This window comes from Janthinobacterium sp. GL_088, from assembly GCF_057837845.1.
Genome location: NZ_CM174453.1, coordinates 3,248,118 through 3,305,606, shown reverse-complemented (window position 1 = coordinate 3,305,606; position 57,489 = coordinate 3,248,118). Strand labels below are relative to the sequence as shown.

Here is a 57,489-nt window from a genome sequence, read left to right as displayed (position 1 = left end):
AGCCGCCCCGGTAACCGGCCGCCGCATCGTCGACATAGCACGGCGACGGCGCCAGCATGACTTGCGCGGCGAACAGCGACGGCTCGGCGATCGTGGCCAGCAAGGTGCTCATGGCACTGACGGAATGGCCGACGCAAATCACGGGAGCGCCACCGGCGGCATGGATGACCTGGCGCAAATCGGCGCCATGCGCGTCGAGCCGCGCGTAGCTATCGAAATCATAGGCACCCAGGTCGGAAGCACCGCTGCCGACCAGGTCGAACAGCACAGTGCGGTAGTGCGGACGAAACAGCGGCTCCAGGTAACGCCACATGGTTTGATCGCAGCCAAACCCATGCATGAACACCATGGTGGCTGCCGCGTGCCTTGGGGGCATAGCGCTGCATTCGCGAATGCGGACATTGTTCCGGTCTTCTATGCGCATGCCGCTTCAGCCTTGAATATTTCCATGTGGAATGTAAATTAACTTCTTGCTAGCATCTTAGCATGCGCTATTTAACCTTGGGCAACACCATTGGGGCTGGACAAACGCCACGCCACGGCGGATAATGAGAACGATTCCCATTATCAAAAATGTCAGGCCTGTACCAGGCCCATATTTGGCTCTTCCTGTGCGCCGCCTTGGCGCCTGCTGGCGGCAACAAGCCGGTTTCATGTTGAAGGTTTGTACCGCATGCGCGCTTTCTGGACTGTCATACACCGCTGGGCCGGCCTGACCATCGCCCTCTTCCTCATCGTTGCGGGCCTCACGGGTGCCGTCACGTCGTGGGACCACGAACTGGACGAATGGCTCAACGCCGACATCATGGACACGCCGGGCCGCGGTCCCCTGCAGCCACCGTTTGTGCTGGCACAAAAAGTCGCGGCCGCCGACCCGCGCGTGGAAGTCAATTACATGACCCTGGGCCTGGAAGAAGGCCATGCAGGCGCCTTCATGGTGCGGCCATTGACCGACCCGGCCACGAACAAGCCGTTCGTGCTCGACTACAACACCGTCTATATCGACCCCGTCACGGCGCAGATCACGGGCACGCGCGATTCGACGGCCATTTCCCTGTCGCGCCGCAGCCTGATGCCGTTCTTGCGCCACCTGCACTACAGCCTGCACGTGCCCGCCTTCTGGGGCACGGACCGCTGGGGTTACTGGCTGATGGGCACGGTTGCCCTGATCTGGCTGCTCGACAGCATGGTGGCCTTGTATCTGACCACGCCGCGCCGTTTGCGCCCGCGCGCGCAGGACGAGGCGCCACGCCACCGCGACGCCGCCAGTTGGTGGCAGCGCTGGAAACCGTCGTGGGTGGTGCGCTGGGCAGCCGGCGGCTACAAACTCAATTTCGATCTGCACCGCGCGGGCGGCCTGTGGGTGTGGCTCATCATCATTGTCGTCGCGTTTACCTCGTTCTCGCTGAACCTGTACCGGGAAGTGTTTTATCCCGTCATGTCGCTCGTGTCCACCACCACGCCGGGACCGTACGAAACGCAGACGCCGGCGCCCTACGGCACCTACATCACACCCGTGATCGGCTTCGAGCAAGCCGTCGAAATCGCCAAAAAGCAGGCCGTACAGCGCGGCATCACGGCGCCCATCGGCGGCATTTATTATGGCGGCAATTACTCGTTCTACAACGTCTCCTTCTTCGACCCGGCCGACGAGTTCGGCGCGGCCGGCATGGGCCTGTCGAACCTGTACATCGACGGCATGGACGGCAGCATCATCGGCCAGCACAAGCCGTGGGAAGGCACGGCCGCCGATGTCTTCGTGCAACTGCAATTCCCCCTGCACTCGGGCCGCATCCTCGGCTTGCCGGGACGCATTCTGATGTCCTTCATGGGCCTCATGGTCGCCATGCTGTCGGTGACGGGCGTCGTCATCTGGGAGCGCAAACGGCGCGCGCGCCGGCTGCAGGCGAGAAGCCATTGAACTTCAGTTGAAGCAACGATTCCCTAACGGCGCAGGCGGACTTCTTCAGCCTGCGCCGCACACGCGCAACGCGTAACGCCTTCGCACCTCGCACCTCCACACTTTGCTACCCACTAGCCGGCACATGCCGGCCGTCTGCGCTGCGCGCTTTTCGTGCGCCGCCCCTCAAATGCAGTTTACTTGCAATAGCATTACGCACAAGCTATTATTGCAACTCGATTGCATTTAAAAATTCACGCTGCGCCTGCGTCCAGCGCCAGCACCCCATTCCGCCTTTTTAGAGAGTCCCATGCGCCATCACGTATTCGCAGCCGCCATGCTGTCCACTGCCCCGCTCGCTTACGCGGCAGACGACGTTACCCTGCAGACCATCAAAGTCCGGGCAGACAGGCCTTCCACCATCGACAGCGTCGTGCTGGTCGAGAATACGCAAGCCCAGAACAGGACCTTGGGCGGCATGCTCGAGCATGTCTCGGGCGTGCAAAGCAGCGCCTTCGGGCCAAATGCGGGCGCACCGGTGATACGCAGCCTGAGCGGCAGCCGCGTGCAGATTCTCGAAGATGGCCAGTCCATCCTCGGCATGAATGCGCTCAGCGGCGACATCAACATCCCGTTCGATCCCCTGTTTGCGCGCAGCGTCACCGTCAACAAATCGTCCGATAGCGTGCGTTTCGGCGGCAATGCGATTGGCGGCAGCGTCGACGTCGATTCCGGCCTCGTTTCCAGGAAGATGGAAGACAAGCCGAAGGACCTGGAACTGATCCTGCGCAAGGGCTTCAACGATGCCGACGCCCAGGGCTTGCGCATGAACTTCAACGATGGGAAGCACTTCTCGACCAACCTGCAGATGTCCTTCCAGAAGATCGGACACTACGATATTCCGGGCAACAGCAAGGCCAGCGTGTGCAACAGCCAGCTGTTTCCCTTGAAGGGCGGCGTGAATACCTTTCTGGCCGACAGTTGCCAGAAAGAAGCGAGGATCCAGCAAATCTACAACAAGGCTTCGCAACCGTTTATCGACCAGTTCATGACGGAAAATCCGGACTGGGCCGATGGTGATTTTTCCTTCTATACGAATCAGCCGACATCCGTCTGGCAGCGCAAGACCTACGTCAATCCGGCCAACCCCGCTTACGTGCCGGGCACGCCATCGACGGCGCAAAACAAGATCAACAAGGACGTGACCCCCGATTACCACGGCACGCTGGGCAACAGCTACGTCAGCAATTCCCACTTTGCCGTCGGCAGCACCTACTTTTTCGATCGCGGCTACGTGGCCGTCAGCCTCGACACCAAGAATAGCGAGTATGGCGTGCCGGGCTTTTCCATGGAAAACAAGTCGTTCGGCGCGAACTATGATGAGGGACTGCCCGTCGGCGTGGTGATACAGCAGGATAAATATGCGCTGGAAGCCCATCTTCGCGATCCCCTTGCCTATCTTGAAAGCGCACAACTGCGCGTATCCCGCTTGAACAATGCGTCGGGAGAACGTCTCGGTGCGGCCAAGGCGAATGACTACCAGTTCGACACCAATCAGGCCGAACTCCTGCTGGCGCACCGGCGCGCTGGGCCCTTGAGCGGCTTGCTTGGCCTCAGCCGTCAGTCGAGGGAAATCACCGGCAGCGGCCCGCAGCTTTACCTGCCCGATGCGAGCACGGTCAGCAATGCCCTGTTCGTGAAGGAAAGCCTGGACTTCGACTGGGCCACCTTCGATGCCGGCTTGCGCCATGAAAAAGTCGATCACGAGATCCGCAAGAGCGGCTTCAAGACGTCGAGGAATGCCAGCAATTCCAAACTCGAGGACAAGTCGTTCAGCCTGAACAGCTATAGCCTGGGGGCGTCGGCCAAACTTGGCCAGCTTTTCGGTGCAAAGCTGCGCTATGCCGCCTCCGAAAGAGCACCCGACGTCAATGAGTTGTATGCGAGCAACCGCCACTATTCGATCATGACCCAGGAAGAAGGCAACCAGGACTTGAAGGCCGAGCGGGCGCGGAATACCGAACTCACCGCCCTGTTCGGCAATCGCGGCTTTGCCATGTCGGCAACGGGCTACGTCATGAAGTACGAGAACTATCTCTACCTTGGTCACTCGGGTGCCCAGATGGCCAATCGCCTGCCCTTGAAATATTGGAAACAGACGGACACGACGGTCAGGGGATTCGAGATCGACGCCTCCCAGGTGATTCAGCTTGGCAGCTACGGCAAGCTGAACCTCTCCGCATTCGCCGACCTGGTCAAGAACAAGGCGGACAATCCCGACAAGCTGCGCGCGCACAACGACGGCGCATACCTGCCCAACATGCCCACCAACCGCTATGGCGCCAACGTGCTGTGGGAAAACCAGGGCTGGAAGGCCAGGCTGTCCAGCACCTGGTACGACAAGCAGAAGTACCTGGGCAAGAGTGTCAGCGAGGAAGTGCCGCTCGACGGCTACACCATGGTGAACTTCCAGGTGAGCCGCGCACTGCAAGTGCCGAATTCACCGTTTGCAGGCCTCGAAGTGTTCATCAGCGGCACCAACCTGCTCGATGACGATGCCCGGCCGCACAATTCTCCACTGAAATACATCGCGCCCTTGCCGGGCCGTGGCTTCCAGATTGGATTGAGCGCCAGGCTTTAAGGCACGGCGCCGTTGCGCTCCCGCTGTACCAGCGCCAGCAGGCTGTCGCCCCGGTTGCCGTCGCAGCAGATGGCCACGCCATCCGTGAAGTCAGGCGCCGTCAGGCGCGTGAGGACGCTGCCGGGCGGCATTTCCAGTGCCAGCCGTGCGCCACGCTCCCACGCCAGGCGCACGGTACTGCTCCACTCCACGCGCTGCGCCATGTTGGCGGCCAGGCTGTCGCGGATGCGGGCCGGGTCGAACAGCGCGCGCGCAGCGCTGCTGCTCAGGTAGACGAGCGATGGGCGGCGCACGGCCACGCCCTCAATAGCGGCGGCCATGCCGTCCGCCGCGGCCTCCATCAACGGACAATGCGACGGCACGCTGACAGCCAGGCGTTTGGCCTTGCCGGCGCCATGCGCCAGGGCCAGCGCCATCACGGCTTGCAGGGCGGCTTCGCTGCCGGCAATGGCGATCTGGCGCGGCGCATTCAGGTTGGCGACATACACGGGCGTGGCCGCACCATGCACTTGCGCCAGCAACGGTTCGAGTTGCGCCAGATCAAGCCCGATGATGGCCGCCATGCCGTAGCCGGTGGGATACGCCTGCTCCATCAGCTGTCCGCGCCGCGCCACCAGGCGCACGGCATCGGTGAAATCCAGCGCGCCGGCGACGACGGCCGCCGCATATTCGCCGATGGAAAAGCCGGCCACCATGTCGGGCCGCGCGCCGCGCGCCGCCAGCGAACGCGCCATCGCCACCCCCGCGATCAGCAAGCACAGTTGCACGGCCCGCGTCGACGCCAGCGCGGCAGCCGTGTCCAGCGCCAAGGGATCGTGGCCCAGCACGTCCGCCGCTTCCGCCAGGGCCGCCGCCACGACGCCATCATCCGGCAGCGCATGCAGCATGCCCGGAGTCTGGGCGCCCTGGCCGGGAAAGGTAAATAACACGCTCATGCCAGCTCCCATGGCGTGGCCGTCAGCACGGGACCGCGGTCCGTTTTCAGCAAGACCTTGGCCCGCCCCGCCGCCCACTCGGCATACGCAAAACCGCCAACGCCCGTGTCGATCTGCAGGTCCAGCCGACACGCCGTGACGGTCGCCGCGATGGCGCGCAGGGCCTCGGCCTGGTTGGCGTCCGGCGGCGCGGCGATGCGCAGCACGAGATCGAGGTCGCTGTCGGCGCGCAGCACGGGCAAGCTGCTCGCCAGCGCAAAGCCCACGCCGCCCGTCGGCCCCCACGCCCAGCCCGTGGCGTCCAGCAGCGGCGCCACCTGCCGCAACGCGTCGAGCGCAGCGCAGGAACAATCAGGCACTGGCGTATGCGCCAACATTTCCGGCGTCACGCGGCGCACGACGGCGGCGGCATCCACTTCGCACGCATGCCGCTCGCTGCGCAGCATGCCGCGCACGCCCACGGGAATGCGTCCGGACGCGCAGCTGGCGCGCCGCACCACCACCGGTGCGGCCCGCAGCCACGCGGCGTCGGCCCAGGCGGGCAAGCATGCATCGTCCGGCAAGCCGTCCAGCCACAGCAAATCATGCGCGCGCCAGGCTTCCATCAGGCCACCACCGCCTTGACGGCAAAGAACAGCAACGATGGTCCCAGCAAGCAGCCCAGGCCCGTATGAAAGGTGGCGACCAGCGCGCCATACGGCACCAGTTTGCGGTCGGTGGCGGCCAGGCCCGCCGAGACGCCGCTGACCGTCCCGGCCAGGCCGCCGAAGACCATGGCCGAACGCGGCGTTTTCAGGCGCAAAAAGCGTGCCGCGGCGGGCGTGCCCACCATCACCAGGATGGCCTTGATGAGGCCCGCCGCGATGCTCAGGGCCATGACGTCCGAGCTGGCGCCGATGGCCGCACCCGTGACGGGGCCGACGATGTACGTGACGGCGCCGGCGCCGATGGTGGTCATGCTGACGGCGTCCGAATAGCCAAACGCGTACGCCACGCCGGCGCCGACGAGGAACGGCAGCACCACGCCCAGCATCAGCGCCACGACGCCGATCAGGCCCGCCTTGCGCGCTTCCGTCGCCTGCACTTCGAAGGCCGTGGCGACGATGGCGAAATCGCGCAGCATGGCGCCGCCCATCAGGCCGATGCCGCCGAACAGCGACAAATCGGCCAGGCCCTTGTGGCCGCCGCTATGCACGCCGCCCCAGTAAGCGAGGCCCAGGCCGATCACGATGGCAATGGCCGAACCGTGCACGCGGCCCAGGGTCAGATACTTCGACAGCGCCACCGACAGCAGCATGATCAGGCCGACAAAGGCGAAGGCCGTCACCAGGCCATTGTGGATGGCGGCTTTTTCAAAGAGCTCAAGCATGACGGTGCTCCTTCATCAACATCGACTCGGCTTCGGCGGCGGCGATGGCGGCCGGGCTTTCCATACGATTAATCAGCGAGATCACGGCGCCGCAAACGAGCACGGAACCGATGGCGGCCAGCACGGCCACCGGCCCGCCGCGCAGCGCCGCCACCACATCCTGCTGCGCCGCCATCGCCACCACCACGGGAATATACATGGCGCCCCAGTATTCAACGCCCCGTTCCGTCATCTGCGGCAGCCACGCGCGGCGCTGCATGTAGAGCCGGGCGCAGATCAATAGCAGCATGGCGATGCCCACGCCGCCCACGTTGGTCTTGACGCCCATCAGCTGCCCGAGCAGGTCGCCCAGGAAGATGCCGAGCAAGTGGCATAAGGCCAGCAGTGCAGTTCCGTAAATGATCATGATTGTCTCCGTTATAGGAATAGGAATGACTTGATGTCTTCTCTGTTGTTTCACCTACCACTGCTGCCCCAGCACCTCCCTGACTTTTGCCGACGCCTGGCGGTGCGGCGCGCCCAGGCGGCTGGACAGGTCGCGCTGCGGATCGGCGCGGATGTCACTAAGGGCCGCCTGCAGGCAGGCGTCGACGGCGGCCGTGTCCTGCGCCGACGGATCGTCCGGCTGCGCCACCTGCAAGGTTTGCCACAGCAGGCCCAGGGTGGCATAGTTGCCAATGTCGTAGGCCATCGGCGCGATGCTTGCGGCCAGCGCTTCGAGCGCCGCCACGGTGCGCAGGGTGATGCGCGCTGCCGAGGCCTTGCCCATCGCGTGCACCATCACTTGCGGATCGTCGAGCGCGATCAGGCGGTTGGCCTGGTAGCCGTGCGCGAGGAAGGCGCCCGACATGGCCTTGCCGACGATCAGGCCGATCACGGGATGGCCAGCCAGGCGCGCCTCGGCATACGCCCCCGCCGCGCCGGCCAGCGCCTGGTGGATGCCGTACGCTTCCTCGCGCCGCCCATACGCCTGGCTGGCCACGTCGATGACGGCGACGATGGGCCGTTTCACGGCCAGGTCACGGTCCTCAAGTACCACCTGCTGCACGGCGCGCGCCAGCTGCCACGCCTCGACCAGGCCGACTTCACCCGTACGGGCGCGCGTAAACCGGTTGTCCGGGTCGGGCAGCACGGCGAGGTAGCGCGCAGTTTCTCCGGCCAGCGGAGCGTCGACCACGCGCACGGAAGGCGGGTAGCCGTCCAGCGGCGCAGCGTTATTCGTGAGTGCCGCCAGCCAGACGGCGCCCCGGCTCGTATCGGTGATGGCGTTCATGCTGCGACTCCTTTGCTGTAGATCAAACGGACGGCTTCCGGCGTGGCTTGCACACTGGCGTCGACGTCGGCCAGGCGCGCCAGGTAGCCTTCCGCCTGATCGCTGCGGTGCTGTGGCGGCAAACCGCGTGCGAACAATGCGGCCACGGCGGCGCGCATCTGCACCGTGTCGTCTTCAACATAGACGTCGGCCAGGCCGCTGTGGAAGCGCTGCTCGCCGCCCGTCAGGCTCCAGATGAACGGTTTGTTGCGCGAGTCGAATTCGTCCACGCCCGCCTCCTGTTCGATCACGGCGGGGCCGTTGAGACCCAGGCGCGCCTCTCGCGTGACGACCAGATAGCTGCACAGGCCCGCCGCGATCGACATGCCGCCGTAGCAGCCGACGGTGCCGGCCGTGATGCCGATCACGGGCTGGTAGCGGCGCAGGTCGACGATGGCGGCATGGATGTCGGCGATGGCAGCGAGGCCCAGGTTGGCTTCCTGCAGGCGCACGCCGCCCGTCTCGAACAGGATCACGGCGCGTGTCGGTATGCCGTGGCGGTTGTCGCGCGCAGCCAGTTCCAGCGCGCCGGCGATTTTCGCGCCGCCCACCTCGCCCATGCTGCCGCCCTGATAGGCGCCTTCGATGGCCAGCACCACGGCCGGCTGGCCGTCAAACAGGCCCTTGGCCACCACCACGCCATCGTCAGCCTGCGCAGTGACACCTTGTTGCGGCAGCCAGGGCGACGCGATGCCGCAGAACGGGTCGAGCAGTTCGCGCATGCTGCCTGCGTCCAGCAAGGCCCTGGCCCGGCTGCGCGCTCCGCGTTCGATGAAGCTGTCGCGCTCCAGCAGTTGTTGTAATGTGCTCATGCCGTCCTCCCCGCTTGCAATTCTTCGTAGGCTTGCTCGATGCGCATGCGCACCACGCCCGGCGTGGCGCCGCAATCGTTGATGACGATGCGCGCCGCCGGCAGAGGTTCGCCGCCGAATACGCGCTGCAACAGCGCATCCCACACGGCGCCCTTGCCATCGACGGAGGTGTTGACGACGATGCGGGTCACGCCATCGTCGCCTGGCTGCAGCAGCACTTCCAGGTCACCCGAGCCGACGACGCCGGCCAGGGCGCGGCTAGACGCCGGCGGCCCGGCCGGGAATGTATAGTCACGCGTTTCCATGCGCTTCTCCTTGTGTCAATCGGTCGAGGAACAGGGTGGCCGCCAGCAGATCGGCCGCGCCGCCCGGCGACACGCCGCGCGCCAGCGCCACCGCTTCCAGCGCCCGCAGCGCCTCGGTACCGGCGGCAGTGGCCGCGCCGCCGGCCGCCAGCACGCGCGCCGCCCCTGCCTGTAATGCCAGTAGGGCCGTCTCGCCGCCGCGCGACAGCACGCAGGTGTCATCGAGCTGGCTGACTATCGCCAGCAAGGCGTTCAGGCGCGCCGTCGTCTCGTTGTCACCGCGTGCCCGCGAGGCGTGCAAGGCCGGCAATCCGGCGCCTGTCACCAGCGGAAAGCCGGCCCGGGCCTGGCCCCGTGCGCCATCGACCTGGTACTGGCGGCACGCCAGCTCGCCCTTGTTGCCGGTGGCGCCAGGCGCGCCGCGGTCATGCAAACGGGCCAGCGCGCCGGCCCGCGCCGCCACGGCTGTTGGCGCCAGCGACGCGCCGCGCGCGCCCTGTTGCGCCGCCGCCGTCACCAGGAGTCCCAGCGCCCAGATGGCGCCCCGGTGCGTGTTCACGCCACCCGTGGCCGCCAGCATGAGCGCCTCGCCATCGCGGCCGATGGCACCGATGCGCTGGCGCAGCAGATCGTCATCTTCACTCTGCGCGCCAGCGTCGGCCATGGCGGCAAACACGGGCTGTAGCACGCAGGCCGAATGGCACATCAGGGCCCAGTTCAAGTCCGTGTGGGCGCCACGGCTGCGCAAATCAACCAGGCCGGGTTTCGGTGTCAGGGTCACTTCATCGAGCAGCGCCTGCAGCACTTGCCGTCCCAGCGCGGCAGAACGTATCTGCACTGGCCTTATCATCATTGTGCTCATTGCAATCATTACCAGCTCCTGAATTTGGCGGGTGGTTGATACAGGCCGTCGGACCATTCGACCAGGTCGGCGATGCTTTTCGCCGCCAGCAGCGAGCGGTTCGCAGCGCCGCGCTGCACGCCGATATCCTCGGGCAGCGCGATCAGGCCATCGGCGCGCAATTTCGCTGTCGTCTTCGGGTCGTGGCGCAGGCCGATGGGCGTCACGCCGGCGACCGCCGCCAGCATGGCCTTGCGCTCTTCGAGCGAGCGGGCCTTGTACAGGTAGGCGATGCCCTCTTCCGTCAGCACGTGGGTGACGTCGTCGCCATAAATCATCACGGGCGCCAGCGGCATGCCGCTGGCCTGGCCCACTGCGACGGCGTCGAGCGATTCGACGATCGTCGGCTGGCCGCCATCCTGGAACGTCTCGACCATCTGCACCACCAGCTTCTTGCCGCGCGCCAGCGGGTCGTCCGTCTCGATCAGGTCCAGCCAGGCCGGCGTCGGGTGGCGCCGGCCGTGCGGATCGTGGCCCATATTGGGCGCGCCGCCAAAACCCGCCAGTCGGCCATTCGTCACGGTCGACGAGTTGCCCAGGCCATCCATCTGCAGGGTGGCGCCGATGAACAGGTCGACCGCGTACTGGCCCGCCAGCTGGCACAGGGCGCGGTTCGAACGCATCGAGCCGTCGCGGCCAGTGAAAAACACGTCGGGCCGCGCGGCCGCATAGCCTTCCATCCCCAGCTCCGCGCCGAAGCAGTGCACGCTTTCGACCCAGCCCGTCTCGATGGCGGGGATCAGGGTCGGATGCGGGTTGAGCACCCAGTTGCGGCAAATCTTGCCCTTCAAGCCCAGCTGCTCGCCATAGGTGGGCAAAATCAGCTCGATGGCGGCCGTATTGAAGCCGATGCCGTGATTGAGCGACTGCACCTGGTGTTTTTCATACACGCCGCGGATCGCCATCATGGCCATCAGCACGTGCACGGGCTTGATGACGCGCGGGTCGCGGGTAAACAGCGGCTCGATGAAAAATGGTTTGTCGGACTGCACGACGAAATCGATCCACGAGCCGGGCACGTCGACCCGCGGCAAGTCGCTGACATCGTCGACGATCTGGTTCACCTGGGCGATGACGATGCCGTCGCGGAAGGCGGCCGATTCCACCAGAGTCGGCGTGTCCTCGGTGCTGGGGCCCGTGTACAGATTGCCCTGGCGGTCGGCCATGTAGCCGGCCACCATGACGACGTTGGGCGTGAGGTCGACGAACAGGCGCGCATACAGTTCGATATACGTGTGGATGGCGCCCACTTCCAGCAAGCCATCCTGCAGAAACTGGGCGATGCGCAGGCTTTGCGTGCCGGCAAACGAAAAATCGAGCTTGCGGGCGATACCCCGCTCGAACAGGTCCAGGTGTTCGGGCAGGCTGACGCTGGGCATGATCAGGTGCAGATGGTGGATCTTGTCGGGGTTGACCTGGGTCAGCATGCGGGCGAGGAAATCGGCCTGCTTCTGGTTATTGCCTTCGAGGACGACGCGGTCGCCCGGCGCAAGCAAGGCTTCCAGCACGGCGACCATGTCGCCCTGTTGCAGAACGGGGCCGCTGGCGTACTGGCGCACGGCTTCCAGGCGGAGGCGCTTCTCGGTGCGCCGCGTGTCCCATTGTTTTTGCCGCTGCCCTGGCGCTGCTGTGGCGGTTGACATCTTGCCTCCGAATTGAGCTATCGAAGCCTGACGATAGAGCGAAAACGGAGCCGCGACAATCAACCTGCTACCATGTTCATTACTCTGAAGTTAATGAACTCACGATAATTACGGTGATCATGGCCATCAACGAAGAAATCACGCTGAAAAAGCTGGAAGTGTTTCTCAGCTTTATGGAATTGAACAACCTGGCCCGCGTGGCCGATGCGCTGGGCCAGAGCACGGTTAGCGTGCACCGCGCCCTGCACTCGCTGGAAGATGGCTTGCGCTGCCCCCTGTTCAAGCGCGAGGGCCGCAGCCTGATCCCGCTGCATGCGGCCTACACCTTTGCCGAATCGGCGCGGCGCGCGCTGGCCGAGTGCGAGGAAGGCGTGCGCAAGGTGCGCGAAATGTCAGGCATCAATCCCGTGCGGCTGAAGATCGGCTCGCTGTATTCCCTGACCCTGCACTGCATCCCGCAACTGGTAATCGCCCTGAAACTGCGCCGGCCCGGCCTTGACATCGACCTGACCCTGGGATCGAACCGCGAACTGCTGCAAAGCCTCGCCGATGGACGTTTGGACGCCATCATCGTCGGCGTGCAGGAGGAAGAACAGCACGCGGGCCTCGTGGCCGTGCCCCTGTTCCAGGACGACGTCTACCTGGCCGCGCCGCTAGACTCGCCCTATGCGGGGGCCGCATCGGTGGACTTGCAGCAGCTGCGCAACGATAAATTCGTCACCCTCAACGAGGGTTTCGTCACCTCGCAAAGCTTCAACCACGCGTTTGACCTGGCGGGATTCGTGCCCGACACGGCCATGCGGGTCGGCGACATCTTCTCGCTGATCAACCTGGTCAGCGGCGGCATAGGCTACAGCCTGCTGCCCGGCCGGGTGCGCGCCTTCAGCTCGCGCATCGAACTGATTCCGCTGGACGCGCGCTACGGCTCGCACCAGCAAATCACCCTGCTGATGCTGAGCAGCCGCGAGCGCGACCCGAATTTGCTGGCGCTGGCGGCGGAGTGCCGCCTGTATGGGCGTGGCGAGCGCGCAACTGGCAGCTGAAATGGCGTCGCAGGAGCGCCGCGACCATGCCTGTATCAGCTCAAGTTGGAAACTCTCCGCGCATATAGGTTTTCCAGAGATTGTCGATAAAGTCGATCTCGACTTTATTCTGGCATGCCTGCGCAATCAGACCCATATCGTCCGACACATAGCCAGCAAGGTCGGAATTTTCAGTGACTTGATACACTTTCTTGAATGCTACCTCCCTGATCTCCTTCACCAGGGCGCCTTCAGCTGGACAAGATGAGGTCACTTTTTCGTAGCTGGCACACCATGCGCCGTCAAACTCAACAGAATCCCTGGTGCACAATGCAGCATCCCAGTCAGTATCTTTCTGGAAAATAGTCTCAAGAAAAATGCTGTCATTTATTGTCGCTAAAATGTCGTTTTCGATCGTCATCTCGATATTTCGTATTGATCAGTGTGGATGCCATTCGGCATTTCGTATTCCTGCGCACCAAGGCGGGTAATGACCTGGCGCGTAATGACACGGTACGATTAAATCGCGCTATCCCAAGGCGCCGACAACCGCACGGCGCAGTTGATGAGGCCCACCATCGAATACGTCTGTGGGAAATTGCCCCACATTTCGCCCGTCACGGGATGCGTGTCTTCCGACAGCAAGCCCAGGTGGTTGCGCGCCATTAACATTGTTTCGAAGATTTGGCGCGCTTCGTCCTTCCTGCCGATGCGGGCCAGCGCGTCGATGCGCCAGAAGGTGCAGATGTTGAAGGCGGTCTCGGGCTTGCCGAAGTCGTCGGGCGCTTCGTAGCGGCGCATGTAGGGGCCGTCGCATAGCGATGCTTCCAGCGCGTCGACTGTCGCGATGAAACGGGGGTCCATGGGGTCGATGAAGTTGACTTCCGCCATCAGCAGGACGGAGGCGTCGAGGTCGCGCCCGCCCAGGCTTTCCGCGAAGGCCTGGCGTTCCTCGCTCCACGCTTCGCGCAAGAGGCGCTCGCGTATCAGCACGGCGCGGCTGTTCCAGTGGTCGGCCCGGTCCGGCAAGCCCAGTTTATGCGCGACTTTCGCCAGGCGGTCGCAGGCGGCCCAGCTCATCAGCATGGACGAGGTGTGGACTCTTGCCCGCGTGCGCAACTCCCACATGCCCGCGTCCGGTTCCGCGTGCAATCTGAAGGCCTGATCGCCCACGGCTTCCAGTGCGGCAAACTCGGCCTTGCCGGCCCGGTGGAACAGGCGGTGGTCAAGAAACGCTTGCGCCGCGCCCAGGACGATGTTGCCGTAGACATCGTGCTGGAAATGTTCCTGCGCCTGGTTGCCCACGCGCACGGGGCCGTTGCCGCGGTAGCCGGGCAAATGGTCGAGCGTCGATTCCGGCAACTGCTCTTCCAGGCCGATGCCGTACAGGGGCTGGATGTGGCCGCCCTTCGAGCGGGCGACGATATTCGTCAGCCAGCGCAAATACTCTTCCATCGTACCCACTTCGGACAAACTATTGAGTGCGCGCACGACAAAGAAGGCGTCGCGCAGCCAGCAATAGCGGTAATCCCAGTTGCGGCTGCTGCCGGGCGCTTCAGGGATGCTCGTCGTCATGGCAGCGATGATGGCGCCCGTGTCTTCATATAAAGACAGTTTTAACGTGATGGCCGCGCGGATGACCACGTCCTGCCATTCCAGCGGCACGGCCAGGCGACGCGTGTAGGTGCGCCAATAATTGATGGTTTCCTTTTCGAAGATGCGCGCCGTCTCGTCGATGCCGCCGGCCAGGGTTTCATCGGGGCCCAGCAGGAAGTTGGCGGTGCCGCCCAGCACGAAATACGTTTCGCTCAGCACATAGTTGAGCGACACATCGGTGTTCAGGCGCAAGGTCTGTTCCGGCCCCACGTAGCGGATGTGGTGGCTGCCCTGCGTGATCTGCGGCGCCAGCTTGCCCCAGTCGTAGCGGGGGCGCAGGCGCACCCGGATGCGCACGGCGTGGTCGAGCGGGCGCACGCGGCGGATCAGCATCAGCGGGCGGAACATGCGGTCGCGGCTGAGGAATCGGGGCGCGAAATCCGTGATTTCCACGCCCCGTCCATCCGTATCGTACAGGCGCGTGCGCAGCACAGCCGTGTTCGGCTCGTAGAATTGCTCGCTGCGGGCAAAGTTTTCAATGTCGATGGCCCACACGCTGCCGTTTTCCGTGGCGTCCAGCAGGCCGTTGAAGACCGGGTCGCCATCGAAACGGGGCAGGCACGACCAGACGACCTGCCCTGCCTGGTCGATCAGGGCGCTGAAGGCGCAATTGCCCACCACGCCGCAGTTGAGGGATGCTTGCGCGGGCACGCCGCCGGGGGTGTCAGAAGCTTGTTCAGTGGATATGGTCATCGGCTACTCCTTGAAAGGGGATACGGACGCGGCCAGCAAGGCGGCGCGCAAGGCGCCCGGGCTGGCCAGGCGCAGGGTGGCGGCGCTGGGGCCGCTGCCCACTTTCACGCCCTGCCCGCCTGCTTGTTGTACAAAGGCAAAGCCTGCCTCGTCGGTGGTGTCGTCACCCGCGAACACGGGCCGGCGGCCGGCGAATGGCGCCTCCACCATGAAGGCGGCGATGGCGCCACCCTTGTCCGTGGCGGCCGGCTTGGCTTCCAGGACCATTTTGCCATGCAATAGCAATACCCCCGGACACGCTTGCACAGCCGCCGACATTTCCTGCGCGCACAATTGCCCGAGTTCCGGCGCCAGCCGGTAATGCAGGGCCACGGCACCGCGCTTGTGTTCCACCAGCAAGCCGGGGTGGTGCTCGGCCAGCGCCTGCGCGCGCGCCAGCACGGGCGAGACGTCGGGCGTGGCCGCCACATGCAGCACGCCATCGGCGCCGCGCCGCTCCACGCCATGCACGCCGGCAACAGGCAGGCTCAAGGGCGCCAGCATGGCGTCGATCTGGGTGATGGGACGGCCGGAAATGAGGGCCAGCGCGCCGCCGTGGCGCTCGGCCAGCAGCGCCAGCGCTTCGATCACGCCTCCTTCCAGGCGCACGCCATCGGGCGTGGGCGCCAGGTCGACGAGGGTGCCGTCAAAGTCGAGGAAGACGGCGCTGCCGGGAGCGGCCAGCAGTTGCAACAGGGCCGCGCTATCGTCAGGGAATTCTGCCATCAGATCATCCCCTTGCGCCGCTTGATGCGGCTGTGGGCGTCGATCTTGGTCATGACCTTGTCGCGCTGACGCAAGCGCGCCGCGTCCAGCAACATGCGCCCCGCCCAGCGGTAGACATTGAAATGTTTGACTCGCGCCCGCATGCTTTTCATGCGCTCGCGCTGCTCCACGGGCGGCATCACGAGGGCGCGGTACAGGGCGTCGGCGCCCTGCTCGATGTGGTAGGGGTTGATGATCAGCGCTTCATGCAGCTCGCGCGCGGCGCCCGTGAATTGACTTAGAACAAGTACGCCCAGCTCGTCGTCGCGGGCGGCGATGAATTCCTTGGCCACCAGATTCATGCCGTCATGCAAACTTGTCACCATGCACACCTCGGAAGCGCGGAAATAGCGCTGCAAATCGTCCTGGCCATGGTGCTCCGCTTTCAACAGGATGGGCACATAGTCTCCGCTGCCGAAGCGGCGGTTGATGCGCTCGACCATCTTGCGCACGCGCGCATCGAAACTTTGGTATTCATCGAGCGAAGCGCGGCTCGGGGCGGCGATTTGCACGAAGGTAAAATTGCCCACCATGCCGGGCTGCTGTTCCAGCATGCGCTCGACGGCCTGGAAGCGCTCGACGATGCCTTTCGTGTAATCGAGGCGATCCACGCCGATGCCCAGCAAGTGGTCGGGCGCCACACCCAGCTCGTTGCGAATTTGCGCGCGGCACGTGGCCACGTCCGGCTGCGCCGGATTGTCTTCCGGCCAGGCGATGGAAATCGGGTAATCCTCGACTTGCGTCATCTCTCCGCCATAGGAAATGGTCGACGCTTCCGGCTCGATGCGGGTTTCCAGGTAGCGGTCCACCGTTTCCAGGAAATTCTTGCGATGGAATGGCGTGTGGAAGCCGAGGATGGTGCTGCCCAGCAAGCCGTCGAGGATTTCTTCGCGCCATGGGCAAATGCCGAACGATTCCGAGTTTGGCCAGGGGATATGCCAGAAAGTAATAATCGTCGCCTTCGGCAAGGCTTCGCGCACCATGCGCGGCAACAAGGCAAAGTGGTAATCCTGCACCAGCACGACGGGGTTGTCCGTCTTCGCCTCGGCGATGACGGCGTCGGCGAAGCGGCGGTTGACTTTGACATACTGCTCCCAGTCGGACGAGCGGAACACGGGGCGCACGTGGGCGATATGGCACAGCGGCCACATGCCTTCATTGGCGAAACCATAATAGTAGCCCTGCTCTTCCTCGTCCGTCAGCCACACGCGGCGCAAGGTATAGCTGGGGTTGTCGGGCGGCACAGGCACGTGGTCGAGTTTATCGACCGTCTCGCGGTCGGCGGAACCGGCCCCATGCGCGATCCATGTGCCGGAACAGGCGCGCATCACGGCTTCCACGGCAGTCACCAAGCCGCTGGCCGGGCGCTGCACGGTGATGCCGGCCTCTGTTTTCGTGTGGATATACGGTTCGCGGTTCGACACGACGAGCACCTGATCGCCCTGCAAGTCCGCTTCCAGCAAGGCGCGCAGTTTATCCGGCGTCCAGTCGGACGACCAGCCGTTGTCGCCCTGGCGTTCCAAATGGTATTCCTGCAGCAATTCGCGCAAATCGCCGATCAGCGGCTGCATTTCCGGCGGTGGCGCGGGCGCTGCGGCGGGTGCGGCGGCGGCCACTGCCCCATTACTTTTCGGCAGCAATTCGCCCCGTAAAATATCCTTGACGGCCGCCAGCCAGCCGCGCCAGCTCAGGTGCGCCACGAACACGGTCATCAGGGAAATCAGCACGGCCAGCACGGCCAGGAAGGCAAAGATGAAGCGTTTGGTATCCGTATTGCGGCGCTCGACAAAGCTCATGTCCTGTACCAGCACCAGGCGGCCCAGCTGGGACGCATCCTGCATCACGGGCGTTTCGCTGAGGTGGACTTGGCCTTGCGGCAATTGCGCCAGGGATTTGTACAGGCCGCCCGTGGGAGGCGTGCTCCAGCAGCCGATGGAGGCCGGGTATTGCGCGGATTGGTACAGCAAGTGGCCCGCGTTGTCGCAAAAGCCGATGGCGATCAGGCGTTCGTCGCGCGTGGCTCCCTGGAACAGTTCGCTGATGCGGGTGGCGTCTTGCGCGGGCAGGTATTCGGTGAGCGAGGGCCGGAGGGTTCCAGCGAGCAATTCGGCCCGGCTGTCGAGGTCGCGCACATACCAGCGCAGGGTGATATTGTCGAGCAGGGGTACTACGATATAAGCAAACAATCCCAGCACCAGGGCCAGTGGCAGGATGAAGCGCAAGGACATTCGGAGTGATCGTACTATCATCGTTTTCCTTTGCAAAAACAAAAAGCATGGCAAGTATGACTATGTTTCCACTACGGCGACGCCCGTTTGCTTTCCGTATTGAAACGTCAACGTGGCATGGCGCAGCGCAGCAATTTTTTCCAGTATCCACCTTGATCCAAGTCTTATCCGTTCGGCAACGCACGTCCCCGCGACGTCATCTGCACGTAAAATAGCCGCTTCCGACATCCATTTTACTAATTTCAAGGAGTTTTCGCCTATGGATCTCAGCACGTTTCACTCGCTGATGGGAGGCCCGCTGCGCTCGGCGCTGACCGTGCTCGTTTCCGCCCTGCTCGTCACCTTGGTCGCCATCGGCGTGCACCGGGCCGGCATCGGTTTGCTGAAAAGACTGGCCAATGGCCACCCGCTTGCCAGCAACGTCGCGCGCGTGGCTTTCCGCGCCAGCCAGCTGTGCATGATCGTCTTCGGCCTGCGCATGGTGCTGGCCAGCGCGCCCGACGACACGCCGGGTTTGGTTGCCATGTCGCACCTGGCCAGCGTGGCGCTGATCATCGCGCTGACCTGGCTGGCCATGCAATGCATCGAATCGCTCAGCATCACGATTTCCCAGATCAATCCCGTCGACGCGGCCGACAACCTGCGCGCGCGGCGCCGGATCACCCAGGCCCGCGTGCTCACGCGCAGCGCGCACGCCATCGTCGTCCTGCTGGGCCTATCCTTCGTGCTGCTGACCTTGCCCGGTGCGCGGCAGATCGGCGCCAGCCTGCTGGCCTCGGCCGGCGTGGCGGGCCTGGTGGCCGGTATCGCCGCCCGCCCCGTGCTCGGTAATTTCATTGCAGGCCTGCAAATTGCGTTTTCTCAACCCATTCGCATCGACGACGTGCTGATCGTCAATGGCGAATGGGGCACGGTCGAGGAAATCAAGGGCACCTATGTGGTCGTGCGCGTGTGGGACGAGCGCCGCCTGATCGTGCCGCTGCAGTGGTTCATTGAAAATCCGTTCGAGAACTGGACGCATACTTCCTCGGACATCCTGGGCACGGTGTTCCTGTGGCTGGACTTCAGCGTCCCGATCGAGCCCCTGCGCGCAGAGCTGACACGCATCTGCGAGTCCGCCAAGCAATGGGACGGCCGTGTCTGCACCGTGCAGGCGACGGATTCGAACGAGCGGGCCGTGCGCGTGCGTTTCCTCATCAGCGCGCGGGATTCGGGCACGGCCTTCGAATTGCGCTGCCTCGTGCGCGAGCAGATGCTGGCCTTCATCACCACCCACTACCCGCACAGCCTGCCCCGCTTGCGCTCCACGCACGACCCGATCGAGCTGCACGCCATGCAGGCGCAGAACGATAGCGTGTCGCTGTACAAAGTGTAAAGAAACCTGCGGCGCGCTGCCCTCGTCCGCGCGCCGCTACAATGGTTCGCATGAGCACCACCGCCTGGTTCATCCTAATCGGCTGCCTGATGCTGGCGCGTGGCTTGGGCGCCGACGGCATCGCGCGCCTGCCCTTGACTTCGGCCATGGCGTACCTGGGCGTGGGCCTGCTGCTGGGGCCCATGTTCCTCGGCCTGTTTGCCTTCGACCTGGTGCAGCAGGCGCCACTGCTGGAAACCCTGACGGAAATCGCCGTCCTCATCTCCCTGTTTTCCGCCGGCGTCAAGATGCCCGTGCCCTTCAGCCTGGCCCGCTGGCTGCCGTCGCTGCGCCTGGCGTGGCTATCGATGGCCATCTCCGTGGCGCTGGTAACCGGATTTTCCTGTCTGGTGCTGGGCTTGCCCCTGGGCGCGGGCGTGCTGCTGGGCGCCATCCTCGCGCCCACCGACCCCGTGCTGGCCACCGACGTGCAGCTGCGCCATGCGGGCGACAGCGAGCAATTGCGCTTCATGCTGACCAGCGAAGCGGGCATGAACGATGGCAGCGGCTTTCCCTTCGTCATGCTGGGCCTGGGCTTGCTGGGCCTGCATGAGCTGGGGCCGCATGGCGCCACCTGGCTGTGGCGCGACTTGCTCTGGGCCAGCGCGGGCGCCATCGCCCTGGGCGCGGCTGGCGGCGCGCTGCTGGCCTGGCTGGGCTGGCAGGTGCGCGCCAAGGAACCGAAACACGCCATGCTGGACGACCTGGCGGCCCTGGGCTTGATCGCCCTCGTGTATGGCCTGGCCACGTGGCTGCACGCGTGGGGCTTCTTGGCCGTCTTCTTTGCCGGCGTGGCCTTGCGCCAGACGGAACTGCGCCTCGCTGGCGCGCCGAAAGACCGGCAAGGCTTGCTGCAGGCCGAGGAAACGCATGCCGTGTCCGCCGCCAGGCCGCACGACAGCGACGTGACGCTGACCGTCAGCGGCGAATCGCTCGTCTTCAAGGAACACCTGGAACGCCTGTCCGAACTGACCCTGGTGCTGTTGCTGGGCGGCACCGTCACGGCCGCCGCCTGGAACTGGCAGGCGTGGAGCGTGGCGCTGTTCCTGTTGCTGGTGGCGCGCCCGGCCAGCGTGATGCTCGGTTTGCTGGCTTCGGGCACCAGCGTGCGCCTGCGCGGGCTGGCCGCCTGGTTCGGCGTGCGCGGCATCGGTTCGCTGTACTACCTCAGCTATGCCATCGCACACGGCTTGCCGCGCGGCTTGGCGCGCGAACTGGCCGACATCACCCTGGTCGTCGTCATCCTCTCCATCGTCGCGCACGGCCTGACGGTCAAGCCCTTGCTGGAACGTTATTGGCGCAAATAGGCACTGGCAATCCCCCTTTGTCATTGCTGCACAGCAATGTTTTGTCAATTGCCCCTATGGCGGGCGGAAATATTGTTAAGATAATTAAAAATGGCAAAAGAGAGAATCAATGAAACGAAGAAGCGTGCTGGGACTGGGCGTCTCACTGGCCCTGCTGCAAACGGGCTGCGCCACCGATCCGGCCAGGCTGGCGTGGGAAACGGAATTTGACGGCTTCATGCGCGATGGCCTGGCCCGCACGGAAACGCCGGGCATGAGCGTGGCCGTGGTGCGCGGCGAACAAACCATTTTCGCGCGCGGCTATGGCTGGGCCGACATCCAGGCCGGCAAGAAGGCCGATGCCAACACGGTATTCCATGTCGCCTCCGTCAGCAAGCTCGTCACGGCCACGGCCATCATGATGCTGCTGGAACAGGGCGCCTTCCAGCTCGACGACAAGGTGGCGGCCTACCTGGACTTCCCGCTCATGCATCCGAAGTTTCCCGATGTGCCCATCACCTTTCGCCATTTGCTCAGCCACACCTCGGGCATTTCCGACGCCGTGTACGAAAAGACGACGACGTTTGCCGTGCAGGGCGACCCGCGATTGCCGCTGCGCGATTTCGTCAAGGGTTATCTGTCGCGCGGCGGCGCCTGGTATGACGCGGATGTGTCGTTTGCGGCCCGTCCCGGCACGGAATGGCGCTACAGCAATGTCGGCATCGCCCTGCTCGGCTATCTGGTAAGCCGCTTGAATCCCGATGGCCTCGACGCCTTTGCGCACGAGCACCTGTTCGAACCGCTGGGCATGGACAATACGGCGTGGAATTTGGCCGGCTTGCCGCGGCGCGCCGTCGTCGCCCAGCCGTATGCGCACAAGGAACCGGGCCTGCAAGTGCTGCCGCCCGTCGGCTATCCGGACTGGCCGGCCGGCCTGCTGCGCAGCTCGGCGCATGACTTTGCCCGTTTCCTGGCCATCTTCAGCAATAACGGCCGGGTCGAGGGTCACCGCTACCTGCAAGATGCCACCCTGCAATTGTTTTTTGCCCCGCAAGCAGCCCCAGTCGTGCCCGCCGACTCATCCGTGCGGCAAGCCCTGGTGTGGCTGCTGCGCGACATCGACGGCAAGCCGCTGGCCACCCACAGCGGCGGCGATCCGGGCGCCGCGTCCGTTGTCTGCGTCGACCGCGCCAGCAAGACGGCCGTGCTGGCCTTCGCCAACGTCAGCGCCGACAAGGAGTTTCGTTCATTCCAGAAAGAAGTCGTGCTGCGCCTGCTGGCTCATGGCGGCAGCGGCGCGCTGGCGGCAAAGAAACCCTAGGCGCCGAACCAGCCGCGCAGTTTCTCGGCGGCACGCTCCTTGACCTCGGCCGTGATGTAGGTGGCGACCGTGGCGACGGCTGCCGCCAGCACGGCCAGGTCATCCGCATAGCCGACTACTGGCGTGATGTCGGGAATCGCGTCGATGGGCGAAATGAAATAGCCGAGCGCGCCGTAAATGGCCGTCTTGGCCCACAGCGGGGTATTCGGCTGCTGCGCCGCGTAGTACAGCCACAGGGCTTTTTCGATGACTTCGCGTCCCGCCGTCTTGGCGAACTTGACGACCTTGTCCCAGAAGCTGTCATCCGTGTATTTCTTTTCATACTGCTTGTCGGCCTGGGGGGCGTGGTCTTCTTCCAGACTCTTTTTTCTGCCAAACATCTGCTGCTCCTGTCTGCCGCGCACGGCGTTACGAATGCGCACCTTAGCATAACGGCGCGCCGGGCGCGCGGCCTGCAAGGTAAGCTATCACCATGGAAATATCCGCCACCACCACGGCCCGCGCCGCCGGCCTGCGCTACACGGGCGACCATCAAAGCGGCATCGCCCGATCAGGCAAGCCCGGCAAGTTCCGCTACCGCGACGCTGACGGCCAGTTCCTGCGCGATGCCAGTGCCTTGACGCGCATCAAGGCACTGGCCATTCCGCCGGCCTGGACGGACGTGTGGATCTGTCCGCACGCGAACGGCCACCTGCAGGCGACGGGCCGCGACGCGCGGGGCCGCAAGCAGTACCGCTACCATGCGCGCTGGCGCCAGGTGCGCGACGACGTGAAATATGAACGCATGCTCAGCTTTGGCAGCGCCCTGCCCGCCATCCGCGCCGCCGTCGCGCGCGGCATGCAGTTGCCCGGTTTGCCCCGCGAAAAAGTGCTGGCCACCATCGTCCATCTGCTGGAATTGACGATGATGCGCATCGGCAACGAGGAATATGCGCGCACGAACAAATCGTTCGGCCTGACCACCCTGCGCACGCGCCACGTGCAGGTCGACGGCAGCGCCGTGGCCTTCCACTTCAAGGGCAAGAGCGGCGTGCGCCACGATATCCGTCTGAGCGACCGGCGCCTGGCCAGGGTGCTGCAGCGCATGCGCGAGCTGCCGGGGCAGGAACTGTTTCAATATGTGGATGAGCACGGCGAGCGCCACGGCGTCGATTCGGGCGACGTCAACGATTACCTGCGCGAGGTGATGGGCGAAGACTACACGGCCAAGGATTTCCGCACCTGGTCCGGCACTTTGCTGGCCGCACTGGCCCTGCGGGCGTTCGAACAGGTCGATTCCGAGGCGCAAGCGAAGAAAAACATCGTACAGGCGATCGAGTCGGTGGCAAAAAAACTGGGCAACACGCCGACGATCTGCCGCAAGTGCTATGTGCACCCGGCCGTGCTGGAATCGTATCTGGATGGCAGTTTATTGGAAGGCATGCGCGCGCGTGCGCAGGAACAGTTACGGGAAGAGCTGCCGGCGCTGGCGCCGGAAGAAGCGGCCGTGCTGGCCTTGCTGCAGCAGCGGCTGCAGGCTGGCGTCAAGCCTGGCGGCCAGGCTGGCAGTGCGCAGACAGTTTGAGGGCGTCGCTGCTGCAGATGGGCAAGGCGCCATGGCCAGCCTCGCGCGCCACGGGCGCCGGCACGGCATCGCTGGCTGGCGCCTCGCCCGTACTCATCCAGGTGGCCGCCAGGGTCGAGAAAATAAACAGGCAGATCAGCAGGAACGGCTTGTTCAAGTGAAAAAACTGGTCTGGCTTTTGCATCGCATACTCCGTCGGACTGGTTGGCTGTTGCAGCATGGACACGATCATCGCGTGTTTCCGCAAGGCATACAATCAGACAGTTTCGACAAGACGGGTAGGACAGCGCTGACAGGCTCAGCCATGGCGTCCCGTGTCGGCAGATTTGACACCGGCTCCGGCCCATATCAGTCAAACCCTTGTTTTTACAGCACAAGTTATACGGGAACGCTTCCTGCTTGACCTCTTGACTGGGCACGCTTGGCGCCAGTCAACGGGGGAACGATCATGAGCTTTATCAAACACGCGCTGCTGGCGCTGCTGTTATGCGCGATGTCTGCCGCGCATGCCACCAGCATCGGCTACACGGCGACATCGCTGGGCGGCACGCAGTGGCGCTACGACTATACCGTCAGCAATACTACGCTGGCCGTGCCCATCGAAGAATTCACCTTGTTCTTCAGCGTGGGCCAGTATGCCAACCTGCACAACGTCTCCACGGTACCCGGCTGGAACGCGCTGCTGGTGCAGCCCGATCCCGCCATCCCCGCCAGCGGCTACCTCGACGCGCTGGCGCTGGCCGGCGGTATCAATCCTGGCGCCAAGGCCACGGGCTTTTCCGTCACCTTCGATTACCTGGGCGCGGGCAGCCCCGGCGCCCAGCCGTTTTCCATCCTCGACCCCGTTACCTTCATTGAGGTCGAGGCGGGCATCACGCAGCCGGCCGCCGTCGCCCTGCCCTCCACCCCATGGCTGCTGCTGGCGGGCGTACTGGCCGTGGCCTGCCTGCGGCGCCGGCAATTGGCGGGTGCCGCACTGGCCCCATTGCTGGCACTCACCCTGTGCGCCTGCGGCGGGCCGAACGATCCTGCGCAGCCCCCTGCGCCGAAGGTCATGCTGGCCACAGCTCAGGCCGCCGGGGACTTCGAAGTGACCTTGCTGGAAAAAGTGGCCGAACAGCGCGTCAGCCGCACGGCCTGGGACTATACCTACCGCGTGCACATCCGCAACAATGGCAGCGAAGCGGCCAGCAATGTGCAAGCCGTGCTGGCCAGCGCACCTGCAGGCTGCACCATCATCGATGGCGAGGTGCAAGCCGGCAACATCGACGCGGGCGCCACCGTCACGCCCGCTGACACCATCACCGTGCGCATCGAGCGCAGCATCGCCTTCCAGAGCGCGGCCCTGACGTGGACCTTCAGCACCGGCGCCGGCATCGAACTCGATTCCGCGCGGCCCGCGCAGGTGGTCGTGCTGTCGCTGGCCGCACTGGGTTTTACGGACGGCACCGACAGCGTCAAGGCCAGCGGCGCCGTCACGGACGTGCTGCTGCAGGACGGCAGCCTGCGCTTTTCCACGCCCGGCGACACGGGCGTGGACCAGCACGCGCAATTTTCCCTCAGCAAGGGCGGCAAGGTCACCACCCTGCACCTGCTGATCCAGACGGAGCTGCCCACGGCCGTGGAAACCTATGTGGAACCGGACGACGACGGCAACGTGCCCGCCACGGCGCCCGTGCTGGCCATCACGGGGCTGGGGCCGAACAACCGGTTGCAGCCGGGTACCCTGGGATTGCGCCTGGTGGGCGCCGCCCCCATGGCCCTACAGGACGACAGCGACGGCCTGCTGTCCAGCCCGGATGGCCTGGCCATCAGCCTGAAGATCTACTGGACGTTCGATGCGGCCAGCGGCACCTTCAGCATCGGCGCCACGGCCATGCAGCAATTGCTGGCATCCTTGCCCAACGGCAGCTACGACCTGAACCTCAATTTCGTCTCGCAGGATGGTGAATTCACGGCCAGCTATGCCTTGATCGTCATCAAGTCCGGCATCGTGCTGCAGGGACAGTTGCGCACGCCGGCGGGCGGCAATGCCACGGGGCTGGCAGGCAGGAAAATGTTATTGGCGGGCTACAACAACCACCAGCGCCAGGTAGCCGTGGTCGACGCCACGGGCGCCTTCCACTTCGATGGCGTGCTGCCCGATACCTACCAGCTGACCTTGAACGACCTCGTCCACCCGAACGTGGTCAGCGTCAGCGCCGTCGTGTTTGAGAACAGCAGCAATGTCAACGTCGGCATCGTGTATCCGTACGGAACCGGCCTGGCTCAGCGCAGTGCGGCACAGACGTATGTGGCGGGCAACGTGACGCAGGATGGCGCCGGGCCGCCCGCGCGCGAGGTGCCCGCCGGCTCCCGCGCCATGGGCGACGTCACCCCGCAGGATGACGAGGGCAGCAAGACGTTCACGGCCACGGCGGCCGCGCAAAACCAGACCATCACGACGCCCGTCGCCTTCACGGTGCCCAAGGGCACGAAAAACGTGGGCGTGAAAATCACTGTCAGCACGGCCGAGTACCCCACCTACACGACTGCGCAAAGCCAGTACAACGATACCTGGTCCTACGCCGTGACGGGCCTGCCCGGCGTCAATCTGGCCGCCACGGGCGCCGTCAACCAGACGCATTACACGCAGGGCACCATCGTCAGGACGGAGTGTGTCGATGTCAGCAAGCAGACCCAGGCTGGAGCCTTGAGCCTGGGCGGCAACGTCAGCGCGACGAATATCGGCGACAGCGCCCTGGCCACCGTGACGACGGTGGAACTGAGCCTTGCGTGCAAGGGATTGAAAGTGACGCAGGCGAAATTCCTCTCGCCCAACAATGCCGCCCGCCCCGTGTTGCAGCCGATCAAGCTGACGGGCAATCTGGCAGGGCCGTATGTGTCCGTCTCGCAAGGAGCGGCCACGGCCACGCACACCTTGCCGCTGGAATTGCACTACACGCCGGCGGCGGCCACGATTACGGAAGTCAATATCGGCATATCGTCCGGCGGCGGCGATCCCGCCTTCAGGACCGGGAATTTATTGTCCCAGACCAACACCAAGACTGCCGGCACAGTGAAATTTCCCAGCCTGGTACTGCCCGCCTTTGCCGGCGCCAAGCTCGACAAGAAGGCCGTCGTCACGGTGCGCCTGAAGGGCCGCATCGACAATGTCGATGCCAGCTCCGACCCGGCCGAAGGGGGGCAAGTGGAGTTCAAGGGCGCCACGGCCTACATCCCCCTGTACCTGGCCGACAACGAGGCGGCGCTGGCGGTGCGGCGCTACGGCACGCGCGATGCGGGCGGCGATTCGTGGGCCACGCGCCTGGCCATCGCCTGGCTGGCCGGCAAGCCCTACCGCTTCGACGACATCAGCGGCCAGCACGTGACGCAGACGGCGTCGGGCCGCTCCATCCTCGGCCACAGCGGCCACAGCGATGGCCAGCAGATCGACTTGCGCTACGCGGATGGCGCGGGCGGCTACACGGACGCCTTGGGCGGCCAGAACGATGGCGCCGCCATTCACCAGCTGATCAATGCCGCGAAGGCGGAAGTGGTGGCCAACCCCGCGCAAAAGCCGAAACTGGCCGCCCTGCTGGCGTGGATCGCGGCGAACCGGGCCATGCTGGCCCAGGAAGCGGCGCCGGCCAGCACGCGCGTCATCTACATCGGCCCCAGCTTCGTCAAGCTGGCCCTCGTCGACGGACGTTTTTCCGCCGCCCCGACCGACCATATCCCCGGCGCTGGCACCTGGACCAAGCCGGCAAAGGTACACATCGAGGCGGGACACCTGAGCCACTGGCACATCAGCATCACAGCCCATCCGTAAGCAAGGTCAGGCGGGCAGATCGGACAGTTCCAGCTCCGAAAAGCCCGCCCGGCGCCGCGCTTCCAGGTTGAACGGGCCCCGCAGGGTGGGCGCTTCATAGCGCAGCGCCAGCTCCGCATACGTGGCGCGCAATTCCAGGCCGCGCTGCTCGCACAGGTAGCCATACCAGCGGTTGCCGATCTCGACGTGGCCCACCTCATCGCGCAGGATGATGTCGAGGATGGCGGCGGCGGCCATGTCGCCCGCCTGGGCCAGCTTGGCGCGCAGCGGCGGAATCGCGTCCAGCCCCCGCGCTTCCAGGGTGCGCGGCACCAGCGCCATGCGCGCCAGCACGTCGCCGCGCGTCTTGTCGACCATTTCCCACAGGCTGTCATGGCCGGGGAAATCGCCATACGTGTGGCCCAGCACCTGCAGGTGCGCCTGCAGCATGGCAAAGTGCGTGGCTTCCTCTTTCGCCACGCGCAGCCAGTCCGCGTAGTATTCAGCGGGCAAGTCCGGGAAGCGCCACAGCGCGTCGAGCGCCAAATTCATCGCATTGAATTCGATATGCGCCAGCGCGTGAACCAGCATGGCGCGCCCTTCCGGCGTGATCATCGAACGCCGTCCCACCAGACGCGGCGGCACCAGTTCCGGACGCTGGGGACGGCCCGGCACGGCGCCGGTCGGCGCCAGCGGCGCCTGCGCATCGAGCGCAAGCGGCGCTTCGGCCATGGCCGCCACCATCGCCACCTTCGTTGCCGGGTCCGGTTCGAGCAGGCAGGCCAGCGCATAGGTGCGCAATTCCTGTGGTGGTATTGGGGTCAGTGGAGGTGGCTGCATGGGACTGCTTTCTGGCGCGTTGCTTGGTAAGGCGCGCAGTGTATCAAATTGCCTGCCCCAGCAGCCAGTCGAACAAGGCCTGCACTCTTCCCGGCAGCGGTGTCCGCGCGGCGTGCACGAGATAATACGCCTGCGGGCTGGCCAAGGCAAACCCGCCAAACGGCAGGATCAGCTGGCCGCTGTCCAGCCATGGCTGCACCAGCTGGCACCGGCCCATGGCCACGCCCGCGTGGTGGATAGCCGCCTGCGCGCACAGGTCGGCGCGGTCGAAACGCAGGCTGCGCGTGGGCAAACTCACCTCGGGCGCCTGCGCGTCCAGCCACAGCCGCCACTCGGCATCGGGCGCGCAGGCGGGCCAGGCCAGGGTGTCGTGCAGTACCGTCGCGCCAGGCAAGTTGTGTGGCGTATCCAACAAGCCGTGGTGGCGCGCATAGTCGGGACTGCAGACGGGCGCCAGCCATTCCTCCATCAGCTTGCGCGAGGCCAGGCCGGGAAAGCTGCCGTCGCCATAGTGCAAGGCCAGGTCGACCTGGCCGGCGCGAAAGTCGACACTATCATTGCCCACGCGCAAGTCCATCGACACGTCCGGATACTGTGCAGCGAACCCTGCCAGGCGCGGCACCAGCCAGCATTGCGCAACAGATGGGCGCGCATGCACGGTGACGCTGCCCGCCAGCGTGTCGCCGCCGGCCAGCGCCGCCCGCACGCCATCCCAGCCAATTTGCAGCGCGGCAAAGATGCGTTCGCCGTCGGCCGTCAGCCTGACCTGGCGCGTCAGGCGCTCGAACAACCGCAAGCCCAGGCTGCTTTCCAGCCGCGCGATGCGGTGGCTGACGGCGCTGGGCGTCAGCGCCAGTTCGTGCGCCGCCAGCGCGAAACTGGCGTGGCGCGCCGCCACGAGAAAGGTGTGCAGGTTGGCGAACTGGCTGGCCGTCAGCGTGGCCATGCGCGCCGCGCCGGCCGGCATCAGGCGGCTCCGATCGCCAGCAAGGCGCGGCCACGCGCCACGTAGGCGTCCATTTCCGCCTGCGGCACCATGCTGCCGCCCGTGCCCCACACCAGGTGCGTGGCCGTTTCCAGCTGCGTCTGGTACTGCGGCGCGGCCAGCACGTGCTGGATGCCCGCGAAACCGGCCACGGCGGACGGTTCCAGGCGCCAGCCTTGCGTTTGCTCAAGCAGCGCCAGCAAACGGTACAGTTCTTCATCCGTGACGGTGGCGTAGCCGTCGATCAGCCGCTGCATGGCGCGTCCGACGAAGCCGGACGGGCGTCCCACGGCCAGACCATCGGCGGCCGTCAGGTTGTCGATGCCGATTTCCTGCACGCTGATGCCATCATGCAAGCCCGTGTGCACGCCCAGCAGCATGCACGGCGAGTGGGTCGGCTCGACAAACACACAGTGAACCGCATCGCCAAAGGCCAGCTTCAAGCCGAAGGCCACGCCGCCGGGGCCGCCGCCCACGCCGCACGGCAGGTAGACGAAAAGCGGGTGCCCGGCATCGACTATCACGCCGCTGGCGGCGAACTGGGCTTTCAGGCGTTCGCCCGCCACCGCGTAGCCGAGAAACAGATCGTGCGAGTTTTCATCGTCGACGAAGTGGCAAGTCGGATCGTTTTCCGCCTGTTTGCGCCCCGCTTCCACGGCCACGCTATAGTCGGTCGGGTATTCGACGACGGTCACGCCATGGCTGCGCAATTTATCTTTCTTCCATTGCCGCGCGTCGGCCGACATGTGCACGGTGGCGCGAAAGCCCAGGCGCGCGCTCATGATGCCGATCGACAAGCCCAGATTGCCCGTGGAACCGACGGCGATCGCATACTGGCCAAAGAAGGCCCGCACGGCGTCGCTGGCCAGCAGGCTGTAATCGTCTCCCTCGTTCAGCAAACCGGCGTCCAGCGCCAGCGTTTCCGCATGTTTCAGCACTTCATAAATGCCGCCGCGCGCCTTGATGGAGCCGGAAATGGGCAAATGGCTATCCTGCTTGAGCCACAGCTGACCGCTCGTCATGCTTGATGCCAAACCCAGCGCCGCCTGCATGGCGGGCAGCGGCACGACGGGCGACTCGATGATGCCGCCGCTGGCCTGCGTTTCCGGAAACGCCTTGGCCAGATACGGTGCAAAGCGCGCCAGGCGCGCGCTGGCGGCCGCCACGTCGTCCGCCGTCAAGCCCACGTCGTTCAATGCCTCGGCCGCCGGGGCGATGCCGGGATTGAACCAGCTCAAGGGCTGCAAGGCCATCAATTCTGTAATCAGGGGAAATTTTTCGCACAGCGCGGCGATGGCGGAAGTGGGCAGCATGGCAACCTCGTGAAGGAACAAGCCATGATTAGACCGCATCCGGGCGCCGCTGGCAAAGGATGGTTGATCAGGCAATGGGTGACCAGAGGTCATCTGTGATGCCGCGACAGAAAAAACCAGGCTATTCGCTAGGAGCAAGAGTCCTGGATTTTCTGCTGCTCAAGAACGATGCGATGAACACGGCTGGAAAACAGGCCAGCCACAGATAGCATCCGGCACCGAATCCCAGCACTGCATAGGAGCCATTATCACTGGGAATTGTCTTGATGCCAAAGGCTGTCAGTGCCAGCGCAAAGCCAAAAAAGGCGGCCACCTTGGCGGCACTTGGCTTCTCTATCGTGAAGTACATGGCAAAAATAAGCAGCGGATTGGCAAACCAGGCAAAACTGCCAGCCAGCGGCCCTAACCAGCCGAGAAATAATACGCCCCCACCCAGCAAGACTTCGTGGGAGTCCACGATTGCCGTCAAGAACAAGGATGCCACATACGCGACAACAGTCAGGGACAGCACGATGGCGGCGGCATCGTCGCCAAGCAGTTTACGGGGAAAAATACTTATCTCCTTTGGTTTACGCGGCACGGAGCCAGCTTCCTACCCGCACAGGCCTCGCTATCGCAGACCTGGACGGCACATGCCGGAAACAGGACGCCGTGCAGCATAACAAATTACCAAGAAGAAACATACGCACATTGTCACGATCACCTGGCTTTCGCCTATGCGGTGAATTCGGCAGGCGCCTTCCACCTCCCGCAACGGCAGCTGGAAGGCGCCATTGCTGTTAGAACGTCAGCTGCAGCCCCAGATCAATCGACCGGCCCTCGGCCGGCAAGGCTTGCAGTGCGCCGCCGTTCGCCTTCAGGCCCGACAGGTACACGCCACCGAGCGGGTCCGCATACGCTCGGTTGAACAGGTTGCTGACACCGGCGCTCAGGCTGGCCATCTTGCTCAATGCCACGCTGCTGCGCAGGTTGACGAGGGCATAGCCGCCTGTTTCCGGTTCGAAGCGGCGCGCATCGACCTTGTCCTTGCGGGCCACGATCTTCGTTTCGATGCGGTTGCTCCAGGCGCCCAGCTTGTGCTCGACGGCCAGCAAGGCGTTGAACGGCATCATGCGGTACAGGTCGCCGCCATCGCTGCGCTTGCCCCGCGTGTAAGCGGCATTGCCCGTCGCCATGAAGCGGCCCCAGCGCGCGCTACTGGCCAGCGGCAACTGCCACGCCAGATTGGCGCCATACAACTTGGCGTCGTGGTTGGCAAAGCGCAGCAAGTTGCCGTTCGCGCCCATTTTCATGTACGGGTTGAAAGACGCCAGCACGTCGACGTCGATGTAATTGTCGACTTTGCTGTAATAGGGATTGACGCGCAGGAACCAGCCCTCCTCGCCGCCGCCATGCCAGTCTGCCGTGAACGCGGCCGTATAAGCCGTCTCGGGTTTCAAGTCGATATTGCCCACATAGCCGTTGCCATCGCCAAACCAGTTGGTCATGGTCATGGCCATCGAGCCGCGGCCCCAGGAATAGCGCTCGTACAGGTTGGGCGAGCGCACCTTGCGCGCCAGCGCGAATTCATAGCTGCTGGCAAGATCCGGCGTGAAGGTAGCTTGCGCCGAGGCATCGATATTCGTGTCGCGCTGGCTGCGGCTACGCGCATTGAAGGCCCTGGCGGCCATCACGTCCGGCATGTTCATCATGTTGGTACCGTACGATTGCACGTCGCCCGCATCCATGCGCACGGATTCGCCGCGCAAGCCCAGCACGCTCGTCCAGCGTGCATCCTGGCCATGGCGCGTTTCCAGCTCGCCAAACAGCACGGTGCGGTCGCGCTTGCCGTCGTTGATGTTCAGATAGGTGCGCGGCCCCATCATCATGGAACCAGGCACGGCCGGCCAGTAATCGTCGAGGCGGAAACCGTGCCACTCCTGGCCCAGGCGCAACTCGCCCGCAGCCGTCGGCAGGCTGGCCATCAGCGCATAACCCGTGTTGCGGCCGTGCGTAATCATCGGCATGCTGCCAGCGCGCTCGGGCGAGAAAAAGCCCATTTCATGGTCCGTCTGCTGCCAGTAGGCGCGCGCGTCAAGCACGCCCCAAGCGAATTCGCCCTTGTAGGCGAGATTGGCAAACTGGCCATGGTTGTCCGTCATGTCCATGTATTGGTTGGGGAAACCCTGGTACGGAATGTGCTGCACGCCGGCGCGCAGGGTCAGCTGCTGGCCCTGGCCTTTCGCCGCCAGCACGATGGACTGGTTGATGCTTTCATACATGCTGGCCAGCACCTTGTTGCCATGGCCATCTTCATAGCTGTGGCCGCGCGTGTAAGCGCCGCTGTAGCCGATGCTCAAGCTGTCGCTGGCGGCCGAGGCATTCACGCTGGTCGCCACGCTGTTGTTGACGCTGCGTCCCGACACGGCAAAGCTGCCTTGCGTCAGCAGGCCCGCGCCGGGCTGGGCGAACACGGGCGCGTTCGATTGCACCTCGATGGTGCCGGCGATGCTGTCGCCGCCCGCGCTGACGGGTGTCACGCCCGCGATCAGGCGAATGCGCTGCACTTGTTGCGGATCGATGTACGACAGCGGTGCATTCATGTGGTTGGCGCAGGCGGACGTCAGTTCCATGCCATCGATGCGAATCTTGATGCGGTCATCCGCAAAGCCATTGACGACAGGCAAGCCGGACACGCCGCCACCGGCCGCCACGCTGTAGCCGGGCGTACTGCTGAGCATCAGGGCCGTGTCGGCGGCGGGACGGTAGCCGTCACCGATGGCCGTGACGATGACTTTCATCTCGGGCAGAACATTTTCAGTGCGGGTTTGCGCCACGGCGGGCATGGCGATGGCGAGGGATATCAATAACGGTAAATGTTTCATGGTGCTGCTTTCAGATTCTGTATGGGTAAGACGAACAGACGCAAGCGCAGCACAGCACATTGCCGCGCGGCACAAGGCAGTTCAGGAAAGGACAGATCAGAAAGCGGCGGGCGGTCCGCGGGGCTGGACGGGTGTCCAGGCGAACAAGGGCGTGGCGGATTGGTAGAGCAGCGTGGGCAGCAAACCCGTGATGAGCTCGCCGGAAGCAAGCACGAGGGTCGTGGGCGGCACGTCCAGGGTGGCCGCATGCATGCTGCAGCACGGACAATCGCCCATGCGCATGTTGCCCTTCGAGGTATCGGGTGCGTCCGTATTGAATGTTGCGGGCAGCATGTTCATGCCGCCCGCCACCGAGCAGATTTCCAGGCTGGGCACGGCCAGGCCGCTGGCGACCGTCAGCGCGCGCGACACCGTAGGGGCGAGCGTGGCCAGGAAGATGACGATACACGCGATCCACAGGACGATGCCGGCCTTGCTTTTACTGATGAACATGGCAACATTGTATCAGCGCAAGGCCCCTGCGCACAGGGCGCAAGTCAAACCTTGCTTACAAATCCACCTTCATCGACAGCTTGATGGCGCGCGGCGCGCCGGACGCCAAACGCGTGCCGGCGCCGGCCCAGTAGCGCTTGCCGGCCGCATTTTCCACGTTCAGCTGCCACACGACGGCCTTGTCCATCACGCGGCTCGCATAGCGGGCGCCGGCGCTGAACAGGCTGACGCCACCTAAGAAGGCCTGATTCAGATCGTTGACGGGACGGGCGCTGTAGTAATACGCGCCGCCGTTGACGGACAGGCCCGGCACGGCGTCGAACGCGTAAGCGAGAAAGGCACTGGCCGTGCGCTTCGATGCGTTTTCCGGCGCCTTGCCGTTGTAGTCCGCATTGATGTGCGCAAAGCGTGGGTCGAGGAATTGGGCCGAGGTCTGCCACGACAGCTGGCGCGTCAGCTTGCCCTGGGTCGACAGTTCCAGGCCGCGGTAGCGCTGTTCGCCATCCGACGTGAACACATTGCTGGCATTCGTATAGTAGCCGGGGCGCGTGATGTCGAACAAGGCGGCGGACAGCAAGGTGCCGCTTGGGGTCAGCCAGCGCGCACCCAGTTCTTTCTGTTTGCTCACGCCGGGCGCCATCTTGACGCCCTGGTTGACGGTACCCGTCGGGGCCGTCTCACCCTCTTCCAGCCCACGCGCCGTGGAGGCGTAAAACGACAGCTCGGGCGTGGCCTTGTAGATCAGCGAGGCCATCGGCGTCGTCTTGCTGACATCGTAGTGGCTGGCGCCCTGGTCGCTTTGATAGCTGCTGCGGCGCACGCCGATGACGCTTTGCCATTGCGGACTGAAGACCATGCGGTCGAGCGCGTACAGTCCAGTGTCGCGCGTATCCAAGGCGGCCGTCGTGGGCGCCGTCGGCTTGGGGCCGAACACGACATTCGTCACGGGGACGGGGTTGTACAGGTTTTGCGAGGCGATCGTGTAATTGCTCTGGAAAATCGGATCTTGCGACTTGTCCGTGCGCGATGCGCCCAGGGTCAATTCGTGGGCGATGTAGCCCGTGTGGAAATTGCCGGCCAGTTCCGCGCGCAGCAAGTCCGACGCCGTCACGCTGTGCTGGATATTGCCCGTAATGCGGCCCGCGCCCGTGGCCAGCGCGGCCGCGTTGTTCAGGCGGAAAATGGCCAGGCGGCGGTCGCGCGCCGTTTCCGAGTGACCCGCTTCCACCGTCAGGGCCCAGCCATCCGTAATGGCGTAGTCGGCGCGCAATTGCGCGTTTTTCGTTTGCGCCTCGAAATTCGACCAGTCCGGGCCGATCAGCTTGCGCGGATCGACGGCGCGCGGCAAGCTGATCACGCCTTTCACGGCCGTGGGCAAGGCCACGCCCGCCTGCTCCGTCACCTTGCGGCGGTCGTATTCTAGGTCCGCTTTCAACAGCAGTTTATTGCTCACGCGCCAATCGAGCGCCGTGGAGAGAAAGCGGCGGTTGCCATTGCCGACATGATCCAGGTAGGAGCCCAGAGTGCCGCCAGCCGCATTCACGCGAACGCCGAATTCCTGCTGCGCGCCAAAGCGGCGGCCCACGTCGACATTCGCCACGGCACTGCCACGGTCATCGAGGCTCAAGCCCATGCTCGTGACGGGCTTGCTGCCGGCCCGCTTGGTAACGAAATTGACGACGCCGGCCGGCGACGTAAAACCGTAGTACAGGGCCGAGGCGCCCTTCAGCACTTCCACCCTTTCCTTGTTTTCCATGGGCACTTGCGAGAAGTTCATGATGGGCATGGAACCGTTGAGGCGATAATTCGTGCGGTTTTCCACGGCGATGCCGCGTATCACCAATTGATCCCACGTCTCGCCGCCGTTTTGCTGGCGCGTCACGCCGGCCGTGTTGCGCACGGCGTCGTACAGGCCGGACACGGCTTGCTGCTCCAGCAATTCGCGCGTGATCACGTTGACGGTCGACGGCACGTCCATGATGCTGGCGCCGCGAAAGCTGCCCGCCTCGGTGGTCAGCGGCACCAGGCCTTGCGCGCGCGCCCCTGTCACTTGCACGGCTTGCATGACTTTCTCATCGCCTGCCGTCAGGTCGTCCTGGCCGCTGGCCGCATCGGCCGCCAGCACGGCGTGGGAAGCGAAGGCCAGCGACAAGGCTGCGGCGACTGGAAGTAAGCGGGTGCGAGGAGAGACGACAGGCATGACATCGGGCTTTCAATGAGAAAATATGTACGAATGGAAACTTACGGTTAGCGGCCATGATACCGATAATGAGAATCATTATCAAGTAAAGGTGAATATGTGTGAGTTTTATAGAGGAAACAATGCCACCTAGGTGTGATGTTTCAATAGGTTGTTGTGGTTCATTCGGATTGGATTTGAGACACTGGAAATCGCCAAACCCCCAGTTCTCAAGGAAACCAACCGAATGAACATCCATAAGAATGCCCGATTAACGCTGATTCGTCGAGTCGAGATGGTCGAAGACGTACTACATCACCGCCTGCCGGTCTGCCAGGCCGCTGTCCGCTATGCCGTGAGCGAGGCGACCGTGCGCAAATGGCTGGGGCGCTTCCTTGCCGAAGATCGGGATGGTTTGATGGATCGCTCGTCGCGTCCCGCGCATAGCCCTTTGGCTCTGGACGCAGGCAAGGCGCTGACCGTTGTCGAGCTACGCAAGAAGCGCATGACGCAGGCCAGGATCGCCCAGTACCTGCAGATATCGAAGGCCACAGTTAGCCGTGTGCTGGCGCGCGCCGGCCTCTCCAAACTGAGCAATCTCGATCCCGTCGAGCCGGTGCAGCGCTACGAGCATGCAGAACCAGGCGACCTGATTCATATCGATACCAAGAAGCTCGGGCGCATTGAAACCACCGGCCATCGTGCGACGGGAGACCGGCGAGACCGTACGCGCGGCGCCGGCTGGGAAGTCTTGTTTATCGCCATTGACGACCATGCCCGCATCGCCTTCACGGAGCTCTATCCTGACGAAACCCAGGAGAATGCCAACCGATTCCTCGCCAATACCCATGCCTATTTCTGCTCACTCGGGGTGCGCCCCAAAGCGTTGTTGACCGATAACGGCTCAGCCTTTCGCTCCAAGTCATTCAAGGCCACTTGTAGCCAGATAGCATTGAAGCACCGCTTTACACGGCCCTATCGGCCACAGACCAATGGCAAGGCCGAACGCTTCATCCAGTCAGCCTTGCGCGAATGGGCTTACGGCTTTGTTTATAACAACTCACTGGAGCGGGCCAACATGCTCAAAGAATGGAACCATCACTACAACTGGCACCGGCCGCATCAGGGCATTGCTGGCAAGGCCCCAATGTCACGGCTCAGATCCGGCCAGAATAACCTCTTGCAACTTCACACCTAGGCGCCTGTTATCACTTGAACACGTTTGGATTTTGCAGACGAGGCCGCAAAGAGGCATACTGACAGTCACGGCGTGCAAGATGTGCCGCCCAACAAGATTAAAAGGTCAGTTCGTGAACACAATCGACAACAAAAGCGTGCAGACGAAAACATTTCGCTGGAAACGCTGGCAGCGCTGGGCCGTTGGCACAGGCTGCGCGCTGGCCGCCTACAGCGCGGCCGGCTTCTGGCTGGTGCCCTACGTCATCAAAAACCAGTTACCCAAATTTGCCGAGAAAGAACTCGCGCGCCAGGCCAGCATCGGTGATGTGCGCTTCAACCCGTTCACCTTGCGCCTGGAAGCAGACCGGATCGCTTTCAAGGAAGCGCCCAGCGCAAACAATGCGCCGCTGCTGTCCATCGGCGCCCTGGCCGTGCAGCTGGAATGGAAATCCATCGTGCGTCGCGCCTGGAGCCTGGCGGAAATCCGCATCACGGCGCCACAGACTCATTTGACCATCACGCCGGACGGCAAGTTCAACCTGGCCGAAGTGCTGGCCACCTGGCAACGCAAGCATCCGGAAAAGAGCGAAGGCGGCATGCCGCGCCTCGTCATCGCTCACTTTGCGCTGGAACAAGGCAAAGTGGATTGGCAAGACCAGAAGGCGGGCTATGCGGATAACTTCACACCCATCAACTTTACGCTCGACAATATCTCCACCCTGCCCGACGCCAACGGCAGCTACAGCCTCAGCGCCGATGCGGCGCGCGGCGGCAAGCTGCACTGGCGCGGCACGGCCTCGCTCAGCCCGATTCGTGGCGAAGGCGAACTGATACTGAACGACGCCTCCCTGCCCGGCCTGGCCGCGTATTTGAAAGCGTACACGCGCGCGACCGTCGCCAGCGGCAAGTTGTCGGCGCGCCTGCCCTACGCCTTTTCGTATGCCGACGGCAAGCTGGAAGCAACCGTCAAAGGCGCGGGCCTAGCCTTGCGCGACCTGGCGCTGGTGCAAAGTGGCAACAGTGCGCCATTCACTTCGCTGAATACTTTGGGCATTGCCGGCGTGAACGTGGATCTGGCGCGCCAGAACGTCACGGTGGATAAAATCAATCTGTACGGCGGCAAGGTGGCCGTGCGGCGCGACAGCAAGGGCGAGATCGACGTGGCGAACCTGATGCTGCCGGCTAATCCCGCGCCAGCCGCATCGGCCACCGCCGCACCCGCCGCACCAGCCAAGCCTGGCAAGTGGAAGGTGGACTTGAAACAACTGGCGCTGGCCAACGTGGACGTGTCCGCCATCGATGAAACCGTCTCGCCGGCCCTGCAATTGAGCGCGAAACAGTTGCAAATGCAGTTGCAGCTGGGCTTGCAGCAAGGTCCCGCGGGCATGGCCACCATGATCGACGGCGCCAGTTTCAGCCTGGCCGATCTGGCCATGCAACGGGGCGCGCAAACGCCGTTCAAGCTGCAGGAACTGGGCTTTACGGAAGGCAAGATCGACCTGGCGGCACATACCGTGCACCTGGGCGCCGTGACAGCCAGCGGCGCGCAGATCGATCTGGCGCGCAACCGCCACGGCGAATTTGCGATTGCACAAAAGCTGCCCGTGTTTGCCTCCGGTAAAGCCGACGCTGGCAAGGACGAACCATCCGCGCCCTGGTCCACCAAGGTAGACAAGGTAGAACTGAGCAAGTTCGGCGCCCGTTTCGACGATGCGGGCACTGGCATCAAGGGTAACTTGCAAGATGCCCGCCTGTCACTGCACAACGTCAGCAACGATATGAAGCAGGCGCTGCCGTTCGAACTGGGCGTGGGCCTGCGCGAAGGCGGCTTGCTCACGGCCAACGGCAAATTCGTGCCAGGCACGGGCGCCGTCGATGCGCAGCTGAACTTGAAACAGCTGACCCTGGCACCCGTGCAACCCTTGCTGGCGCAGCACATCAAACTGAAACTGGCAGGCGGCTCGCTTTCCGGCAGCGGCCGCCTGACGACAGGCGGCGGCGCGCCGAAAGCGCCGAAAGTACGCTATGAGGGCGGCGTGGATATCGCCGGCCTCGTGCTCAATGAAACGGATGGCAAGCGCTTCGCCTCGTGGAAAAGCGTGCGCGCCGACAAGCTGACGGCCAGCGTGGGCCCGGATTTTATCGACATCCCCGAGCTGCGCGTGGTGGAACCGAACGCCCAGCTGATCATCGAAAATGACCGCAGCCTGAACGCGCAGCGCCTGCTGGTGAAGGCGCCCGAGCCTGCCACCGCTCCGGCGCCTGCCGCCGCCACGCCGACGGCCGATGCCGCCTTCCCCGTGCGCGTGCGCCGGGTACGCCTGCAAAACGCCAAGCTGGACTTTGCCGACCTCAGCTTGCGGCCCCAGTTCGCCGCCAAGATCTATGAACTCAATGGCGTCGTCACGGGCCTGTCGACGAAACGCGATGCGCGCAGCCAGATCGAACTCGACGGCCGCATCGACGAGTTCGGCCTGGCCCGCGTGCGTGGCCAGCTGAACCCGTTCGCCCCGACCGACAACACGGACTTGAACGTTGTCTTCAAGAATGTCGACATGGTCTCCGCCTCGCCGTACACGATGAAGTTCGCCGGCTACAAGGTGGCCGAAGGCAAGATTTCGCTGGACTTGCAATACAAGGTGCGCAACCGCCAGCTCGACGGCACCAACCAGATCGTGCTCGACAAGCTGACCCTGGGCGAGCGCATCGACAGCCCGGACGCCCTGAAACTGCCGCTGGAACTGGCGCTGGCCATCCTCAAGGATAGCGATGGTCGTATCGACCTGGGCTTGCCCGTGTCAGGCGACATGAACGACCCGCAATTCAGCTATGGCGCCCTGATCTGGAAAGCCGTGGGCAATGTGCTGACGAAAATCGTCACGGCGCCGTTCCGTGCGCTGGGCAACTTGCTGGGCATCAGCGCCGACAAGCTCGAATCGATCGATTTCGATGCGGGCAGCGCCGTGCTGCTGCCGCCCGAACGGGAGAAAATCAAGCAGGTGGCGCAAATCCTCGCCAAGCGCGAGCAGCTGAAGCTGGCCGTGCCTGGCCAGTACAGCGATACGGACGCGGCCGCCCTGCGCGCCCAGGCGGTGCGCCGCGCCGTGGCCGCCAAGGCCGGCATCAAGCTGGAAGCGGGAGAGGAACCGGGACCGTTGAACCTGGGCGAACGCAAGATACGGGGCGCCCTGCGCGACCTGTACGGCGAGCGCTTCGGCAAGGCCGAGCTGGACAAGCAGAAAAAGGCGGCGGAGTCGGCTACGCCTGCGGCAACGGCGGCCTCCGCTCCGGCGGCAAAAATCCCCGTCCTGCAACGCCTGGGCAAGCTGATCGAGGGAGAGCCGCAAGTGGCCGACACGGGCGCCTTCTACAACGGCTTGCGCGAGCAACTGGAAGCCAAGCAGCCCCTGCCTGCCGACGCCTTGAGCAAGCTGGGCACCCAGCGCAGCGCAGCGATTCTGGCGGCCCTGCAGCAGGACGGCACGCCGGCGACCAGGGTCAGTGCGGGCGCGCCGGAAAAAACGGAGGCCGCACCGGGCAAGCTGGTGGGCTTGAAGCTGGGATTGGCGGCGCAATAAGCCAAAAGCAAAGTGCCGGGGTCGGCCCATCAGGATCCAACCCCGGCACTTTCCGCCTTACCCCTATTCTCCCTACTTTTTCTTCTCCACCGCCGCATCCGGCAAGGCAAACGCCACCAGGCTATCACCCATCTTCGTGCCCAGCGAACCGTGGCCGCCGGCCATGACGACGACATATTGCTTGCCCGTCTTGTCGGACACGTAACTCATCGGCGTAGCTTGGCCGCCTGCCGGCAGACGGGCTTTCCACACGGTCTTGCCGTTGCGCACATCGTAGCCGCGGATGTAGTAGTCGAGCGTGCTGCTGAGGAAGGCCACGCCGCCGCCCGTGGTGCTGATGCCGCCCAGGCTGGGCACGCCCAGCGGCAAGGCGATGGGCACGGGGGCGCTGTCGCGCGTGGTGCCGTTCTTATGCATCCACACTTTTTTCATCGTGCGCAAGTCGACAGCGGCGATATAGCCCCACGGCGGCGCCTGGCATGGGAAACCCAGCGGCGACAGGAAGGGCTTGATTTCCACGGCAAACGGCACGCCCGTCTGCGGCTGCAAGCCCATTTCCGAGCCCGTGCCGCCCTTGGCGTTCGCTTGCGCGCGCGGCACCAGGCGTTCCAAAAAGCCCATGTAGTCTGGATTGACCAGCAACAATTGACGCACGGGATCGACGGCCGCCCCGCCCCACTCGAAGATGCCCAGCGGGCCCGGTGAGATGATGGCGCCCTTGATCTTGCCTTCGGCCACGGTCTGCGGCGTGAACGGCCCTTCATAGCGATGCTGGCGGAAGATGATGCGGCACGCCAGTTGGTCGAACGGCGTGGTGCCCCACATATCCGTTTCGCTGATGTTTTTCTCTGGCAAGAAAGTGAGGGCCGAGAATGGCTGCGTGGGCGACAAGCGGTCGCCGGGAGCCGCGTTGGCCGTCGGCACGGGTTTTTCCGGCGCCGGAACGACCAGGCTGCCATCGCGGCGGTCGATCACGTAGATATCGCCCCGCTTGGTCGTGGCAACCACGGACGGAACCTTGCCTTTTGGCGTGTCGATGTCGACCAGGGTCGGCTGGCCGCCGATATCCATGTCCCAGATATCGTGGTGCACGGTCTGGTAGACCCAGCGTACCTTGCCCGTCGCCAGGTCCAGCGCGACGATGGCGCTATTGTATTTTTCGCCATGGGGATTGCGGTTGCCGCCCCACGTGTCGGGCGTTTCATTGCCCATCGGAATGTACACCATGCCCAGCTTTTCATCGACGCTGGACACGCCCCAGGAATTGGGCGAATTGTTGGTGTAGGTCTTGCCATCGGCAATCGGCGCCGTGTCGTCGGGGTTCGAGGCGTCCCAGTTCCACATCAGCTTGCCGGTGACGGGATCGTAGCCGCGGATCACGCCGGACGGCTCTTCCGTGGAAAAATTGTCGGTGACGCTGGCGGCCATCACCACCACGTTTTGCGCCACGGCCGGCGGCGACGTCGGCATCAGAAAGCCCCGCTTCTTCATGCCCATGCCGTGGTACAGGCCGATCACGCCGTTTTCGCCAAAGCTTTTACAGGCTACACCCGTATCGGCATTCACGGCGATCAGGGTCGCATCCATGGTGGGCGCGAGGATGCGGCGCGGGCACTCCATGCCGGCCGCCTCGGGCGCCGGGTCGCCCTTGGCGCGGCCCGCGTTGACGTCCCAGTAGGCCACGCCACGACAGATCATGTGCTGGTAGCTCGATGCGTCGCGGTTGATCTTCGGATCGTGGCGCCAGATCTCCTTGCCCGTATCCGGATCGAGCGCGATGACGATGTTATGCGGCGTGCACAGGTACAGCATGCCGTTTACTTTCAGCGGCGTGACTTCGTTGGCGATCTCGCCCGGATCGTTCGGCCCCTTGAAGTCGCCCGTGTTGTAGACCCACGCCTGTTTCAGCTGCGCGGCGTTGGCCGGCGTGATCTGGGCGGCCGGCGCGTAGCGGTCGCCATAGCCGGAGCGGCCATACGCGGCCCAATCATTCGGCGCCACGCCGGGCGCGAAATCGCCTTGCGTCGCGGCCGCCATGTTCTCGGCCGGCACCTCGCCGTGCAAGGTGTAATAGTCCTGGAACAGCGAGAACACGCCCACGGCGGCCGTCAGCACCACGGCAGCCGTCAGGGCGCTCTTGCCCGCGTCGCGCGGTTTCGCCCCGGCCGTCAAGGGCGGATCGAGGCGGCGGTCGACGAACGGCAGCAGCAGCCAGACGGCAGCGGCGAACCAGATATCGAGGCGCGGCAGCAATTGCCACCAGTCGAATTTCACTTCGATCACGGACCAGATCAGGGTGGCGAACAGCAGCAGCGCGAGAAACAGCTGGGCGCTGCGCCGCCCCTTCCACACGAGCGCGCCCGCGATGACCATGCCGATGCCGGCAACGACGTAATACCAGGAACCGCCGAGGCTGACGAGCCAGGCGCCGCCGCCGGCAAGCGCCAGGCCCAGCAAGATGAAGAGGACTGCGGTGATGACAAGCAAGGGTCCAGGCCGGGCAGAGGCAGTCATGATGCTCCTTCACAAGAGTCAGTCGGCGGCACGCGCCTGCGCACCGTATTTGATGGCGATCAAGGAAATTGCATTTTTTCACTAATTGACAAAGCGTGCCACACGCCAGAACGCCCGCTGCATGCCGTGTGGCTTTTTATACACGAGCTGAGCGTCCAGTCCGCCACAATCATTTTGTTTTTTATGAAAAAAATTAAATCAACTAAATAAACAACAAATTTCTCGAATAAAACGATTTTTTATCATAAAATGAAAAGCATCGAAGCCAAGCATTTCTGATCAGCCATCACGCAGGATCACTCGCATAGACCGCACTGGAGCACCGACATGAACGCCTTCCTTGCCATCCACCCCTTCCTGCGCTGCGAAGACCTGTCGCTGATGCGTCCGGCGCTGGCGCTGGCAGGCCTGCTGTTGCTGCTGGCCGCCCTGCTCTGGCGCCGCACCCGCTGGCGCCAGGCAGGCTGTGCGGAGCCAGCCGATCTGCACCAGTTGCTGCAAACGCGCAGGGGGGTGCCGCCGACCAAAGTGGCTGACAGCGCACCGCCGCCGCAAGCGCCCAAGGCGTCGGGCGCGCCGCCGTTCGAACTGGCCCGCCTGGACGCCATGTTCGGCTACGACCGGCGCCTGCAGGGCGAGATTCTGGCCCTGTTCGTGGCCGAGTCGCGCGACCGCCTGGCCGGAATCGCCCATGCGCTGCGCTGCGAGCGGGCTGCACCGGCGCGCGTGCTGGCGCAGGAGCTTCTCGACGGCAGCCAGGCCATGGGCATGCTCCACTTGCAGGCGCTGGCGCGCCAGGCCGTGCATGCGGGCTTTTCCAACGATATCGGAGCGCTGCGCCGCCTGCACGCGGAGCTGCTGATGGCGCTCGATGCGCTGTCGCAAGCCGTCACGGCCCTGCAAACGGGCGCGGTGCTGGCCGACGACCGCAGCGGCGTAGAAAGCCGGCCATGAGCGCGCGCCAGGCCCCGGTCCGCTACACTCATGTTTTTAGTGAATTCATCTAATTCGTTGAAATTGATTTCTTGAGCGCGATTGCGTATCATTCCCTACAACTTCATCCGCGACCATAGAGCCCATCATGCACACTGCAGACGTTTGCACCACCCAAAAGGCCGCCGAAATCCTCGGCATCTCGGTCACCTCGGTGCAGCAACTGGTCGAGGCCGGCGCGATCGAAGCCTGGAAGACCAAGGGCGGCCACCGGCGCATTCCCCTGGCGGCCGTCGAGGCCTACAAGGGCAATCCCGGCCAGCCGGGCCAGGACCAGCGCGCGGCACGCGCCAACCGCCCCGCCCCGTCGGGCCGCCCGCCCTCGATCCTGGTGATCGAAGACAATCCGATCGAGCGCGCGCTGTATGAAAAACAGATCGGTTCCTGGGGCTTGCAGGCAAGCTTGCGCTTTTGCGAAAACGGCTACCAGGCGCTGATGGAAATCGCCCGCGACCAGCCCGACATCCTGCTGGCCGACATCATCATGGAAGGCATCGACGGCTACGAGGTGATCCGCACCATCCTCGCCGACCCGTTGCTGGCGGACATGCACATCGCCATGCTGTCGAGCCTGACGCCGGAGGAACTGGAAGAACGTGGCGGCGTGCCGCCCGGCGTGGTGTTCTTTGCCAAGCCCGTCAATTACGACGAGCTGCGCGGCTACCTGCGCGCCTGCTGCGCCGGCCATGCGCGGCGCAACAGCCTGGCCGCCTAGCCCGCCACCGATTTCCCTCGCCACGGAGCCGCCATGCCAGCCTATCGCCACATCGATCCTGCCGTGCTGTTCCAGGCCACCGGCCACGACCTGGAGATGTTCCGCGCCCTGTCGCAGACCTACCTCGATACGTCGCCAGCCATGTTTGCGCACGTCGAGCAAGCCGTGCGCGGCGGCGTGGCGCAAGCCATCGTGCACAGCTGCCATACCTTGCGCGGCACCGTCGCCCTGCTGGGCGCCAGCGCCCTGGTGGCGCGCCTGGCGGAACTTGAGCATCTGGTACGCCACCACGGCATGGCGGCAGCCGGCTGGCTCGACGAGACGGCGGCGCTGGTCGACGCAGTGGCGCTGGAGGTACGCCGCAGCATGCTTGACTACACGGGCGCGCAGGCATGAACGTGCGCCAGGCCGCCCTGCGCCTGGTGCACCGCTATCGGCCGCGCACCACGGCGGCCGTCGTGGGCCTGGTGCTGGTGGGCCTGCTGGCACTGAGCATCGTCGTCTCCGGCGTACTGCTGCACCGCAAAGCCGTCGATGACTGGAAACAGGACCTGTCCAAGCTGTCGCTGCTGCTGGCGGAAAACACGGCGCAGAGCATGACCGCGGCCAGGCTGGTGCTCGACAGCGTCAGCAACGACATCCATGCCGGCGCCCCCGCGGACGCGCAAGCGCTGGCCGCCGCCGTCGGCACCCCGGCCATGCACCAGATGCTGCGGCACAAGATCAGCGGCGTGCCGCAGGTGGACGTGGTGTCCATCGTCGGCGGCGATGCCAGCGTGCTGGCCTTCAGCCGCGCCTTTCCCGCGCCACCCATCCGCCTCGACGAGCGCGATTACTTCGAGTATCACCGGCGCAACCCGGACGGCGGCATGCATGTCAGCGCGCCCGTGCAAAACAAGGGCAATGGCGCCTGGACCTTTTATATCAGCCGGCGCATCAGCGGCACGGACGGCCGCTTCCTGGGGGTGGTGCTGGTCGGCCTGTCGTGCGACTTCTTCAGTAAATTCTTCCAGAACACCAGCATCGGCGAGCACACGGCCTTTTCCCTGTACCGCAGCGACTACACGCTGCTGGCCCGCTGGCCGGCCGTGCCCGCCATGATGGGCAAGCGCAACCTGACGGGCAGCACCTACCGCCTGCTGGAACAGGGCAAGAGCGATGGCGTGCTGCTGGTGGACACGCCGCGCGCGGTCGACCGCCTGGCCGCCATCCGTCTGGTGCGCGACTATCCGCTGGCCATCAACGTGACCGTGACGGACGACGCCTACCTGGCGGGCTGGCGGCGCATGCTGCACACCATGGGCGGCGAGGCCGTGGTCAGCCTGTTCGTGCTGGCCGGGGCCATCGCGCTGATCCTGGCCCTGCTGCGGCGCCAGGAGCGCGCGGAACCAGCGGATGCCGCCCAGCCGCAGGAACAAGAGATGGCGCCGGATGCGCGCATCCTGCTGGTCGAGGATACGGCGCTGAACCGCCAGCTGGTATGCCTGCAGCTGAGTGCCTGCGGCTACAGCATCGACACGGCGGAAAACGGCGCGCTGGGCCTGCAAGCGCTGGCCGCGCAGCCGTACGACCTGGTCCTGATGGACTGCATGATGCCCGTCATGGACGGCTACCAGGCGTGCCAGGCCCTGCGCGCCCGCGAAGCGGCCAGCGGCGCGCCGCGCCTGCCCGTCATCGCCCTGACGGCCGGCGCCACCGAAGACGACCGGCAGCGCTGCGTGGCGGCCGGCATGGACGATTACCTGTCCAAGCCCTTCACGGCCGCCCAGCTGCGCGCGATGGTCGAGCGCTGGCTGGCACGCTAGCCAGCGGCTGCCGCCTGGCGGCAAATTGGCCACACTATCATCTGCGTAGTCATGCGCAAAAGTTGTTCTCCGTGCATATCGGGTATAGCATCGCCACATGAGCTACCACACAGACGCGGCGGCAGTGCGCAGACGATTGATCGAATGGCTGTTTTTGCTCCTCGGGCTGCTGATCGTGGCTGCCGCCCTCGCCTACGCGCACCTGGCCGAAGCGTCGCGGCACGATGCGGCCGAGCGTGAGCGGCTCAGCGTGCTGACGGCGCTGCTGGCAAAAAATATCGAAGTCGACCTGGCGGCAACCAACCTGGTGCTCGACGGCGTGATCCGCGACTACCTTGCCGCGGGCGCCGCGCCCGACGCCGGGCAAGCGCTGCCCCGGCGCCTGGCCGCGCTGGTCGACGCCATGCCGGGCGTGCGCACCATGCTGGTCATCGATGCCAGCGGCAAGCCGGTCGCCACCAACATCCCGGAACTGGCCGGCCAGGATTTTTCGCGCCGCGGCTACTTCCAGACGGCGCGCGATGCCCCCGATGCGCGCATGCTGTACATCTCGGCGCCGTTCCTGTCCTTCAAGCGTGACCTCGTCATTACGGCGTCGCGCATGGTGCAGGACCGGCAAGGCCGCTTTGCCGGCGTCGTGGTGGCCACCTTCGACCGCGAATACTTCACGGCCAAGTTCCGCACCGCCATGTATGCGGCCGATGTCTGGGCCGTCGTCGTGCATGGCGACGGCCTGCAATTCCTGAACTATCCGGCCAGGAGCGCGAATGGCGCCAATATGGACGTGCCCGGCAGCTTCCTGCGGCGCTTCCGCGACAGCGGCTTTCAGGCAGGCGTGCTGAGCGGCGTCGAGATTGCCGGCGCCGGTGCCTCCCCCCGTGTCATGGCGATGGCAACCATTGCCCCGGCTGCGCTGCACATGGACCGCGCCCTGATCATCGGCCTGAGCCGCGAAGAAGCGGCCATCGCCGCCCCGCTGCGGCGCCAGGCGCTGGGCTACATCCTCGGCTTTGCCATGCTGGCGCTGGCGGCGGCCGGCCTGCTGTTCTGGAGCCAGCGGCGCCGCCGGCAGCAAGCCGCGTGGCAGGTGGAACAGGAAAGGGAGCGCCAGGCCATGCAGGCCGTGTCCGACAGCGAAACGCGCTTTCGCACCTTGATCGAAGACGCGCCCGTGGCGATCGCCATCCTGCGCCATGGACGCTTCGTGTATTCCAATCCGCGCTACCGCCACCTGCATGGCTATGCCGCCGAAGATGACCTGAGCGGCCTGGCCTGGCGCACCATGCTCACGGCCGCCTCGCAAGTCGCGCTGGCAAGCAATGAAGCGTTGATCGAGGCCGATTCGGCCAGCGAACAGATGTTTGAAGCCGTCGGCCTGGACAAGCAGGGCCGGCCCGTGCCCATCCTCAAGACCAGCACGCGCGTCATGCTCAAGGATGGACCGGCCACCTTGATCTTCGCCCAGGATATTTCCGCGCAAAAGCAGGCCGAGGCGGCCATGCAGCTGGCGCGCGACGGGGCCGAAGCGGCCAACCGCAGCAAGGCGGAATTCCTCGCCAACATGAGCCATGAAATCCGCTCGCCCCTGAACGCCATCCTGGGCATGGCCTGGCTGCTGGAAAGGGGCAGCCTGGATGAGGAGGGGCTGCTGATGACGCGCAAGATCCGCGCCGCCGGCCAGTCTCTGCTGGGCATCATCAATGACGTGCTGGACGTGTCGAAAATCGAGGCGGGCCACATGACCATCGAGCAGGCGCCGTTCCGCCTGACCGAGGTGATCGAGAAGATCAGCGCCAGCATGGGCGTGGCCGCGCACGACAAGCCGATTGCCGTGCGGATCGGGCCGCTGCCAGTCGGCATCGACCACGTGCTCGGTGACGCGCTGCGGCTGGAACAGGTGCTGGTCAACCTGGGCAGCAATGCCATCAAGTTCACGCCACAGGGCACGGTCGAACTGCTGACCACACTGGACAGCCGCGACGGCGACGCCGCCATGCTGCGCTTTTGCGTGCGCGACACGGGCATCGGCATCGCCCCCGAGGTGCAGGAAGCGATTTTTTCCGCCTTCGCGCAGGCCGACAGCTCCACCACGCGCCGCTTCGGCGGCACGGGCCTGGGCCTGACCATCTGCCGCCAGCTGGTCAGCCTGATGGGCGGCACCCTGCAGCTGAAAAGCGAGCTGGGCAAGGGCAGCGCGTTCAGTTTCACGGTGCCGCTGCAACTGATGCCCGCCGGCACCCTGTCCTCGCCCGACATGCAGGACATGCAGGGCCTGCGCGTCTTGCTGGCCGACGGCAACGCCGACGCGCGCGCCGCGGTGGACGCCGTGGCGCGCGGCCTGGGCTGGAGCGTGCATGCCGTATCCGGCGGCCAGGCGGCACTCGATTATGCGCTGGCCTGCGTCGAGGGCGAGCGGCCCGGCGTTGTCCTGCTGGCCGCGCGCATGCCGGACCTGGACGGCGAAGCCACGGCGCGCGCGCTGCGCGAATACTTGCCGCCGCAGGACTGCCCCGTCGTCATCCTGGCCGCCAGCGGCACGTCAGGGTCAACGCCGGCGCGCCGGCGCACCGACCCGGCCAATGCCGCCGATGCCATTCTCAACGAGCCGGTGACCGCTTCCAGCCTGTACAACGCGACCATGGAGGCGCGCCAGAAGCGCGCCAGGGTCGCCGGCCTGGACGCCAGTCTTGTTCCGCTGAGAGAGCGCCAGCTGGCCGGCGTGCGCGTGCTGGTAGTCGACGACAGCGAGATCAACCGCGACGTGGTCAGGCATATCCTGTGCGACCAGGGCGCCGTGCCCTCGTTCGCCTGCGATGGCCGGCAGGCGCTGGACTGGCTGCTGGCCCACCCCGCCGACGTCGACATCGTGCTGATGGATGTGCAGATGCCCGTCATGGATGGCTTGCAGGCGACGCGCGCGCTGCGCCAGTTGCCGCAGTTCCAGGACCTGCCCGTGGTGGCGCTGACGGCCGGCGCCTTCCAGACGCAGCGCGTGGCGGCATTGGAAGCGGGCGTGAACCATTTCATCAGCAAACCGTTCGACGTGCCGCAGACCATCGCCCTGGTGGCGCGCGCGCACCGGCGTCATGCGCAAACGGTGCCAGTCCTGCCGCCGGTCATGGCCGAAGGGACGATGCCCGTGCTGCCTGGCGGCGCGGCGTCCGCGATCGACGTGGCGCAAGGGATGGCACAGTGGCTCGATGAAGCGCCCTACCGCCAGAACCTGTCGCGCTTTGGCGACACCTACAGCAACACGGTCGGCGCCATGCGCGCGCTGCTGGCGGCCAATGCACGCGACGACGCGGCCGCGCTGGCGCACAAGCTGGCCGGCGTGGCCGGCAGCCTGGCCTTGCCCGCCACCCTGCATGCGGCCCAGCATGCCGAACAGCTGCTGCACGCCGGCGACGACGCGGCCGCCGCGCTCGACACGCTGGAACAGGCGCTGGCGCACGCCATCGAGGCCGTCGCCACCTTCACGGCACAGACGCCGCCGCCCGGCCAGGCTGCCATGCCAGAAACTCAACATGACCGGGCACGCCAATGGTAAACTTGCCAACATGAAAACTTGGGGAACACTATGATCTGGTGCAGGGATTTGCTGCTGAAGGCCATCATGCTGGGCACGCTGCTATTCGTCGTGGGCGAATCGCTGTCCTACTGGACGCCGGAATTCAAGAAACTGCTGGCCTGGCGCCCTTTCTGACGGCTTAGCCTTCGCGCCCATCCACCCTGGCGCGCCACAGATACGGCGCATACACGCACGCATACAGGCCAAAGGCCAGCGACCAGCAGGCGCCAGCCGCCAGCAGCAGCGGCATGGACAGCGCGACAGGACCGACGGCGGCCAGCAGGCGTGCCAGCGCGCCCAGCTGGATCAGCCAGTACATCGCCGCCTCCGCCCTGCCGCCCGTGAGCGGTCGGCCCGTGTGGCCCAGGGTGGTGCGCGTCATCATACCGATGATCAGGCCCGCCATCGAACCCACCGTCAGCGCGTGAAATGCGGCGCTGGCCGGCAGCAGACCCAGGCTGGCGGCCGCCATCAGCGCAAAGCCGATGCCTATCCACGCATACGACAGGTGCAATATCCACAGCAGCGGCACGCGCAGCGTGCGCTGCGGCTGCCAGGCCAGCAGATTGGCCAGCGACACGCCACTTGCCGACAGGGCCAGCGGCGCCGTCAGCCAGGCTGGCGCGCCGGCCAGCCACGCGATGGCCGCCGCCGCCATGCAGGCCACGGCCACCAGCGCGCGCTTTGGACTGGCCACGGGCGTGCTGCCAGGTGCCCCATTGCGGGTGAACATGGGGATCACGCGCGCGCCGATCACCGATTCGATCAGCACGATGATGAAGATGGCCGCCTGCACGGGCACAAACAACGACAGCGGCAGCCAGCCCAGCACGGCCGCGTGGAACAGGCCATTGGCCAGTGCCAGCAAGGCCAGCAAGCCGACGAGGAACAGGTTGCGCGTATTGCCCGAGCGGCGCAGCACCAGGTACAGGGGCCAGGCGGCCAGCGGCAGGAACAGCCAGTCGACCAGCGCCGGCAACAGGCCGGGGCCGCACAGCATGGCCACGCGCCCGGCCAGCCACAGCGCCACCAGCGACATCAGCTGCGCGCCGTGCGGCGTAGGCAAGCCCGTCCAGTTGCGCCCAGCCGTGTACAGGAAACCGACGACGACGGCCAGCGCGAAGCCGAACACCATTTCATGCATATGCCAGCCCAGGCCTACTTGCAAGCCGCCCGTCAACCAGCCCGCATAGCTGGCCAGCCACAGGGGAATGCCGAGGGCCGCGAACACGGCCGCCAGCAGGTAAAACGGGCGGAAACCCAGTTGCCAGACGGCGTGGCGGGCATGCCAGGGCGCCGCGCCAGGGGCGGCGGCGGAAGAAGATGGTTCGCTGATCGGGGTGATGGCCATGATGGGCTCGCGTCTAAAGATATATTCAATATACTACTTTAAAAGCGCAGATGTCGCCATCGGCAAAAGGACTAGCCGGCTAGTCTGCAGTGACTAGCCGACAGCGCAGGCTACTTGCCCTGGCGGTGCTCGACCGCGTACACGGCCGCCTGCACGCGGCTGGTGAGGTTGAGTTTTTTCAGCACGTTCTGCACGTGGATCTTGACCGTGCTTTCCGCCAGGTCCAAGGTGCGGGCGATGCCCTTGTTGCTCTCGCCGCGCGACAGGCAGTCGATGATTTCCTTTTCGCGCGGCGTGAGCTTGTCGAGCTCCGACACGGGTTCCTCGCGCCGCGTGCCCGCCTGCAGCTGCGCCACCAGCTTGCCCGTCATGGCTTCTGCGATGACGACTTCGCCGGCGGCCGCGCGGCGGATGGCACGCACCAGGTAGTCGGCATCGATATTCTTGATCAGGTAACCGCAGGCGCCCGCGCGCAGGGCCGTCGCCAGGTCTTCCGCGTCTTCCGACACGGTCAGCATGACGATGGCCGTGTCGGGACAGTCGTGCTGCATCAGCTGCAGCGCTTCCACGCCGGACATGCCGGCCATGTTCAGGTCCAGCAGCACCACGTCGGGTTGCAGCTGGATGGCGCGCTTGATGCCTTCCACGCCATCGGCCGCCTCGCCCACGACGGAAAAATCCGTGTGCCGCTGCAGCAGCGAGCGTATGCCGCTGCGGAACAGCGCGTGGTCGTCCACCAGCATGACGGTGATCGGCTTATCGGGAGTCTCCATTTTTTTGTACTTTCTGATAGTTACTTAGGCGGCGCGGCGCTGCTCGCGCGACAGATGCAGTTCGACCGTGGTGCCGCCGCCGGGACAGGCGTGCACGTCGAACGTGGCGTCGATGCGCTGCGCGCGCTCGCGCATGATATGGATGCCGACATGGCTGTCGCCCTTTTCCAGCACGGCGGCGGCGTCGAAGCCGACGCCATTGTCGCTGATCGTCAGCGTAAAATCCTGGTGATCGGCGAGGCGCACTTCGACGTGGCTGGCCTGGGCGTGCTTGCGGATGTTCGACAACGCTTCCTGCACGATGAATAATAACTGCAATTGCTGCTCGCGGGGGAATGGCGCGCCATCGACGTCGGCCAGCAGATCGGCCTCGATGCCCGTCTGGCGGCGGAATTTGTCCACCGCCGCGCGCAGGGAGCCGATCAAATCGTCCTCCATCAGGCGACTGCGGAAGTTGGCCAGCAGTTCGCGCACGTCCTCGTAGCTTTCCTTCACACCCGCATGCAGGGCCGGCACGATGCCCGCCACCTCGTCGAAACGGGCGTTGCGTACGGAGTCGTCGAGCATCTGCACTTGCAGGTTGAGGAAATTGAGGCTTTGCGCGATGCTGTCGTGCAGGCCCTGCGCCACCAGGTTGCGCTCTTCGGAAATGGCCATCTCGCGCTCGCGCGCGGCCAGGCGCAGGTTTTCCAGCGCGATGCCCAGCAGCTGGCCCAGGGTTTCCAGCAAGGCCAGTTCGCGCGCGGAAAACACGCGCGCATGGCGGAAATGCAGGTTGAAAAAGCCCAGGTGCTGTTCGTGCGCATGGATATGGAAGACGGAGACGGTGGCAAAGCCCTCGCGGTGGCAGCGCAGCTCGTGCGCCTTGTCGATGCGGCGCATGTCATGCACCTTCGCCACTTTCATTTCAACGGCCGTGCCGCACAGGCAGTCGCCCACCTTCAGGCAGTGCTCGGACGCCACCAGTTCTTCGGACAGGCCCGTATGCACCACCATGTGCAGGTTGCCGCGCTCGGCGTCGAGCACGCGCACGGTGGAGCCGTCCGCCTCGAAATAGTCGACGATGCGCTGCATGAAGCCGCCGCAAATGTCTTCCAGCGGCTGCGGGCGCTGCAAAAAGGCGGCGCTTTCGTACAGCAACGCCAGTTCGCGGTTGCGGTATTCCAGCGTGGCCGTCTTGCTGCGCACGCCCTCTTCCAGGTTGCCATACAGCGCCTGCAGGCGGTCGGCCATCTGGTTGAAGCCACTGGCCAGCTGGCCGAATTCGTCATTGCTTTCGACGGCCAGGCGCACGCTGAAATCGCGTTCCTTCATGCGCTGCATGCCCAGGCGCAGCCGCGTCACGGGTTCGATGATGAGCATGAACATCAGGTAAATCATGCTGACCGTGCCGATGACGGCCATGCCGACGAGGATCAGTTGCGAGGCGCGCAGCCAGAAGGTGCGCTGTTCGCTATCGTGCTCGATCAGGCGCACCAGTTGATCGACCTGTCCCACGAAGGTATCGGCGTCATGCTCGAACTGGCGCGCGCGCGCGTTGGAATCGGCGGCCAGCGCGGCCGGGCGCAAGGCGCCGCGCCAGGCAGTGCCGATGCGCTCGAATTCGGATTTGATGGCTGTGCTGGGAGGCAGGAACAGGGGACGCTGCGGGTCGCCGTGGCCGATCTTGGCCAGGGTCTCGTCGATCAGCAGCACTTGCTGGCGCGCCTGCTCGCCGGCGTCGCTGGCAAGCAGGAGGGTCAGGCGGTAGGTCTGCATGCGCAGCCGGCCCGTCTCGTTGATGGCCGCCGAACTGCCTTCGAGCTGCCATGACAGGAACAGGGTGCAACCGATGGCGCTCAGGGCCAGCACCAGCATGAGCAGCAGCGCGCCGACGATCTTGGTCGACAGCTTCTGCCAGGAGGAAAACATCGCCTTGAATTTCATAGTTCCTTTTGCTTTAACAAGCGCCCCCCAAGCGCCACGACACCTGGCAAAACCGTAGCGAGCGGCAGTGATTTGTGGCCGAGAAGCGCAACCGTACTCTAGTACGGTGAGCATCGCCGGCCGCAAAGCGCGACGCGCAGTAGGTTTGGCCAGGTGTCCATCCTAGCCGCCGGTTTGTGCCATGAACCTGATAATTTTATCGGGCTGCGTATTGAAATCATGCTGCTGCGGCTTGAGTTCGATGGCGGCGCGGATCGCCGCTTCGATCTCCGCATCCGTGGCCCCGCCGCGCAGCATGGGGCCGAGGGCGAATTTCTCTTCCTGGCCCAGGCATAAGTACAGGGTACCATCGACGGACAGGCGCACGCGGTTGCAACTGGCGCAAAAATGCTGCGACATGGGCGTGATAAAACCGATGCTCGAGCGTCCATCGGCTGTCGCCATGTAGCGCGCCGGCCCGCCGCCGAGCTCCGTTGCCTGCGGCACCAGGCCAAAACGTGCCGCCAGGCGCTCGCGCACGGGACCGAGCGGCATGTAGCTGGCATTGCGGCCCGTGCTGCCCATCGGCATGGCTTCGATCAGGCGCAGGATGAACTGCTGCTCGATGCAGAACGCCGCCATGGCCTCGATCTGGCCGTCATTGACGCCGCGCATGGCCACCATATTGATCTTGATCGGGTCGAAACCGGCCGTCTTGCCCGCCATCAGGCCATCGAGAATCGGTTGCAGGCTGTCGCGCCCCGTGATCTGCTGCATGCAGGCGCGGTCCAGCGAATCGAGGCTGACGTTGATGCGGTCCACGCCCGCCGCGCGCAAGGCCACGGCATGCTTGCCCAATTGGGTGGCATTCGTCGACAGCGACAGGTCCTGCAGGCCAGGCAGCGCCGTCAGCTTGCGCGCCAGTTCCGGCAGGTTGCGCCGCAACAGGGGCTCACCGCCCGTCAGGCGCACGCGGCGCGTGCCGAGGCGAACGAAGATGCCCAGCAGGCGCTCGATCTCGTCGAACGTCAGCCAGTCCTTCGGTTCCTCGAAGCCGCGAAAGCCCTTGGGCATGCAGTAACTGCAGCGCAAATCGCAACGGTCGGTAACGGACAGCCGCACATAATCGATCGAACGGCCAAAACGGTCCTGCAACTTGACGCACCCCATGACGCTACTCCTGTTTCTTTCTTGATTGTAAAGGCTGGGGCACGATCTGGCTGTGCCCCAGAAGGCCTAGCGGCCTACGCCTTTCGGACTACGCCTTTCAGCCTACTGAACCAGCGGACTGGCCGTGCCTTCCAACTCGACACCGGCGATCTCGGCGCGCCCCACCAGCAAGTGCAGGTACTGGTGCACGGCGCGTTGCCACGCGGCGCGCGACAGGCGGTCGGCGATCTGCGCCTGCACCGCCTCATAGGCGATGGCCTGGCCTTCGACCCGGCGCAGTACTTGCACGATGTGGTAGCCGAAGCGCGTTTCCAGCAAATGGCCGGCCAGCGCGCCCTCTTCCAGGCGGAACAGCAACGCGTCGAATTCCGGCACGCTCTGGCCCGGCGACAACTGGCCCAGGTTGCCCCCCAGGGCGCCGGACGGGCAGTTCGAATACTGCGCCGCAAGTTCGCCGAAGCGCTCGGGTGCCAGTTTCAGGGCATCGAGCACGGCTTGCGCCGTCGTGCGCAGCAGCTCCAGCGGCGCCTCGGGCGTCACCTGGAACAGGATGTGGCGCGCCTCGACCAGCGCCCCACTACTGAACAGCTGCGGGCGCTGCGCATAAAAGGTGCGGCAAGCCGCATCGTCGGCGGGCGGCACGCGCACTTCCTGCGCGAACAGCGCTTCGATGCGGTCGTCAGTACTGCCACCCTGCACGCCGAGGCGTTCGGCTTCGTCGAGCAGGAGCCGGCGCAGCACCAGTTCATGCACGGCCTGTTTCAGCGGATTGCCGGCGCCGTCGTGATGCGGCAGCTCCTGCGCGATGTCGGCATCGTCGATATCGATGCCATTGACGGAGATTCCCATGATGTGACTCCTTTCTTAGCGGCGACGAACCAGTTGATAGGCGCGGCCGAGATATGCCACGGCGCCGAAGCCGCTCCACACGTGCACCAGGCGGGTGAACGGGAAGATGACGAACAGCGACATGCCCATGAACAGGTGCAGCTTGAACACCAGCGGCGCATCGACGATGAAGCTGGCGGCGTCGCCGCGGAAGGTCACGATGTGCTGCGCCCAGTTCATCAGCAAGACCATCATGTGGCCATCCATGTGCGACGCCGAGACAAAGATCGACGACAGGCCCAGCAGCAAGGTCAGCAAGATCCACACCATCACCAGCTTGTCGCCGGCCGTGGTGACGGCGCGCAGCCGTTCATTGCCGAAGCGGCGCGCCAGCAGGATCAGTATGCCGACCAGGCACAGGCCGCCCATCACGCCGCCGGCCGCCATGGCCACGCCCTGCTTCAGGCTATGCGACACGCCCAGGGTATCCCATACCCAGACAGGGGTCAGCAAGCCGGCCGCATGGCCGAACAGCAGGCCGATGATGCCGATGTGGAACAGGATATTGCCCAGGCGCAGGCTGCCGCGGTGCAGCAGCTGGCTGGAATCGGACTTCCACGTGTATTGCTCGCGGTCGAAACGGATCAGGCTACCGAGGAAAAAGATGGCCAGCGCGATGTATGGATAAATGCCATACACAAATTGATGCAAATAATTACTCATGATGTACTCTCCTCATGCGGGCGCAAGCGGCCAATTAAGCAGCGCGCCGCGGCTGCGGGTGAAAATGCACGGGATGGACGCCGCCCGGAACTTGGCCCGGACCTTGGCGCAGCAAGGG

Annotated in this window: 47 protein-coding genes (2 of these 47 running past the window's edge); 16 read left to right on the top strand and 31 right to left on the bottom strand. The window is 64.7% G+C overall.

What is annotated here, in order from left to right:
- Positions 1-424, bottom strand: partial view of an alpha/beta fold hydrolase gene (locus tag AC3IQ7_RS14905; protein WP_489206494.1) — the 5' portion only. It extends 407 nt beyond the left edge of the window; only the first 424 of its 831 coding nucleotides appear in the window; its start codon is at positions 422-424; the stop codon falls past the left edge of the window.
- A gap of 249 nt (positions 425-673) precedes the next feature.
- On the opposite strand from AC3IQ7_RS14905, the gene AC3IQ7_RS14900 reads away from it, so the two are divergent.
- Together AC3IQ7_RS14900 and AC3IQ7_RS14895 are read left to right on the top strand one after the other, a co-directional pair.
- Positions 674-1,921 carry a PepSY-associated TM helix domain-containing protein gene (locus AC3IQ7_RS14900; RefSeq protein WP_489206493.1) on the top strand — a complete coding sequence of 416 codons (1,248 nt, stop codon included), beginning with the start codon at positions 674-676 and terminating at the stop codon, positions 1,919-1,921.
- Positions 1,922-2,210: 289 nt separating this feature from the next.
- On the top strand, positions 2,211-4,541 hold the full coding sequence (locus tag AC3IQ7_RS14895) for a TonB-dependent receptor (RefSeq protein WP_489206492.1): 2,331 nt from the start codon (positions 2,211-2,213) through the stop codon (positions 4,539-4,541).
- Here the strand turns inward: AC3IQ7_RS14895 and mdcH are convergent.
- The 9 genes from mdcH to mdcA are packed head-to-tail and all read right to left on the bottom strand — an operon-like array spanning position 4,538 to position 11,818.
- Entirely contained in the window at positions 4,538-5,476 is a 939-nt protein-coding gene (gene mdcH, locus AC3IQ7_RS14890; RefSeq protein WP_489206491.1) for a malonate decarboxylase subunit epsilon, read from the bottom strand. The two genes, AC3IQ7_RS14895 and mdcH, sit on opposite strands and share 4 nt — an antisense overlap.
- Positions 5,473-6,081 (bottom strand): malonate decarboxylase holo-ACP synthase, encoded by a 609-nt coding sequence (locus AC3IQ7_RS14885; protein ID WP_489206490.1) that lies wholly within the window; start codon positions 6,079-6,081, stop codon positions 5,473-5,475. Before AC3IQ7_RS14885 ends, mdcH begins: the two co-directional genes overlap by 4 nt.
- Positions 6,081-6,845 carry a malonate transporter subunit MadM gene (gene madM / locus AC3IQ7_RS14880; protein ID WP_035818466.1) on the bottom strand — a complete coding sequence of 255 codons (765 nt, stop codon included), beginning with the start codon at positions 6,843-6,845 and terminating at the stop codon, positions 6,081-6,083. The genes AC3IQ7_RS14885 and madM overlap by 1 nt, the downstream gene beginning before the upstream one ends.
- The gene (gene madL / locus AC3IQ7_RS14875; protein ID WP_099376957.1) at positions 6,838-7,251 is read right to left on the bottom strand and encodes a malonate transporter subunit MadL; all 414 of its coding nucleotides are present in this window, start codon (positions 7,249-7,251) and stop codon (positions 6,838-6,840) included. Before madL ends, madM begins: the two co-directional genes overlap by 8 nt.
- 54 nt (positions 7,252-7,305) lie before the next feature.
- A complete protein-coding gene (gene mdcE, locus AC3IQ7_RS14870; protein ID WP_489206489.1) occupies positions 7,306-8,118 on the bottom strand; it encodes a biotin-independent malonate decarboxylase subunit gamma in 813 nt (270 codons plus the stop codon).
- Entirely contained in the window at positions 8,115-8,969 is an 855-nt protein-coding gene (locus AC3IQ7_RS14865; protein WP_489206488.1) for a biotin-independent malonate decarboxylase subunit beta, read from the bottom strand. The genes mdcE and AC3IQ7_RS14865 overlap by 4 nt, the downstream gene beginning before the upstream one ends.
- Complete coding sequence (locus AC3IQ7_RS14860; RefSeq protein ID WP_035818456.1) at positions 8,966-9,274, bottom strand: malonate decarboxylase subunit delta; 309 nt, start codon at positions 9,272-9,274, stop codon at positions 8,966-8,968. Before AC3IQ7_RS14860 ends, AC3IQ7_RS14865 begins: the two co-directional genes overlap by 4 nt.
- The gene (locus AC3IQ7_RS14855; RefSeq protein WP_489206487.1) at positions 9,261-10,145 is read right to left on the bottom strand and encodes a triphosphoribosyl-dephospho-CoA synthase; all 885 of its coding nucleotides are present in this window, start codon (positions 10,143-10,145) and stop codon (positions 9,261-9,263) included. The genes AC3IQ7_RS14860 and AC3IQ7_RS14855 overlap by 14 nt, the downstream gene beginning before the upstream one ends.
- Positions 10,145-11,818 carry a malonate decarboxylase subunit alpha gene (gene mdcA / locus AC3IQ7_RS14850; protein ID WP_489206486.1) on the bottom strand — a complete coding sequence of 558 codons (1,674 nt, stop codon included), beginning with the start codon at positions 11,816-11,818 and terminating at the stop codon, positions 10,145-10,147. Before mdcA ends, AC3IQ7_RS14855 begins: the two co-directional genes overlap by 1 nt.
- A 119-nt stretch (positions 11,819-11,937) precedes the next feature.
- Here mdcA and AC3IQ7_RS14845 point away from each other — a divergent pair, with 119 nt between their 5' ends.
- Positions 11,938-12,861 carry a LysR family transcriptional regulator gene (locus AC3IQ7_RS14845; protein ID WP_322427090.1) on the top strand — a complete coding sequence of 308 codons (924 nt, stop codon included), beginning with the start codon at positions 11,938-11,940 and terminating at the stop codon, positions 12,859-12,861.
- A gap of 40 nt (positions 12,862-12,901) precedes the next feature.
- On the opposite strand, the gene AC3IQ7_RS14840 is transcribed toward AC3IQ7_RS14845, so the two are convergent.
- From AC3IQ7_RS14840 to AC3IQ7_RS14825, 4 genes are all read right to left on the bottom strand, one after another.
- Positions 12,902-13,261, bottom strand: coding sequence for a hypothetical protein (locus tag AC3IQ7_RS14840; protein WP_489206485.1), 360 nt, complete (start codon positions 13,259-13,261; stop codon positions 12,902-12,904).
- 98 nt (positions 13,262-13,359) lie between these two features.
- Positions 13,360-15,189, bottom strand: coding sequence for a glycoside hydrolase family 15 protein (locus tag AC3IQ7_RS14835; protein WP_322427092.1), 1,830 nt, complete (start codon positions 15,187-15,189; stop codon positions 13,360-13,362).
- Positions 15,190-15,192: 3 nt separating this feature from the next.
- Positions 15,193-15,954 (bottom strand): trehalose-phosphatase, encoded by a 762-nt coding sequence (gene otsB / locus AC3IQ7_RS14830; protein WP_489206484.1) that lies wholly within the window; start codon positions 15,952-15,954, stop codon positions 15,193-15,195.
- Positions 15,954-18,242 carry an alpha,alpha-trehalose-phosphate synthase (UDP-forming) gene (locus tag AC3IQ7_RS14825; protein WP_489206483.1) on the bottom strand — a complete coding sequence of 763 codons (2,289 nt, stop codon included), beginning with the start codon at positions 18,240-18,242 and terminating at the stop codon, positions 15,954-15,956. The genes otsB and AC3IQ7_RS14825 overlap by 1 nt, the downstream gene beginning before the upstream one ends.
- Before the next feature lie 238 nt (positions 18,243-18,480).
- On the opposite strand from AC3IQ7_RS14825, the gene AC3IQ7_RS14820 reads away from it, so the two are divergent.
- From AC3IQ7_RS14820 to AC3IQ7_RS14810, 3 genes are all read left to right on the top strand, one after another.
- Positions 18,481-19,596 (top strand): mechanosensitive ion channel family protein, encoded by a 1,116-nt coding sequence (locus AC3IQ7_RS14820; protein ID WP_099376967.1) that lies wholly within the window; start codon positions 18,481-18,483, stop codon positions 19,594-19,596.
- Between the two features lie 50 nt (positions 19,597-19,646).
- Positions 19,647-20,942, top strand: coding sequence for a cation:proton antiporter (locus tag AC3IQ7_RS14815; protein WP_489206482.1), 1,296 nt, complete (start codon positions 19,647-19,649; stop codon positions 20,940-20,942).
- A gap of 109 nt (positions 20,943-21,051) precedes the next feature.
- Entirely contained in the window at positions 21,052-22,242 is a 1,191-nt protein-coding gene (locus AC3IQ7_RS14810) for a serine hydrolase domain-containing protein (RefSeq protein WP_489206481.1), read from the top strand.
- Here the strand turns inward: AC3IQ7_RS14810 and AC3IQ7_RS14805 are convergent.
- Positions 22,239-22,622 carry a YkvA family protein gene (locus AC3IQ7_RS14805; RefSeq protein ID WP_489206480.1) on the bottom strand — a complete coding sequence of 128 codons (384 nt, stop codon included), beginning with the start codon at positions 22,620-22,622 and terminating at the stop codon, positions 22,239-22,241. The two genes, AC3IQ7_RS14810 and AC3IQ7_RS14805, sit on opposite strands and share 4 nt — an antisense overlap.
- A gap of 92 nt (positions 22,623-22,714) precedes the next feature.
- On the opposite strand from AC3IQ7_RS14805, the gene AC3IQ7_RS14800 reads away from it, so the two are divergent.
- Positions 22,715-23,806, top strand: coding sequence for a DNA topoisomerase IB (locus AC3IQ7_RS14800; RefSeq protein ID WP_489206479.1), 1,092 nt, complete (start codon positions 22,715-22,717; stop codon positions 23,804-23,806).
- Here the strand turns inward: AC3IQ7_RS14800 and AC3IQ7_RS14795 are convergent.
- Complete coding sequence (locus AC3IQ7_RS14795; protein WP_322427098.1) at positions 23,766-23,990, bottom strand: hypothetical protein; 225 nt, start codon at positions 23,988-23,990, stop codon at positions 23,766-23,768. The genes AC3IQ7_RS14800 and AC3IQ7_RS14795 overlap by 41 nt on opposite strands.
- Positions 23,991-24,254: 264 nt before the next feature.
- Here AC3IQ7_RS14795 and AC3IQ7_RS14790 point away from each other — a divergent pair, with 264 nt between their 5' ends.
- Positions 24,255-27,617: a hypothetical protein gene (locus AC3IQ7_RS14790; RefSeq protein ID WP_489206478.1), complete on the top strand. Its 3,363-nt coding sequence runs from the start codon at positions 24,255-24,257 to the stop codon at positions 27,615-27,617.
- 6 nt (positions 27,618-27,623) lie between these two features.
- Here the strand turns inward: AC3IQ7_RS14790 and AC3IQ7_RS14785 are convergent, their stop codons facing one another.
- From AC3IQ7_RS14785 to AC3IQ7_RS14755, 7 genes are all read right to left on the bottom strand, one after another.
- A complete protein-coding gene (locus AC3IQ7_RS14785; RefSeq protein WP_489206477.1) occupies positions 27,624-28,436 on the bottom strand; it encodes a ferritin-like domain-containing protein in 813 nt (270 codons plus the stop codon).
- Positions 28,437-28,479: 43 nt separating this feature from the next.
- Positions 28,480-29,403 (bottom strand): DNA-binding transcriptional regulator DsdC, encoded by a 924-nt coding sequence (gene dsdC / locus AC3IQ7_RS14780; protein ID WP_489206476.1) that lies wholly within the window; start codon positions 29,401-29,403, stop codon positions 28,480-28,482.
- Positions 29,403-30,734 (bottom strand): D-serine ammonia-lyase, encoded by a 1,332-nt coding sequence (gene dsdA, locus AC3IQ7_RS14775; RefSeq protein ID WP_489206475.1) that lies wholly within the window; start codon positions 30,732-30,734, stop codon positions 29,403-29,405. The genes dsdC and dsdA overlap by 1 nt, the downstream gene beginning before the upstream one ends.
- 121 nt (positions 30,735-30,855) lie before the next feature.
- Positions 30,856-31,314 (bottom strand): hypothetical protein, encoded by a 459-nt coding sequence (locus AC3IQ7_RS14770; protein ID WP_489206474.1) that lies wholly within the window; start codon positions 31,312-31,314, stop codon positions 30,856-30,858.
- Positions 31,315-31,513: 199 nt separating this feature from the next.
- On the bottom strand, positions 31,514-33,598 hold the full coding sequence (locus tag AC3IQ7_RS14765; RefSeq protein ID WP_489206473.1) for a TonB-dependent receptor: 2,085 nt from the start codon (positions 33,596-33,598) through the stop codon (positions 31,514-31,516).
- 96 nt (positions 33,599-33,694) lie between these two features.
- Positions 33,695-34,090, bottom strand: a complete 396-nt coding sequence (locus AC3IQ7_RS14760; protein WP_489206472.1) for a DUF2946 domain-containing protein — start codon at positions 34,088-34,090, stop codon at positions 33,695-33,697.
- 55 nt (positions 34,091-34,145) lie between these two features.
- On the bottom strand, positions 34,146-36,290 hold the full coding sequence (locus AC3IQ7_RS14755) for a TonB-dependent siderophore receptor (protein WP_489206471.1): 2,145 nt from the start codon (positions 36,288-36,290) through the stop codon (positions 34,146-34,148).
- A 226-nt stretch (positions 36,291-36,516) separates the two neighbouring features.
- Here AC3IQ7_RS14755 and AC3IQ7_RS14750 point away from each other — a divergent pair, with 226 nt between their 5' ends.
- Both AC3IQ7_RS14750 and AC3IQ7_RS14745 read left to right on the top strand, forming a co-directional pair.
- On the top strand, positions 36,517-37,467 hold the full coding sequence (locus tag AC3IQ7_RS14750) for an IS481 family transposase (RefSeq protein WP_489206470.1): 951 nt from the start codon (positions 36,517-36,519) through the stop codon (positions 37,465-37,467).
- A gap of 112 nt (positions 37,468-37,579) precedes the next feature.
- Positions 37,580-41,026 (top strand): DUF748 domain-containing protein, encoded by a 3,447-nt coding sequence (locus AC3IQ7_RS14745; RefSeq protein ID WP_489206469.1) that lies wholly within the window; start codon positions 37,580-37,582, stop codon positions 41,024-41,026.
- Positions 41,027-41,098: 72 nt separating this feature from the next.
- Here the strand turns inward: AC3IQ7_RS14745 and AC3IQ7_RS14740 are convergent, their stop codons facing one another.
- Entirely contained in the window at positions 41,099-43,540 is a 2,442-nt protein-coding gene (locus tag AC3IQ7_RS14740; protein ID WP_489206468.1) for a membrane-bound PQQ-dependent dehydrogenase, glucose/quinate/shikimate family, read from the bottom strand.
- A gap of 327 nt (positions 43,541-43,867) precedes the next feature.
- Between AC3IQ7_RS14740 and AC3IQ7_RS14735 the strand changes: the two genes are divergently transcribed.
- The 6 genes from AC3IQ7_RS14735 (at position 43,868) to AC3IQ7_RS14710 (ending at position 50,756) form a co-directional block, all read left to right on the top strand.
- The gene (locus AC3IQ7_RS14735) at positions 43,868-44,494 is read left to right on the top strand and encodes a hypothetical protein (RefSeq protein WP_489206467.1); all 627 of its coding nucleotides are present in this window, start codon (positions 43,868-43,870) and stop codon (positions 44,492-44,494) included.
- A gap of 127 nt (positions 44,495-44,621) precedes the next feature.
- A complete protein-coding gene (locus AC3IQ7_RS14730) occupies positions 44,622-45,248 on the top strand; it encodes a response regulator (protein ID WP_099376983.1) in 627 nt (208 codons plus the stop codon).
- A gap of 33 nt (positions 45,249-45,281) precedes the next feature.
- Positions 45,282-45,644, top strand: coding sequence for an Hpt domain-containing protein (locus tag AC3IQ7_RS14725; RefSeq protein WP_322427110.1), 363 nt, complete (start codon positions 45,282-45,284; stop codon positions 45,642-45,644).
- A complete protein-coding gene (locus AC3IQ7_RS14720; protein WP_489206466.1) occupies positions 45,641-47,053 on the top strand; it encodes a response regulator in 1,413 nt (470 codons plus the stop codon). Before AC3IQ7_RS14725 ends, AC3IQ7_RS14720 begins: the two co-directional genes overlap by 4 nt.
- Positions 47,054-47,150: 97 nt before the next feature.
- The gene (locus tag AC3IQ7_RS14715) at positions 47,151-50,600 is read left to right on the top strand and encodes a response regulator (protein ID WP_489206465.1); all 3,450 of its coding nucleotides are present in this window, start codon (positions 47,151-47,153) and stop codon (positions 50,598-50,600) included.
- A 30-nt stretch (positions 50,601-50,630) separates the two neighbouring features.
- Complete coding sequence (locus AC3IQ7_RS14710; protein ID WP_267891631.1) at positions 50,631-50,756, top strand: hypothetical protein; 126 nt, start codon at positions 50,631-50,633, stop codon at positions 50,754-50,756.
- Between the two features lie 4 nt (positions 50,757-50,760).
- On the opposite strand, the gene AC3IQ7_RS14705 is transcribed toward AC3IQ7_RS14710, so the two are convergent.
- The 7 genes from AC3IQ7_RS14705 to narJ form a co-directional block, all read right to left on the bottom strand.
- Positions 50,761-51,972 carry an NnrS family protein gene (locus AC3IQ7_RS14705; RefSeq protein WP_489206464.1) on the bottom strand — a complete coding sequence of 404 codons (1,212 nt, stop codon included), beginning with the start codon at positions 51,970-51,972 and terminating at the stop codon, positions 50,761-50,763.
- A 110-nt stretch (positions 51,973-52,082) separates the two neighbouring features.
- Complete coding sequence (locus AC3IQ7_RS14700; RefSeq protein ID WP_034781594.1) at positions 52,083-52,745, bottom strand: response regulator; 663 nt, start codon at positions 52,743-52,745, stop codon at positions 52,083-52,085.
- Positions 52,746-52,769: 24 nt separating this feature from the next.
- A complete protein-coding gene (locus AC3IQ7_RS14695; protein ID WP_489206463.1) occupies positions 52,770-54,671 on the bottom strand; it encodes a type IV pili methyl-accepting chemotaxis transducer N-terminal domain-containing protein in 1,902 nt (633 codons plus the stop codon).
- Between the two features lie 162 nt (positions 54,672-54,833).
- The gene (gene moaA / locus AC3IQ7_RS14690) at positions 54,834-55,820 is read right to left on the bottom strand and encodes a GTP 3',8-cyclase MoaA (RefSeq protein WP_489206462.1); all 987 of its coding nucleotides are present in this window, start codon (positions 55,818-55,820) and stop codon (positions 54,834-54,836) included.
- 102 nt (positions 55,821-55,922) lie between these two features.
- Entirely contained in the window at positions 55,923-56,669 is a 747-nt protein-coding gene (locus AC3IQ7_RS14685) for a peptidylprolyl isomerase (RefSeq protein WP_034781603.1), read from the bottom strand.
- 15 nt (positions 56,670-56,684) lie between these two features.
- Positions 56,685-57,371: a respiratory nitrate reductase subunit gamma gene (gene narI / locus AC3IQ7_RS14680; protein ID WP_099376990.1), complete on the bottom strand. Its 687-nt coding sequence runs from the start codon at positions 57,369-57,371 to the stop codon at positions 56,685-56,687.
- A 34-nt stretch (positions 57,372-57,405) separates the two neighbouring features.
- Positions 57,406-57,489 carry the 3' portion of a nitrate reductase molybdenum cofactor assembly chaperone gene (gene narJ, locus AC3IQ7_RS14675; protein WP_233516041.1) on the bottom strand. It continues 585 nt past the right edge of the window, so only the last 84 of its 669 coding nucleotides appear in the window; its start codon lies off the right edge, out of view — the gene reads right to left on this strand; its stop codon occupies positions 57,406-57,408.

Excerpts from the sequence above, each read along its gene's own strand:
- dsdC (WP_489206476.1), bottom strand. The coding sequence starts at position 29,403 with ATGCCGGCCGGCGCGGCGCGCATGGCCACGCTGACGGCCAGCCAGTTC.
- AC3IQ7_RS14760 (WP_489206472.1), bottom strand. The coding sequence starts at position 34,090 with ATGTTCATCAGTAAAAGCAAGGCCGGCATCGTCCTGTGGATCGCGTGT.
- AC3IQ7_RS14795 (WP_322427098.1), bottom strand. The coding sequence starts at position 23,990 with ATGCAAAAGCCAGACCAGTTTTTTCACTTGAACAAGCCGTTCCTGCTG.
- mdcE (WP_489206489.1), bottom strand. The coding sequence starts at position 8,118 with ATGAACGCCATCACCGATACGAGCCGGGGCGCCGTCTGGCTGGCGGCA.
- moaA (WP_489206462.1), bottom strand. The coding sequence starts at position 55,820 with ATGGGGTGCGTCAAGTTGCAGGACCGTTTTGGCCGTTCGATCGATTAT.
- AC3IQ7_RS14700 (WP_034781594.1), bottom strand. The coding sequence starts at position 52,745 with ATGGAGACTCCCGATAAGCCGATCACCGTCATGCTGGTGGACGACCAC.
- AC3IQ7_RS14790 (WP_489206478.1), top strand. The coding sequence starts at position 24,255 with ATGAGCTTTATCAAACACGCGCTGCTGGCGCTGCTGTTATGCGCGATG.
- AC3IQ7_RS14895 (WP_489206492.1), top strand. The coding sequence starts at position 2,211 with ATGCGCCATCACGTATTCGCAGCCGCCATGCTGTCCACTGCCCCGCTC.
- AC3IQ7_RS14720 (WP_489206466.1), top strand. The coding sequence starts at position 45,641 with ATGAACGTGCGCCAGGCCGCCCTGCGCCTGGTGCACCGCTATCGGCCG.
- AC3IQ7_RS14765 (WP_489206473.1), bottom strand. The coding sequence starts at position 33,598 with ATGAAACATTTACCGTTATTGATATCCCTCGCCATCGCCATGCCCGCC.
- AC3IQ7_RS14785 (WP_489206477.1), bottom strand. The coding sequence starts at position 28,436 with ATGCAGCCACCTCCACTGACCCCAATACCACCACAGGAATTGCGCACC.
- AC3IQ7_RS14730 (WP_099376983.1), top strand. The coding sequence starts at position 44,622 with ATGCACACTGCAGACGTTTGCACCACCCAAAAGGCCGCCGAAATCCTC.
- AC3IQ7_RS14865 (WP_489206488.1), bottom strand. The coding sequence starts at position 8,969 with ATGAGCACATTACAACAACTGCTGGAGCGCGACAGCTTCATCGAACGC.
- AC3IQ7_RS14750 (WP_489206470.1), top strand. The coding sequence starts at position 36,517 with ATGAACATCCATAAGAATGCCCGATTAACGCTGATTCGTCGAGTCGAG.
- AC3IQ7_RS14695 (WP_489206463.1), bottom strand. The coding sequence starts at position 54,671 with ATGAAATTCAAGGCGATGTTTTCCTCCTGGCAGAAGCTGTCGACCAAG.
- AC3IQ7_RS14845 (WP_322427090.1), top strand. The coding sequence starts at position 11,938 with ATGGCCATCAACGAAGAAATCACGCTGAAAAAGCTGGAAGTGTTTCTC.
- AC3IQ7_RS14810 (WP_489206481.1), top strand. The coding sequence starts at position 21,052 with ATGAAACGAAGAAGCGTGCTGGGACTGGGCGTCTCACTGGCCCTGCTG.
- mdcA (WP_489206486.1), bottom strand. The coding sequence starts at position 11,818 with ATGTCAACCGCCACAGCAGCGCCAGGGCAGCGGCAAAAACAATGGGAC.
- AC3IQ7_RS14710 (WP_267891631.1), top strand. The coding sequence starts at position 50,631 with ATGATCTGGTGCAGGGATTTGCTGCTGAAGGCCATCATGCTGGGCACG.
- AC3IQ7_RS14805 (WP_489206480.1), bottom strand. The coding sequence starts at position 22,622 with ATGTTTGGCAGAAAAAAGAGTCTGGAAGAAGACCACGCCCCCCAGGCC.
- AC3IQ7_RS14755 (WP_489206471.1), bottom strand. The coding sequence starts at position 36,290 with ATGCCTGTCGTCTCTCCTCGCACCCGCTTACTTCCAGTCGCCGCAGCC.
- AC3IQ7_RS14740 (WP_489206468.1), bottom strand. The coding sequence starts at position 43,540 with ATGACTGCCTCTGCCCGGCCTGGACCCTTGCTTGTCATCACCGCAGTC.
- AC3IQ7_RS14860 (WP_035818456.1), bottom strand. The coding sequence starts at position 9,274 with ATGGAAACGCGTGACTATACATTCCCGGCCGGGCCGCCGGCGTCTAGC.
- mdcH (WP_489206491.1), bottom strand. The coding sequence starts at position 5,476 with ATGAGCGTGTTATTTACCTTTCCCGGCCAGGGCGCCCAGACTCCGGGC.
- madM (WP_035818466.1), bottom strand. The coding sequence starts at position 6,845 with ATGCTTGAGCTCTTTGAAAAAGCCGCCATCCACAATGGCCTGGTGACG.
- AC3IQ7_RS14815 (WP_489206482.1), top strand. The coding sequence starts at position 19,647 with ATGAGCACCACCGCCTGGTTCATCCTAATCGGCTGCCTGATGCTGGCG.
- AC3IQ7_RS14685 (WP_034781603.1), bottom strand. The coding sequence starts at position 56,669 with ATGGGAATCTCCGTCAATGGCATCGATATCGACGATGCCGACATCGCG.
- AC3IQ7_RS14800 (WP_489206479.1), top strand. The coding sequence starts at position 22,715 with ATGGAAATATCCGCCACCACCACGGCCCGCGCCGCCGGCCTGCGCTAC.
- madL (WP_099376957.1), bottom strand. The coding sequence starts at position 7,251 with ATGATCATTTACGGAACTGCACTGCTGGCCTTATGCCACTTGCTCGGC.
- AC3IQ7_RS14885 (WP_489206490.1), bottom strand. The coding sequence starts at position 6,081 with ATGGAAGCCTGGCGCGCGCATGATTTGCTGTGGCTGGACGGCTTGCCG.
- AC3IQ7_RS14855 (WP_489206487.1), bottom strand. The coding sequence starts at position 10,145 with ATGATTGCAATGAGCACAATGATGATAAGGCCAGTGCAGATACGTTCT.
- AC3IQ7_RS14715 (WP_489206465.1), top strand. The coding sequence starts at position 47,151 with ATGAGCTACCACACAGACGCGGCGGCAGTGCGCAGACGATTGATCGAA.
- otsB (WP_489206484.1), bottom strand. The coding sequence starts at position 15,954 with ATGGCAGAATTCCCTGACGATAGCGCGGCCCTGTTGCAACTGCTGGCC.
- AC3IQ7_RS14825 (WP_489206483.1), bottom strand. The coding sequence starts at position 18,242 with ATGATAGTACGATCACTCCGAATGTCCTTGCGCTTCATCCTGCCACTG.
- AC3IQ7_RS14705 (WP_489206464.1), bottom strand. The coding sequence starts at position 51,972 with ATGGCCATCACCCCGATCAGCGAACCATCTTCTTCCGCCGCCGCCCCT.
- AC3IQ7_RS14835 (WP_322427092.1), bottom strand. The coding sequence starts at position 15,189 with ATGACCATATCCACTGAACAAGCTTCTGACACCCCCGGCGGCGTGCCC.
- AC3IQ7_RS14735 (WP_489206467.1), top strand. The coding sequence starts at position 43,868 with ATGAACGCCTTCCTTGCCATCCACCCCTTCCTGCGCTGCGAAGACCTG.
- AC3IQ7_RS14725 (WP_322427110.1), top strand. The coding sequence starts at position 45,282 with ATGCCAGCCTATCGCCACATCGATCCTGCCGTGCTGTTCCAGGCCACC.
- AC3IQ7_RS14840 (WP_489206485.1), bottom strand. The coding sequence starts at position 13,261 with ATGACGATCGAAAACGACATTTTAGCGACAATAAATGACAGCATTTTT.
- dsdA (WP_489206475.1), bottom strand. The coding sequence starts at position 30,734 with ATGCTGCCCACTTCCGCCATCGCCGCGCTGTGCGAAAAATTTCCCCTG.
- AC3IQ7_RS14900 (WP_489206493.1), top strand. The coding sequence starts at position 674 with ATGCGCGCTTTCTGGACTGTCATACACCGCTGGGCCGGCCTGACCATC.
- AC3IQ7_RS14820 (WP_099376967.1), top strand. The coding sequence starts at position 18,481 with ATGGATCTCAGCACGTTTCACTCGCTGATGGGAGGCCCGCTGCGCTCG.
- narI (WP_099376990.1), bottom strand. The coding sequence starts at position 57,371 with ATGAGTAATTATTTGCATCAATTTGTGTATGGCATTTATCCATACATC.